At 59.5% G+C, this 57,671-nt stretch carries 35 protein-coding genes (1 of these 35 running past the window's edge); 20 read left to right on the forward strand and 15 right to left on the reverse strand.

Going from position 1 to position 57,671, the window contains the following annotated elements:
* Positions 1-161: 161 nt before the first annotated feature.
* Positions 162-2,393, reverse strand: a complete 2,232-nt coding sequence (locus WCA10_RS17405) for a glycosyl hydrolase 115 family protein (protein WP_472823784.1) — start codon at positions 2,391-2,393, stop codon at positions 162-164.
* Positions 2,394-2,602: 209 nt separating this feature from the next.
* Here WCA10_RS17405 and WCA10_RS17410 point away from each other — a divergent pair, with 209 nt between their 5' ends.
* Positions 2,603-4,777 carry a PA14 domain-containing protein gene (locus WCA10_RS17410; RefSeq protein WP_472823785.1) on the forward strand — a complete coding sequence of 725 codons (2,175 nt, stop codon included), beginning with the start codon at positions 2,603-2,605 and terminating at the stop codon, positions 4,775-4,777.
* Positions 4,778-4,820: 43 nt separating this feature from the next.
* On the opposite strand, the gene WCA10_RS17415 is transcribed toward WCA10_RS17410, so the two are convergent.
* From WCA10_RS17415 to WCA10_RS17425, 3 genes are read right to left on the reverse strand one after another with little or no spacing between them, the layout of a single operon-like run.
* On the reverse strand, positions 4,821-6,320 hold the full coding sequence (locus tag WCA10_RS17415) for an efflux transporter outer membrane subunit (protein WP_472823786.1): 1,500 nt from the start codon (positions 6,318-6,320) through the stop codon (positions 4,821-4,823).
* 50 nt (positions 6,321-6,370) lie between these two features.
* Positions 6,371-7,609 (reverse strand): efflux RND transporter periplasmic adaptor subunit, encoded by a 1,239-nt coding sequence (locus WCA10_RS17420; protein WP_472823787.1) that lies wholly within the window; start codon positions 7,607-7,609, stop codon positions 6,371-6,373.
* Positions 7,610-7,645: 36 nt separating this feature from the next.
* The gene (locus tag WCA10_RS17425) at positions 7,646-10,936 is read right to left on the reverse strand and encodes an efflux RND transporter permease subunit (RefSeq protein ID WP_472823828.1); all 3,291 of its coding nucleotides are present in this window, start codon (positions 10,934-10,936) and stop codon (positions 7,646-7,648) included.
* A gap of 668 nt (positions 10,937-11,604) precedes the next feature.
* On the opposite strand from WCA10_RS17425, the gene WCA10_RS17430 reads away from it, so the two are divergent.
* The 6 genes from WCA10_RS17430 to WCA10_RS17455 all read left to right on the forward strand — a co-directional run bounded on the left by WCA10_RS17430 (position 11,605) and on the right by WCA10_RS17455 (position 24,088).
* On the forward strand, positions 11,605-12,957 hold the full coding sequence (locus WCA10_RS17430) for an efflux RND transporter periplasmic adaptor subunit (protein WP_472823788.1): 1,353 nt from the start codon (positions 11,605-11,607) through the stop codon (positions 12,955-12,957).
* On the forward strand, positions 12,954-16,073 hold the full coding sequence (locus WCA10_RS17435; protein ID WP_472823789.1) for a multidrug efflux RND transporter permease subunit: 3,120 nt from the start codon (positions 12,954-12,956) through the stop codon (positions 16,071-16,073). The genes WCA10_RS17430 and WCA10_RS17435 overlap by 4 nt, the downstream gene beginning before the upstream one ends.
* A gap of 11 nt (positions 16,074-16,084) precedes the next feature.
* On the forward strand, positions 16,085-19,606 hold the full coding sequence (locus WCA10_RS17440; RefSeq protein WP_472823790.1) for an efflux RND transporter permease subunit: 3,522 nt from the start codon (positions 16,085-16,087) through the stop codon (positions 19,604-19,606).
* A gap of 196 nt (positions 19,607-19,802) precedes the next feature.
* Positions 19,803-20,423 (forward strand): GyrI-like domain-containing protein, encoded by a 621-nt coding sequence (locus tag WCA10_RS17445; RefSeq protein ID WP_472823791.1) that lies wholly within the window; start codon positions 19,803-19,805, stop codon positions 20,421-20,423.
* Between the two features lie 297 nt (positions 20,424-20,720).
* Complete coding sequence (gene glgP / locus WCA10_RS17450) at positions 20,721-23,381, forward strand: alpha-glucan family phosphorylase (RefSeq protein WP_472823792.1); 2,661 nt, start codon at positions 20,721-20,723, stop codon at positions 23,379-23,381.
* Between the two features lie 305 nt (positions 23,382-23,686).
* A complete protein-coding gene (locus WCA10_RS17455) occupies positions 23,687-24,088 on the forward strand; it encodes a hypothetical protein (RefSeq protein ID WP_472823793.1) in 402 nt (133 codons plus the stop codon).
* 101 nt (positions 24,089-24,189) lie between these two features.
* Here WCA10_RS17455 and glgP (WCA10_RS17460) read toward each other — a convergent pair whose 3' ends face one another.
* The 4 genes from glgP (WCA10_RS17460) to WCA10_RS17475 form a co-directional block, all read right to left on the reverse strand.
* A complete protein-coding gene (glgP, locus tag WCA10_RS17460) occupies positions 24,190-25,965 on the reverse strand; it encodes an alpha-glucan family phosphorylase (protein WP_472823794.1) in 1,776 nt (591 codons plus the stop codon).
* A 374-nt stretch (positions 25,966-26,339) separates the two neighbouring features.
* A complete protein-coding gene (gene galK, locus WCA10_RS17465) occupies positions 26,340-27,509 on the reverse strand; it encodes a galactokinase (RefSeq protein WP_472823795.1) in 1,170 nt (389 codons plus the stop codon).
* A gap of 6 nt (positions 27,510-27,515) precedes the next feature.
* Positions 27,516-28,487: a hypothetical protein gene (locus tag WCA10_RS17470; protein ID WP_472823796.1), complete on the reverse strand. Its 972-nt coding sequence runs from the start codon at positions 28,485-28,487 to the stop codon at positions 27,516-27,518.
* A complete protein-coding gene (locus WCA10_RS17475) occupies positions 28,484-29,851 on the reverse strand; it encodes a pyridoxal phosphate-dependent decarboxylase family protein (RefSeq protein ID WP_472823797.1) in 1,368 nt (455 codons plus the stop codon). The genes WCA10_RS17470 and WCA10_RS17475 overlap by 4 nt, the downstream gene beginning before the upstream one ends.
* 254 nt (positions 29,852-30,105) lie before the next feature.
* Between WCA10_RS17475 and WCA10_RS17480 the strand changes: the two genes are divergently transcribed.
* Complete coding sequence (locus WCA10_RS17480; protein ID WP_026444771.1) at positions 30,106-30,306, forward strand: cold-shock protein; 201 nt, start codon at positions 30,106-30,108, stop codon at positions 30,304-30,306.
* A 93-nt stretch (positions 30,307-30,399) separates the two neighbouring features.
* Here the strand turns inward: WCA10_RS17480 and WCA10_RS17485 are convergent, their stop codons facing one another.
* Positions 30,400-30,921 carry a GNAT family N-acetyltransferase gene (locus WCA10_RS17485; protein WP_472823798.1) on the reverse strand — a complete coding sequence of 174 codons (522 nt, stop codon included), beginning with the start codon at positions 30,919-30,921 and terminating at the stop codon, positions 30,400-30,402.
* 376 nt (positions 30,922-31,297) lie between these two features.
* Here WCA10_RS17485 and WCA10_RS17490 point away from each other — a divergent pair, with 376 nt between their 5' ends.
* From WCA10_RS17490 to WCA10_RS17500, 3 genes are all read left to right on the forward strand, one after another.
* Positions 31,298-31,465: a hypothetical protein gene (locus WCA10_RS17490; protein WP_472808404.1), complete on the forward strand. Its 168-nt coding sequence runs from the start codon at positions 31,298-31,300 to the stop codon at positions 31,463-31,465.
* 251 nt (positions 31,466-31,716) lie between these two features.
* Positions 31,717-33,369, forward strand: coding sequence for a S10 family peptidase (locus WCA10_RS17495; protein WP_472823799.1), 1,653 nt, complete (start codon positions 31,717-31,719; stop codon positions 33,367-33,369).
* A gap of 233 nt (positions 33,370-33,602) precedes the next feature.
* The gene (locus WCA10_RS17500) at positions 33,603-34,964 is read left to right on the forward strand and encodes a serine hydrolase domain-containing protein (protein WP_472823800.1); all 1,362 of its coding nucleotides are present in this window, start codon (positions 33,603-33,605) and stop codon (positions 34,962-34,964) included.
* 94 nt (positions 34,965-35,058) lie between these two features.
* On the opposite strand, the gene WCA10_RS17505 is transcribed toward WCA10_RS17500, so the two are convergent.
* The 4 genes from WCA10_RS17505 to WCA10_RS17520 form a co-directional block, all read right to left on the reverse strand.
* Positions 35,059-37,914: a phosphoenolpyruvate carboxylase gene (locus tag WCA10_RS17505; protein WP_472823801.1), complete on the reverse strand. Its 2,856-nt coding sequence runs from the start codon at positions 37,912-37,914 to the stop codon at positions 35,059-35,061.
* Positions 37,915-38,399: 485 nt separating this feature from the next.
* Entirely contained in the window at positions 38,400-38,891 is a 492-nt protein-coding gene (locus tag WCA10_RS17510) for a hypothetical protein (RefSeq protein ID WP_472823802.1), read from the reverse strand.
* 472 nt (positions 38,892-39,363) lie between these two features.
* Positions 39,364-40,845, reverse strand: a complete 1,482-nt coding sequence (locus WCA10_RS17515) for an ArnT family glycosyltransferase (RefSeq protein WP_472823803.1) — start codon at positions 40,843-40,845, stop codon at positions 39,364-39,366.
* A 165-nt stretch (positions 40,846-41,010) separates the two neighbouring features.
* Positions 41,011-45,252 carry an acyl-CoA dehydratase activase gene (locus WCA10_RS17520; protein ID WP_472823804.1) on the reverse strand — a complete coding sequence of 1,414 codons (4,242 nt, stop codon included), beginning with the start codon at positions 45,250-45,252 and terminating at the stop codon, positions 41,011-41,013.
* A 526-nt stretch (positions 45,253-45,778) separates the two neighbouring features.
* Here WCA10_RS17520 and WCA10_RS17525 point away from each other — a divergent pair.
* The 5 genes from WCA10_RS17525 to WCA10_RS17545 all read left to right on the forward strand — a co-directional run bounded on the left by WCA10_RS17525 (position 45,779) and on the right by WCA10_RS17545 (position 51,887).
* Complete coding sequence (locus tag WCA10_RS17525; protein ID WP_472823805.1) at positions 45,779-47,086, forward strand: MFS transporter; 1,308 nt, start codon at positions 45,779-45,781, stop codon at positions 47,084-47,086.
* Positions 47,087-47,145: 59 nt separating this feature from the next.
* Positions 47,146-47,442, forward strand: a complete 297-nt coding sequence (locus tag WCA10_RS17530) for an antibiotic biosynthesis monooxygenase family protein (RefSeq protein WP_472823806.1) — start codon at positions 47,146-47,148, stop codon at positions 47,440-47,442.
* Between the two features lie 206 nt (positions 47,443-47,648).
* Positions 47,649-48,719: a recombinase RecA gene (recA, locus tag WCA10_RS17535; protein WP_472823829.1), complete on the forward strand. Its 1,071-nt coding sequence runs from the start codon at positions 47,649-47,651 to the stop codon at positions 48,717-48,719.
* Between the two features lie 545 nt (positions 48,720-49,264).
* Positions 49,265-49,693 carry a type II toxin-antitoxin system VapC family toxin gene (locus WCA10_RS17540; protein WP_472823807.1) on the forward strand — a complete coding sequence of 143 codons (429 nt, stop codon included), beginning with the start codon at positions 49,265-49,267 and terminating at the stop codon, positions 49,691-49,693.
* 133 nt (positions 49,694-49,826) lie between these two features.
* The gene (locus WCA10_RS17545; RefSeq protein WP_472823808.1) at positions 49,827-51,887 is read left to right on the forward strand and encodes a PP2C family protein-serine/threonine phosphatase; all 2,061 of its coding nucleotides are present in this window, start codon (positions 49,827-49,829) and stop codon (positions 51,885-51,887) included.
* 58 nt (positions 51,888-51,945) lie between these two features.
* Here the strand turns inward: WCA10_RS17545 and WCA10_RS17550 are convergent, their stop codons facing one another.
* Positions 51,946-54,408, reverse strand: a complete 2,463-nt coding sequence (locus WCA10_RS17550) for an ABC transporter permease (protein ID WP_472823809.1) — start codon at positions 54,406-54,408, stop codon at positions 51,946-51,948.
* A 302-nt stretch (positions 54,409-54,710) separates the two neighbouring features.
* Here WCA10_RS17550 and coaD point away from each other — a divergent pair, with 302 nt between their 5' ends.
* Together coaD and WCA10_RS17560 are read left to right on the forward strand one after the other, a co-directional pair.
* Positions 54,711-55,199, forward strand: a complete 489-nt coding sequence (gene coaD / locus WCA10_RS17555) for a pantetheine-phosphate adenylyltransferase (protein WP_472823810.1) — start codon at positions 54,711-54,713, stop codon at positions 55,197-55,199.
* Between the two features lie 38 nt (positions 55,200-55,237).
* Positions 55,238-55,918: a hypothetical protein gene (locus tag WCA10_RS17560; protein WP_472823811.1), complete on the forward strand. Its 681-nt coding sequence runs from the start codon at positions 55,238-55,240 to the stop codon at positions 55,916-55,918.
* Between the two features lie 57 nt (positions 55,919-55,975).
* Here the strand turns inward: WCA10_RS17560 and WCA10_RS17565 are convergent, their stop codons facing one another.
* Complete coding sequence (locus tag WCA10_RS17565) at positions 55,976-56,497, reverse strand: hypothetical protein (protein ID WP_472823812.1); 522 nt, start codon at positions 56,495-56,497, stop codon at positions 55,976-55,978.
* 414 nt (positions 56,498-56,911) lie between these two features.
* Here WCA10_RS17565 and WCA10_RS17570 point away from each other — a divergent pair, with 414 nt between their 5' ends.
* Both WCA10_RS17570 and WCA10_RS17575 read left to right on the forward strand, forming a co-directional pair.
* Positions 56,912-57,331, forward strand: coding sequence for an ester cyclase (locus WCA10_RS17570; protein ID WP_472823813.1), 420 nt, complete (start codon positions 56,912-56,914; stop codon positions 57,329-57,331).
* Between the two features lie 66 nt (positions 57,332-57,397).
* On the forward strand, positions 57,398-57,671 hold the start of the coding sequence (locus WCA10_RS17575; protein WP_472823814.1) for a pyridoxal phosphate-dependent aminotransferase. 923 nt of this gene lie beyond the right edge of the window; 274 of the gene's 1,197 nt are visible here — the first part of the coding sequence; it begins with the start codon at positions 57,398-57,400; its stop codon lies off the right edge, out of view.

Here is a 57,671-nt window from a genome sequence, read left to right on the forward strand (position 1 = left end):
GAAATATATCGTGCAATGCTCCGGCCGTAACCCTCTGAAAACATCGAACTTCCTCCCAGAGATGGGGGGAGGGGGGAGGGGGGTAGCACTGCTAATCGCATCGTCACAGACTGATGGCTACTGACCACTGACAACTGAGGACTAACAACGGGAGACTTTCCTCAACGCACATCCACCGACCGGTCGCCCTCGTACTCCGTGATGTGGAAGTAGGCCTCCCACCCGCTCCACGCCACCGGAGCCGGCAACTTCGCCATCGGATCGCGCAGGTGATCGCCATACGCCTGCACCAGCTCGCGCGTCCGATACACACCGGTGAGCCAGTCGCCGCGATACCAGCTTTTCCATTTGCCGTACTCCGCCAAGGCCATTGAAGCCTCAACCGTGTCGAGCGCCTGCAGTGCCTCGCCGGCCTCGTTTCGCGCCTTCTCCGTATCTCCCGCGGCATCATCCTGCAAGGCCCGCGCCACCAGCAGCAGCGCCCGATTGCTTTCGCGGTTGATCGTGATCATCGTCAGCACCGCCGCCTGGTAATACTGCTCGCGGTCGGGATCCACCAGCGTCTTTGCCGCCACCGTATGCTGCCACACCGCATCCCAACGCGGCTGCGCATCTTCACAGTCGCGGATGTCCCGCTCCAGCCGCGCGGCCCGCTGCTCCGTCGTGAACTCCGGCATCAACCGCGGCGGCGTCCACTTCGGCGACTGGCTCGGTACCGCCGCCACCTGGTGCTCGCTCAACCGGTCCAGCAGCAGCAGCCGCATCTCCGAGTGGTAATGCTGATCGCCCTCCTCCCGCGGAACGTTGCTCAACCGCGGCGGCGCAGGCGGGGCATTCCCCGCCGACGTCAGCCCCACAGGCGGCATCGCACTCCGCAGCGATGGCGCCGCAAAGTACTCCTTGTAAATGCCGGTCACTGCATCCGCCGACTTCGCCCCAAATTCCTCCGCAGCCCATCGGCGGTAAAACGCTTCGTCCGCATCTGGATTTTCTGCGGGCACGCCACCCCAGGCCACCTCCATCAGCGCCCGTGTCGTCATCGCGACCGGCCGAATGTCGCTCGTGTTTACAAGAATGTACGAAGTCGCCCCGGCCTTGATGTACCGCCCCAGCTCCTCCTGGATCACCGCCACCGGCACCATTTCCGAAAGTTGATTAGCATTCCCATTCATCATTGCCACGTGAAAATAAGCGCCCTGCCCCGCCGCCACTTTCCCGCCATCCTGCATATCGCCGTAGCCAGTGTCTGCCCAAACCAGCGTCACCTCCGGCGGAATCTGAATGAGGCCTTTCTGCATCAATCGCGCGCCCTCTTGCCACAAATCCGTTACGAACTCTGCCTTCGGATATTTCGCTCGCACGATCTTCATCTGCTCTGCGATCGCATTGCTGATGCGCTTGCCCAGCAGCGGATCGTTATCGCGCACACTCGGATCGAGCGAAGCATAGCTCGAGTCCGACAACCCGCGCAGCCCAACACTCCACAAGATCTCCTCATCCGGCTTGTACATCGCCACCGCGTTTGTCCACGCTCGCTCCAGAATTTCCGGATGCGTCGAGAAGTTGTACGGCACATCCTTCGGCCATCGCGCCACATTCACGCCCAGCGGGATCGCATGGTGCTGATTCACGATCAGTCCGCGCTTCGCCGCCGCTTCCACCTGCGCGTCATCAGGAAAGATCCACGTTCCCGGCACAATCATGTTTCCCTTCAGCCGCAGCGTCGTTTCGAAGATGTTGTCCCACACCTTCAGCGAGATGCCGGTGTGCTCGCCCTTCGCCGCCGGAATCCAGCCCGTCAGCAGGTCCTCGTCATTGGGGAAGAATCCGCGATACTTGAACACCGGCTTCGGATAGACATGCGCAAAATCCGCCGGCAGCGTAATCGAACTGCGCTTCTCCGGCTCCTTGTCTGTCCACAGATACATCGGATCAACACCGAGAACCGCCTGCGAGAACTGGTAAATCCCATAGATAGTTCCCCGCATATCCGCGCCCGTCAGGCAGACCACATCCCGTACAGGACCTCCCGCCAAGTGAACCACCGAGAACGCAAACGACTCCGCGCCGCCCGTCGGCTCCGCGCATTTGATCCCCGCGTACGGCCTCTGTGGCCCCGAGATCAGGATCGCCACCTGCCCCGACCCCTCCATGTGATTCGCCAGGCTTGGCGTCTGCCCAAACACCTTGCCAAAGTCGCTCAACAGATCTTCCGTCGCGCGGCGGACCGGCGCTGGCTCGTCCGCGCTCTCCACTATCGTCACCGAGCTATCAATCGCCACGTTCGATCGACGTGCGGCCGGTGCTGAAATCGCAGACACAACGATCATTCCCCATGCCACAAGGAACGCAAATGGATGTTGCCTGTTTCGAAGCACAGCGCGCTGGAACATGACGTCTCCTTGGTAAAGAGAGTCTTGCTTGCAACCGAACACGTAGGAGTAGAAATCGCGAGGATCTGAAATCCGGGATCACATTTCGTTCGCGTCCCGAAGTATACCGGACACTTCGCCACCGCGCACCCGTGACTGTCATTACTCCAGCCTCAGCAGCCGCAGTGCTACAGTGGATTGGTCTTCACTTCTCTTCAGGTTCTTGCTTCTTGCGTGCTCTAGGTGTGTTTCTGGCGGCTCTGCTCGCGCTCTCCTGCGTGGTCCTCGCCGCCCCGCGCGTTCAGCCTGTCCCCGTTCCGCCGGAACTGCGCTCCACCGCCTTCACTGTTACAGTCAACAACCTGGCTGTCGACGTAGCCCACGCTGCGGCCAGCTATGACTTCGTCAATTTCGACATCACTGGTCCGGTCACCATCGCTATCACCGCCTCCCAACCGGGCTTTTGGGATAAAGGCGTCGACATCGAACCGTGGCGGCTCGGCATCCGGCCCGTGCGCGACGGCCAGACCATCCGCTTCAAGATTGCGGGACCGCAGAAGCTATCCATCTCACGTCCCGGCGACTTTCTCAATCACGCCACCATGCTCTTCGTTTTTGCGGGTGAACCCCCTGCGCCCGCACCGCCCGCCGATCCTTCGGTCCATGTCTTCGCGCCGGGCATTTATCACCAGAGCCTGAATCCACAAAGCGGCGACACTTACTATCTCGCTCCCGGCTCCTACTTCTACGGCAGCCTGAATCTCTGGAAAGTCACCGGCGTCAAAGTGCTTGGCCGCGGCACCATCGTTTATGAGGGCACCCAGGATCCAAACTCCGACCAGGGCTGGATGCAGAAACCCGACTGGCACTGCATCTGCGCGCTCGAGGCCCACAACGTCGAGATTGACGGCGTTACCTGCATCGTCCGCGCGCGCACCTGGTCCATCCAGATGAAAGACACCAGCGGTTTCGTCTACAACGACATCCGTGTGATTGGCGGCAATCCAGGCAACGCCAACCAGGACGGCATGGACTGGCTCGGCGGTGGCGACGCTCTGGTCCGCGATGCCTTCCTGCGAGCGTCGGACGATGATTTGGCGATGGAAGGCAACTGGGATGGCTACACCGACGCCGACATGCTGCGTCCCGGCCACGATGTGCAGAACATCACCGTCGAGAATAGCGAACTCTCCACCAGCATCTCCAACATCGTGCGCGCCGCGTGGCCGCGTAAAGTCTTCAACTCTCGCAATTTCACCCTGCGCGACTCCGACATTCTTCACGGCGGCATCGGCGCCTGCGGCCAGACCTTCGGCATTCTTGGCCTCTGGGGCGCAAACAATGCCAAAGGCGACCATTCCAACTACACGTTCCAGAATCTCTGGATCGACAACTGGTACTCGCTCGTGCAGATCGAGCATGAAGAGCCTGCCGTGCACGGCGTTCTCTTCAAGAACATCTGGGCTCTCGATCAACCTCCGCTCGCCACCTCCACCATTACCGGCAACGTCTCCGGCGTTACCTTCGACAACGTGAAGTACGACCAGAACCGCGCCACCAACGACGCCGAACTCCAGCTCGTCACCACCGGCGGCGCCGAGCAGCCGAAATTTCCCGTGCCCATCGGTCCGGTTGCGCACTTCACCATCACCCCGCCCGTCTTCGGCCCCGGCGATCAGGTCACGTTCACTGCCGACCCGTCACCGCACGCAAGATTCACCTGGCTCTTCGGCGACGGATCAGAAGCGCACGGCAGAAAAGTGAAGCACAAATTTCCCGACGCCCTCGGTACCGCGCTCGACGGCTCCAACGGCGCAGGCCGCTTCCGCATTCTGCTCAAAGCCGAAGACACGCACGACCGACAGGACTGGTCTGCGCAGGGAATTGTCTCCGTCGGCAAATGGCATGACCCCGATCCCATCGCTGGACCCACTGTTCCCGGCCTCCATTGGCAGATCTATCCGGGCACCTGGACCGAGTTGCCCGATCTCACCGTCCAGTCTCCGGTCTTCAAAGGCGACTCACCCAACCTTCACGCCGATCCGCAAGGCTTCACCCGCTATGTGGCCGCGTGGGACGGCTTCATCGACATCCCCGCCGACGGTGGCTACACGTTTCACCTGATCGCAAGAGATGGCGCGCGTCTCGTTATCGACGGCCTGCAGATCGCCAAGACAGGGCCGCCTTTCGCCCAGGTTTGCGGATCGCCCGGCAATGCTGTGCGTTACGACCACGGATCCATCGGCTTGCGTGCGGGCCCGCACGCGCTGCACGTCGAAGGTCTTCACTCCGTCAGCCAGGGCGCGCCCCGCATCCTCTGGGAAGGCCCGTCGCTTCCCCTGACCGACGTGCCACCCGACGCTTACACTCACCTGCGCGTTGATACTGTGACCAATACGAAATAGAGTCCAAGCAAGAGGCCTCCGGGAGAGGCGGCGAGCCTCGGTTCTAATGAGGCATTTGTGTCGTATCCCATCCGCCACCGAGCGCGCGCACAAGGCCCACGCTCGCCACAAACTGGCGCGTAACCAGGTCGGTGGATGTGCGCTGGTTTGTCAGCAGCGTGCTGTCGGCAATCAGCACTTCCAGATAGCTCGTCGCTCCCCCTTTGTAACGCTGGTTCGACAAGTCCAGTGAGTGCTGTGCCGCTGCAACGGCGCGCTGCTCCGCGGTAGATTCTTCGTTCAATACGCGCAAATCCGACAACCGGTCTTCAACCTCGTTGAAGGCTCCAAGGACTGACGCGCGATAGGTCGATGCCTGCGCCTCGTAGTTGTGTCTCGCCTGGTCGGTAATCGCGTGCCGCTTGCCGGCATCGAACAGCAACTCGGTCGCCTGCGCTCCCAGGCTCCACAGTGCGCTTGGCCCCTGGATCAGCGTTCCGGCGTTCGTGCTTTCAAATCCACCACCGCCTCCAAGAACCACGTTCGGATAAAAAGCACTGATCGCGATCCCGATCTGCGCATTGGCCGCAGCCGCGCGCCGCTCCGCCGCTGCAATATCCGGCCGTCGCTCGATCAGTTGCGACGGTACACCCAAAGGAATCTTCGGCAGCGCAAGGTCCAGCGGCGCCGGGGCCAGCGACACATCGCGCGCCTCCTTGTTGATCAGCGTCGCGATCGCATGTTCGTACTCACTTCGCGCCTCATTCACATCCACCAGATGCGCGCGCGTCGTTTCCAGCTGGGTCAGCGCCTGGGCTACCACGACTTCCGTTGCCAATCCGCCTTTGACCAGTTCTTGATTCAGATCCAGCTGGTGCTGATAATCACTCACCGCCTTTGCCAACAGTCGTGCGTCCGAGTCCAACCCCCGCAATTCGAAATAGTCCAGTGCCAGCTCCGCATGCAGGCTCAGGCCCAGATTCGCTAGGTCTGCCGCGCTTGCCTGGGCACTTTCATGCGCAGCTTCCACGTTCCGCCGTACACGGCCCCACAAATCCGGCTCCCAGCTTGCCTGGCCTTCCAGTTGAAAGTCGCTGTAGCCGGTCTTTGTGCTGTTCGTGATCAGGGGCCGATGCGACGATACCTGGGTGCGGTTGACGGCAGGCGTAACCGAAAGCGTCGGGTAGAAGTCCGCCCGCGCCACCCGTACCTGGCCGCGGGCTGAGAGATACGCTTCCAGCGCTGCCCGCAGGTTCTGGTTCTCGGGAGCAATCTGTTCTTCCAGTGCATTCAATTGCGGATCCTGGTAAACCTCCCACCACTTTCCGCGTAGCATGCCGTCCGACGGAGAAGCAGGTGTCCACGTTCCCCCGGCAGGATTCATCGGTGGCAGAACCGCGCCCGCCGCTCCAGTCTCGGCAGTCCTGGCCTCCTTGTAATCGGGAGGCGCCAACGTATCCGGACGTTGATAGTTGGGCCCCACCTTGCACCCCGTCAGCAAGGTCACCAATCCCAGCAGGCACACGACCAGGGAGCGCCCGTTCTGCGCCCGCCTATCGCGCATCCTCGACTGGGATGGAGCCAAATCACCTCGATCTGCAACCGCACCCATCGCTATTCGCTCCCCGGTCCCGGCTGCCCACCCTCACCCTGGCTCGCAGGGTTCTCAGGGTTCACCTTCTCCCCCTCGATCAGCGAGTCCGGCGGATCCTGGATCACGCGATCCCCATCCTTCAATCCGTTCACGATCTGCACGGTTGCTCCATCATCCTGGCCGATCGTCACGGAAATAAGGTGCGCGATATTATCGCTGCCCACCGTGCCTACCTGCGTTCCTTCGCGCCTGAAGATGATCGCTGCAACCGGAATGATGAACGTCTGCATCGACGACGTCTTGAAGTGCACTTGCGCCAGCGACCCCGGCAGCAGCTCGCCCTTGCGATTCTCCACGTCGACTTCGACCAGCAAAGTCCGGCTGGCTGGGTCGATCGCGTCCGCAGTCCGCACCAGCTTTCCTTGAAAAGTTCTCCCTGGATATTCAGGGAACGTAAGGTCGATCTTCGAACCACGTTTCAGGCTCGTTGAGTACATCTGCGGAACGTTAGTGTAGACGCGCAGCGTGTTCAGCGCCTGCATATGAAACAGCTCATTTGCTGCTCCTGTATCAACCAGCTGCCCGATATCGATTGACCGCGCCGTTACCACTCCATCAAACGGCGCATAGATCTTTTCGAACGATTGCAGCTCCTTCAACCGATCGACATTGGCCCGAGCCGACTTCACCGCCGACGCCGTAGCCGCAGCCTGGTTCGTAAAGGTTTCTGTATCCTGCTGCGAAACCGCGTTCGATGGAGCCAGATCCTGATAGCGTTGCGCCTGCGAATGCGCATTCTTAGCATTCGCTTCTGAGGTGCCTAGGTCGGCCTCTGCCTGCACCAGTTGCTGATCCAGTTCAGGAGTTGCAATTTCCGCCAGCAGCGCGCCCTTCTTCACGTGTGAGCCAATGTCGTAATACCACTTCGTCAGGTAACCTGACGTACGCGCGTAAATCGGCGAATCGGTATATGCAGTTACATTGCCCGGTAGCGTGAACATGTCAACAGGCGCGCCCGGTTTCGGCGGCAGAGCGATCACCGCCGGAGCGACTGTTTCCCGGGTCGTTTTCGCCAGCATGTTGTCGTGGTGAATGCGGCTGAGAATTCCGAACGCCGCCAGCGCTGCAAACAGCAGCAGCACAATCACCACTCCCATAACGGCAATTCCCGGCGCAAACGGTTTCTGCGCGGGCGCATGCTGCGTATCGTGCCCTTCGTGAGGAACCGGCTTCTGGCTCGGGTTGGATGTATCGCTCATATCGTTACTCCGAAATCTCGCGGGAAACCCGTCTATCTAGTCAAACTCATCGAACGTTGCAGCCTGCGTCTCGTGCCGTCTTGACCGGCTGCGTTTCTCGATCCAGCCGTGTACGACCGAGAAAAACGCCGGCACAAAAAACAGCGTAGCCACCGTGGCTAGCAGCAGTCCGCCGATAACGGCGCGGCCCAGCGGCGCATTCTGCTCGCCGCCTTCGCCCAGACCCAGCGCCATCGGCATCATGCCCAGGATCATAGCCAGCGCCGTCATCAGCACGGGCCGCAGACGAACAAAGCCTGCATTCAGCGCAGCCTGCCGCGCATTACCCACCAACTCTTCCAGTTGTTCGCGCGCAAAGCTCACGATAAGGATCGAATTCGATGTTGCCACGCCCATACACATAATCGCGCCCGTGAGTGCCGGCACGCTGAGCCGGGTCTCGGTCGCGAACAGGAACCATGCAATCCCGGCCAGCGCTGCAGGCAACGCCGAGATGATCAGGAACGGATCGAGCCAGGACTGAAAATTCACCACGATCAGCAAGTAGATCAACAAAATCGAAAACGCCAGCCCGCTCAGCAGGCCGATATACGACTTCTGCATGGTCTCACTCTGCCCGCGCAGAATAATATGCGAGCCGCGCGGCAGTTGCTTCTCGTACTTTGCCTTGATCCTTTCCATCTCTCGCGTTACGGTCCCCAGGTCAGTGCCCGCCACATTCGCATAAACGTCCAGCACAGGCTGCACGTCGTAGTGGCTCACCGTACCCAGTTCCGCACCCGGCCTCAACTGTGCGAGATTGCCGAGTATCTGCAATGGCTGTTGCGCGGAACCTGGTGCATTCGTCTCCATGGGCGCAGCACTCATGCCCGTATTGGTTCGGGATGAACCGTTACCGCCGGTTCCACTCTTGCTCGACGAGGTTACCGGCAGGCTCTTCAACGCGGAGATCGAGTCGAGCTGGTACTGCGGTGTCTGCACCACCACGTTGTAGCTGACTCCATTCCGGGGATCAAGATAGAAGCTCGGCGTCGTCTGAAAGCTGCCGCTGAGGGCAACCAGGATACTCTGTGCGACATCAAGCTGCGTTAACCCGATTGCCTTGGCGCGCGTCCGGTCCACATCGACCGTGAAATTCGGATAATCAAAGGGCTGTTGAATACGGGCATCCGCCGCACCCGGCACATAACGGACCTCGTTCAGCAGCTTTTCTGCAACCGCTCGGTTGCCATACAGATTTGGTCCCACGATCTGAATGTCGATTGGCGCAGACAGGCCGAAGTTCAAAATCTGCGTTACAATGTCCACTGGCAGCACGTAGAACGTCACACCCGGATACTCCCGCGCCAGAACACCGCGCAATTCATCCACGTACTCTTCTGTCGGATGATGCTTCGCCGTTAGCTGTACCTGTATGTCGGCATCCTCCGGTCCGATCGGCGCCGATGTCGAATAAGAAAGGTTCAGGCCGGAATAGGGAATGCCTATATTGTCGACGATCGTCGTCATCTCGTTCGCGGGGATGTGCTGGCGAATGGTTGCGTCGATGTGATCGCATAGCGCCGCCGTCTCCTCGATGCGCGTGCCGGTCCGTGCGCGCACATGAATCTTGAACTGCCCGGCATCGACTGTGGGGAAGAAGTCCTGCCCCAGCCAGGGCACCAGCAACGCCACCGAGCCGACCACGAAAATCAGGAAAGCAATCAGAAAGCCCCCTGCGTAATCCAGGCACAACGTCAGTAGCCTCACGTAGCCATTGCGGAACCGGCTGAACCCAGCCTCAAATCCGCTCTGGAACCGAACGAACGGATTCCGGCTGATCTGTTTGCGCGCCGTCAGTGCGTCATCATGCTCGTGCAGCAAATACTTCGCCATCGTCGGCACTACAGTGCGCGACAGCAGATAGCTCGCGAGCATCGCAAACACTACGGCTTCCGCCAGCGGTACAAACAGGTAGCGCGCCACTCCGCTCAGCAGGAACATCGGCACAAACACGATGCAGATCGCCAGCGTCGACACGAGCGCCGGTGTGGCAATCTGCGCGGCGCCATCCAGAATCGCCTGCTCAATCTCCTTGCCCTGCTCCAGGTTGCGGTTGATGTTTTCGATCTCCACAGTCGCATCGTCGACAAGAATGCCAACCGCCAGAGCCAACCCGCCCAGCGTCATGATATTGATGGTTTCGTGCAGCAGCGCCAGCACGGTGATCGAGCACAGTATCGAAAGCGGAATCGAAACCGCGATGATCAGCGTCGATCGCCAACTCCCCAGGAATACCAGGATCATCACCGCCGTCAGGCAGGCGGCAATAATAGCCTCGCGCACCACCCCGTTGATCGATGCGCGAACAAAGATGGACTGGTCAGAAAGAGCATTGATCCGCAGTTGCGGTGGCAGTTGGCTCTTGACGTATTCGATCCTGTCGCGGACATCCTTGATGATCTGCAGCGTCGAGGCCGAACCCGTCTTCATGATCGCCATCATGATGGCGCGCTTCCCGTCCACGCGTACGATATTCGTCTGCGGCGGGTTGCCGTCGCGCACGTGCGCAACGTCGCGCACGTAAATCACGGCCCCATTTACAGACTTGATCGGGAGATTGTTCAGCTGCTCCACCATCGTAGGCGCGGAGTTCGTCTCGATCGCGTACTCATAACGGTCCATCTTCATGGTGCCGGAGGGAGCAATCAGATTCTGCGCCGAGACCGCATTCACCACGTCGGCCGGCGATAGCCCATTGGCCTGCAGAGCCTTCGGATCGATGTCCACCATGATCTCGCGCTGTTTCCCGCCATAAGGGTAAGGCGTCTGCGCTCCTTCGATTGTGGCCAGCTGGGTGCGAATATTGTTGGTCCCGAGGTCGTTCAGCTGCTGCTCAGTGAGCCCGGTTCCCGAGAGACCCAGCATCAGCACCGGCACGCTCGATGCGTTGTACTGAATGATGAACGGGGGCGTAGCTCCCGGCGGAAGTTGCCTCAATTGCACTTGGCAGATCGCCGTCACCTGCGCCACAGCATTGCCGACATCCACATGTGGCTGAAAGAAGATCTTGATGATGCCGATTCCATTCAGCGATTGTGACTCAATGTGCTCAATGTCGCTTACCGTCGTGGTCATGCCGCGCTCACTGTTGAAGATGATGCGCGTTGACATCTCCTCTGCCGAAAGACCGGAGTAGTGCCAGACCACCGTGACCACAGGAATGTCGATGTTCGGAAAAATATCCGTGGGCATCGACGCAATGCTGTATGCGCCGAGGATCAAGATCAAGAGCGCAAAGACGGCAAACGTGTACGGCCGCCGAAGTGCAAGCCGAACAATCCACATCATAGGGCTGCTACTCGCTCCTGAGGCGATTTGCCCGTCAACAGCGTGACGTTTGAGAGATAGGTCGCCGGCGGCATTGCGGGCGATCCGGTCAAGGCAAACAGCGGCTCAATGGAATCCGGGTTTGAGCGGAAATCCAGCCGCCCTTTCCCATGGTATGAATCAGAAAGTCAATGTTAGACGATGACACGCGGTCAAGTACGGCACGCCTTGGCCTTCAACCATTTTTATGCACGTTAATAGGACGTGCACATGACCGTCCAGGCTTCAGTACCGGGCGCCCCTATCTCATTATGCGGGCTCTTTCGAGTTGCTCTAATGCCCCTCAACGCCAGCCCCGAAGCAGTCGCCGCACGGAACTGCGCCCGCCTCTCAATTCCAGCGGTCCGCGCCATCCGCGCCCCTTTCATCGGCAAAGGTCTTTCGCACCCGCTTCCGCGCCGGATCCCGTCTTCGGTTAGCTACAATTATCTGCTTACTTGGCTTGCTTTCTCAAATGGCTCTTTTGCGTTCGGAAACACCGGTCCGCAGGAAACCTTTCAGAATCCAAGTTCGTCCCTAAGAGGAGTGTTGCCGCGGCAATAACACTGCACGACCATGCCTCATCGAAGAGCACAAGCCGCCGGGATTTTATCTCGAATTACACGTGATTGACGGGAAGCCTGAATATGCCGATTCAAAACGCCACCGAGCCTTCTTTGCAGAAAACCGGCGAATCACAACCCCCCGGCCACAAGAACACCTGGGTTCGGGTCGTTGTATACCTCGTCCTCGCCGTTGCCGTCGGGCTCATCGTTTGGCGCGTCTATCAGAACAAGCAAAAGACCGCGGCGAATACCGCCATCCAGGCCGCCGCTCTGCTGTCGCGCCCCGTGCCGGTGCAGGTCGTTGCTGCCGAACAAAAGCCGATGCCCATTTTCCTCACCGGCCTCGGTACCGTCACCCCGTACAACAGCGTTACAGTCAAGGCGCGCGTCAGCGGCGAGCTGCTCCCCGTCAAGTTCACTGAAGGCCAGGAAGTCAAACAGGGCGAGACCATTATGGTCATAGACCCAAGGCCCTACCAGGCCGCACTTGACCAGGCCAAAGGCACGCTGGCCCACGACCAGGCCCTTCTCAAGAATGCGCAGGCCGAGTTTAACCGCTATAAGGCCCTCTACGCAGCCGGCGTCGTTTCTAAAGAGACCCTCGATGCCGACCAGGCCCAGCAGGGCCAGTACGAAGGCGTCATCCAGTCCGACAATGCCGCCATTGAAACTGCCCAGCTGCAGTTGAGCTGGTGTTATATCCAGTCACCTATCAACGGCAAAATTGGCCTTCGCCTCGTCGATCCCGGCAACATCATCTCCGCCAATTCAACCAACCTCGTCGTCATCAACCAGCTCAAGCCCATCGCCGTCTATTTCACTCTGCCTGAGAACCAGTTGCCCCAGGTGCTCAAACGTCTCGCGACCGACAAACGCGTCCCGGTCGACGCCTACGATCGCAGCGACACACAATTACTGACCAGCGGCAATCTCCTCACCGCCGACAACCAGATCGATACCACCACCGGCACCGACAAACTTAAAGCTGTTTTCGACAACAAGGACTCGGTCCTCTTTCCCAACCAGTTCGTCAACGTTCATCTCGTGCTTGAAAACCGGCCCAACGCCCTCGTCGTCCCCTCCGCCGCCATCCAGACCGGCCTCAACGGCTCTCTCTTCGTGTGGGTCATCAACGACGATGGCAAAGGCGGTCGGGTCGCGCAGATGCAGCCCGTGAAAGTTGCGCTCGCCGAGGGCCAGAACACTATTCTCGACAGCGGCCCCCAGCCCGGTGCCAAGGTCGTCATCGACGGAGCCGATCGCCTGCGCCCGGGCCAGCCGGTGAGCGTTGCTGGTGCGTATCAGGGTCAGGCCGCGCCGGCTTCCGGTCACGCAGCTGCTCAACCCGCAGGATCCGGTACCGGCCAGCCCGGCAAGGCTAGTGCGGGTCAAACCCCGCAGAACCCCAGCTCCAATAAAAGGCAGCACCAGTGAGCCTCAGTCCATCCCGTCCGTTCATTCTGCGCCCCATCGCCACATCGCTGCTGATGGCGGCCATCATGATTGCGGGTGGCATCGCATTCCTGCAGCTGCCTGTCTCCGCCTTGCCCGAGGTGGATTACCCCATCATCCAGGTCCTAACCTTCTATCCGGGCGCCGGACCTGAGGTCATGTCCTCATCCGTCACCGCTCCCCTTGAGCGCCAGTTCGGGCAGATGCCCGGACTCAAGCAGATGACTTCGGTCAGCTCCGGCGGCGGCTCCGTCATCACCCTCGAATTCAACCTCGACGAAGACATCGATGTGGCCGAACAGGAAGTGCAGGCCGCCATCAACGCCGCCAACAGCTTCCTGCCCTCCGACCTGCCCAATCCGCCCGTCTACAGCAAGGTCAACCCCGCAGATGCGCCCATCATGACGTTGGCGCTCACCTCCGATTCGCTGCCCCTCGACAAGGTCGAAGATTCCGCCGATACCAACCTTGCCCAGAAGATCTCCCAGGTCACCGGGGTCGGCCTCGTCTCCATCGCCGGCGGACAGAAACCCTCCGTCCGCGTGCGGGCTAACCCCGCACAGCTCGCCGCCTACAATCTCAGCCTTGAAGACCTGCGCACCGCTCTCGCCGCCGCCAATGTCGATCAGGCCAAGGGCACGCTGAACGGATCGCGGCTCTCCTACACCATCAACGACAACGACCAGCTCGTCTCCAGCGCCGACTATCTCCCCGTCATCGTTGCATATCGAAATGGCGCTCCCGTCCGCACATCCGATGTCGCGAGCGTCGTCGACGCCCCCGAGAACTCGCAGCAGGCCGCATGGATGAACCGCCAGCCGGCCGTCATCGTCAACGTGCAGCGCCAGCCCGGCGCCAACATCATCGCCGTCGTCGACCGCATCAACAAGTTGCTTCCCCAACTCCAGACCAGCCTCCCAGCGAGTGTTCAGGTCCACGTCCTCACAGACCGCACCACCACGATCCGCGCCTCCGTGAAAGATGTCGAATTCGAGCTGATGCTCACCGTGGCGTTGGTCGTCATGGTCATCTTTCTCTTCCTGCGCAATCTCGCTGCCACCGTCATTCCATCCGTCGCTGTGCCTCTCTCCATCGTCGGCACTTTTGGTGTGATGTACCTGCTGGGCTACAGCCTCAACAACCTCACGCTGATGGCGCTCACCATCTCCACCGGCTTCGTCGTTGACGACGCCATCGTCATGATCGAGAACATCTCGCGCTTCATTGAAGAAGGCGATTCACCGATGCGCGCAGCTCTCAAAGGCAGCGAGCAAATCGGCTTCACCATCATGTCGCTCACGGTCTCGCTGATCGCCGTGCTCATCCCCCTGCTGTTCATGAGCGACGTGGTCGGCCGCCTCTTCCGCGAGTTCGCCATTACCCTCGCCGTCACCATCCTCGTCTCCGCGGTCGTCTCCCTGACGCTGACGCCGATGATGTGCTCGCGCATTCTTCACGACAAGGCCCACGCCAAGGAGACCCGCTTCTATTACTGGTCTGAGAAGGTCTTCAACTCCATCATCGCCTCCTACGGCCGCGGCTTGAAGAAGGTCCTTGAGTACCGCTTCATCACCCTGCTGGTCACCATTTCAACGTTTGTCGCCACCGTTCTGCTCTTTATCGTGATTCCCAAGGGCTTCTTCCCCGTGCAGGACACCGGCGTGATTCTGGGCATCAGCGAAGCACCTGAAACCGTCAGCTTCGCCAACATGGCGCTCCGCCAGCAGAAGCTCGTTGACATCGTTCTCAAGGACCCCGCCGTTGACAATGTCTCGTCCTTCATCGGAGTCGACGGCACCAACACCACCCTGAACTCCGGCCGCATCCAGATCACCCTCAAGCCGCTCGATCAGCGCAAGATTTCTGCCACGGAAGTTATTCGCCGCCTTCAGCCCAAGGTCGCCGACGTCGATGGCATCCAACTCTTCCTCCAGCCGCTGCAGGACCTGAGCGTGGAAGACCGCGTCAGCCGCACAGAATTCCAGTACTCTCTTGAAGATCCGAACTCTGCCGAGCTCGCCACATACACTCGCAAAATGGTGCAGGAGTTAAGCAAGGAGCCGGCCGTCACCGACGTCGCCAGCGATCTGCAGGACCAGGGCCTCGGCGCAATGCTTGTCATCGATCGTGATACGGCGGCGCGTCTCGGCATTTCCATGGCCGACGTCGATAACACGCTTTACGACGCCTTCGGACAGCGCCAGATCTCCACCATATTTACCCAGCTCAACCAGTACCACGTGGTCATGGAAGTGGGCCAGAGCTTCCAGACCAATCCCTCCGTCTTGAACAATCTGTATGTAAAGTCAAGCAACGGAATGCAGGTGCCGCTCAGCACGCTCGCTCACTGGGAGCAGACAAAAGCACAACTCGCCATCGGACACGAAGGCCAGTTTCCATCCACCATCATCAGCTTCAACCTCGCGCCCGGCAAAGCTCTGGGCGATGCCGTTAAGGCGGTCAATGCGGTGGAGCAGCGCATCGGCATGCCCAACAGCATCAATGCCAGCTTCCAGGGCACAGCCGCGGCCTTCCAGACTTCGCTGGCCAACGAGCCGCTGCTCATCCTCGCAGCACTGGTCACTGTCTACATCGTGCTTGGCGTGCTCTACGAGAGCTATATCCATCCCATCACCATCATCTCCACCTTGCCGTCGGCCGGCGTCGGCGCTCTGCTCGCGCTCATGATCACGCAGATGGAATTCAGTGTTATTGCACTGATCGGCATCATTCTTCTCATCGGTATTGTGCAGAAAAACGCCATCATGATGATTGACTTCGCGCTGCAGGCCGAGCGCGAGGAAGGGAAATCGGCCGAAGACGCCATCTTCCAGGCCTGTCTTTTGCGCTTCCGGCCAATTCTGATGACCACGTTGGCAGCGCTCCTCGGCGGTCTTCCCCTCGCGCTCGGCGGCGGGGTAGGCGCCGAACTCCGCATGCCTCTAGGCGTCAGCATCGTCGGCGGACTCATCTTCTCGCAGGTGCTCACCCTCTTCACAACTCCCGTGGTGTATCTCTACTTCGACCGGCTGGCGCAGCGCCTGAAACCGCGCGACCTTGCGATTGGCTCTGAACATCACTTGGCTTCGGCGGACTGAGGCAGGCGACAATGCATATATCCGCACCCTTCATCAAGCGGCCCGTTGCCACCTCGCTCTTGAGCGTTGCCCTCCTGCTCGCCGGTTCCGTGGCCTATTCGGTCCTGCCCGTTGCCTCGCTCCCAGATGTTGACTTCCCCGTGATCGGCATAGGTGCAGGACTCCCCGGCGCCAGCCCCGAAACCATGGCCTCGGCCGTCGCCACTCCGCTCGAGCGCCAGTTCGGACGTATCGCCGGCGTCAACCAGATGACGTCAAGCAGTTCGCTTGGTTCGGCCTCCGTGACGCTTCAGTTCGATCTCAACCGCGATATCGACGCCGCATCCCGCGATGTCCAGGCCGCCATCAACGGCGCGCGGAGCCAGCTTCCCTCGTACCTCCCGCAAAACCCGAGCTATCGCAAAGCTAATCCGGCCGACGCACCCATCCTCATTCTCACCCTTACTTCCGACGTCATTCCCAAGCCCCAGATCTACGACATGGCCGACTCCATCCTCGCCCAGAAGATCGCGCAGATCCAGGGCGTCGGCCAAGTATTCGTCTGGGGCAGTGCACAGCCCGCGGTTCGCGTCGAGCTGAATCCGATGCAGCTTGCGAATAACGGCATCGGGCTGGAGGCGGTGCGAACCGCACTTTCAAATGCAAACGCGAATCGCCCCAAGGGCGCGTTCAGCGATGGGCAGCACCGGTGGCAGATCGACGACAACGATCAAATCTTCAAGGCCTCAGAATATGCACCCATTGTCGTCGGCTACAACAGGCAGACGGGCGCGTCGGTGCGCCTCGGCGATCTGGGCACGGTGATCGATTCCGTTTCAGACATCCATAATGCGGGCTTTGCGGGCAATAACAACGCCGGCCATAGTGGCGTACTGAAAGATGCGATTCTCCTCGCAATCTTCAAGATTCCTGGCGCCAATGTCATGGACACTGTCGACGCGGTTCTCAAGGAGATGCCCCGCCTGCAGACCGAGATTCCGCCCACTATCACAATCAACGTGGCAAGCGATCGAACCACGACTATCCGCTCCAGCGTTCACGACGTCGAGATTTCGCTCATGATCAGCGTCCTTCTCGTCGTCCTGGTCGTCTTCCTTTTCCTGCGTGAGATCTGGGCCACCATCATCCCGTCCATTGCGGTTCCGCTCTCGCTCGTCGGCACCTTCGGCGTGATGTATCTGCTCGGCTACACCATCGACAATCTCTCGCTGATGGCGCTCACCATCTCCACAGGCTTCGTTGTCGACGACGCCATCGTGGTCATCGAAAACATCACGCGTTATCTCGAAGAGGGCATGAAGCCCTATGAAGCTGCAATGAAGGGCTCCAAGGAAATCGGCTTCACCGTCCTTTCCATGAGTACGTCGCTCATCGCCGTCTTCCTTCCCATCCTGCTCATGGGCGGCATCATCGGCAAGCTCTTCCGCGAATTCGCCGTCACTCTCAGCGTTGCCATCGCCGTCTCCCTGCTCGTCTCCCTCACCACGACACCCATGCTCTGCGCCAGGTTTCTCAAAGCGCGCGACGAGAGCAGGCATGGTCGTCTTTACCGCATCTTTGAGAACGCCTTCGACTGGGTTCACCACGAGTACAACTCCGCCTTACGCTGGGTTCTGCGCCACCAGTGGATCACTCTCGGCGTCGCGGTCGGCTGCGCCTTCCTGAATGTCTATCTCTTCAAGATTGTTCCCAAGGGGTTCTTCCCGCAGCAGGACACAGGCAGGATGGGCGGACAGACCATCGCCTCCCAGGACATCAGCTTTCCAGCTTTGAAGGAGAAGCAGCATCAGCTTGCGCAGATGGTGCTGGATGATCCTGCCATCGCAACCGTCACCGCTTTTGCCGGGGGCGGCCGCGGCGGCGGCAACTCTGGCTTCATGTTCGTCGCCCTCAAGCCTCCGAATCAGCGCCCCGGTCATGTAACTGCGGATCAGGTCGTGAACCGCCTCCGCGGCAAACTCTCCAGCGTTCCCGGCGCCCGTCTCTTTCTTCAGGCCCAGCAGGACATCCAGGTCGGCGGTCGCGGCAGCGCCGCTCAATATCAGTACACGCTCTCTGATCCCAATGTCGAAGAGCTGAACACCTGGGCGCCTCGCCTCGAGGCCCGTGCGCGCGCCATGCCGGAACTCCGCGACGTCTCCACCGATCAACAGGATCAGGGTTTGTCTGAAAGCCTGGTCATCAATCGCGACACCGCCACGCGCCTCGGCATCACCATGTCAGCCATTGATCAGGTCCTCTACGATGCGTTCGGCCAGCGCCAGGTCTCCACCATGTATACCGGCCTCAACCAATACTTCGTGGTCATGGAGGTCGATCCCAAATACCAGCTGAGTCCCGACTCGCTCAACAACATCTACATCAAGACAGGCACAACCGGCGCACCTCCATCCGTGCCCAATCTCGGCTCCACAACCGCATCCGCACCGGCCGCGACCACTTCCGCTGCCGCGCCGCCCGCTGCGGCTGCGAGAACGGCCTCCGCAGCGCAGGCATCCTTCGTGACCGCCGGCGGAGCACTCATTTCCACCAGCACCGCTTCGAGCACGGGTACCTCTGCGTCATCCGGCACAAGCTCGGTGGCCTCGAATATCGCTGCCATCGCCGCATCCAACGATGAATCAACCAATGCGGCGGCGATTCAGTCCGGCACTCTCTCCGGCACGAGCGCCCCGTCTTCGTCCTCTACGGCAGCTTCCAGCGCTGCTGCTGCCGCACCTGCCGCCGGCACCACTGCCACGCCCGCAACTACCGGCGCCATGGTGCCGCTTTCAACCATCGCCCACTGGGAAGAAAAACGCACCTCCCTAACCGTGAATCACCAGGGCCAATATCCGGCGGTGACGCTCACGTTCAATCTTGCCCCCAACATCGCGCTCGGCGATGCCGTCACTGCGCTCGAAAAGGTGGAGAGTGATATGGGCATGCCTGCCTCCATTCACGCCACCTTCCAGGGCACTGCACAGGTCTTTCAGGAGTCGCTCAAGAACGAGCCCTACCTCATCCTCGCCGCTCTCGTCGCGGTCTACATCGTTCTCGGCATCCTCTACGAGAGCCTGATCCACCCGCTCACCATTCTCTCCACGCTGCCCCCCGCCGGCGTCGGCGCTATCCTCGCCCTTCTCATCACCGGCACTGACCTCAGCATCATGGCGCTGATCGGCATCCTCCTCCTCATTGGCATCGTGAAGAAGAACGCCATCATGATGATCGACTTTGCCCTCCAGGCCGAGCGCGAACAGGGCCTTCCTCCTGTCGAGGCCATCTACCAGGCATGCCTGATGCGCTTCCGCCCCATCATGATGACCACCCTCGCTGCCATGTTCGGCGGACTCCCGCTCGCCATTGGCATGGGTGTCGGTTCCGAACTGCGCAAGCCCCTCGGCATCACCATCGTCGGCGGCCTGCTGGTATCGCAGTTGTTAACACTCTTCACCACCCCCGTCGTCTACCTCTTCTTCGACAGACTCCAGTGGCGCGTCATGAAACTCCACCGCATCGGCTCCGAACTGGAAGAAGCTCCCGGCGACTGAGGAATGACTCCCTTAGGCATGTATCCAACTCATCGATTCTGCACTCTTTATCTCTTAGGAAGGACGGAAGTATGTGCCTTATTGGATGAAAGGTCCATCGAGATGAGTGGGACTCGAAGCCATGCCGCTTCGTCACAGCGCCCCCGCAAACTTTAGCGCTATACTCCCCCCGGCAATCCAATGCCGGAGGTAAACCATGCTAACCATGGAAAAACTCGACCTCAAAAAACAATGGAGAAATCTCTACCAGCCACCCGCCGGTGAAATCACCATCGTGAACGTCCCAGCTCTCACCTACCTCATGGTTGACGGCGAAGGCGACCCCAACACCTCGAAATCCTTCGAGAATGCCGTCGAAGCCCTCTACTCGCTCTCCTACACGCTCAAGTTCTCTCTGAAAAAAAGTCCCCGCGCCATCGACTACGGAGTCATGCCCCTCGAAGGCCTCTGGTGGGCCGACGATCCGCGCGTCTTCTTCCAGACCGACAAATCCGCATGGAAGTGGACCGCCATGATCCTTCAGCCCGAGTTCATCTCGCGCGCAAATGTCGATGCCGCCTTCAGTGAAGTCCGCAGAAAGAAAAATCCCCCAGCCCTCGATCGCGTTCGCTTCGATACCCTCGAAGAAGGGGAATCCGTACAGACTCTCTACCTCGGTCCGTTCTCTGAAGAAGGCCCCGTCATTCAACGCATGCACGACGCCATTCACGCCGCCGGCAAAAAGCTTTACGGCAAACATCACGAAATCTACCTGAGCGACCCGCGCCGCACCGCGCCCGCCAGACTCAGAACCATCCTGCGTCAGCCCATGCGTTGACCGCGGGCCACCGCATTATCCGCGCCACCGCGCTTGTAGTGTGTCCATGCACCGCAAACAGTGCAGAACACGTTTCGATCCGATCCCACTCGGCGCCTCCATTGGCGAAGACGCTCGCACAAGTGGTATCGTCAGAACAATTCAGATTCATGCGCGACGTTTTCTTCAGCCATTTTTCTCAGACTTTTGCATTCTTTCTGAACCACATTTCGCCCTCCGGCCTAACGCGCTGACACCGTCTTCACTCGCATATCCGTGTTTCCAAGCGGCGATTCAACAAGAGGCGGAGGTATCTCGATGAGTATTTCTCATGAAGCGATGGACGAAAACCTGGTTTTGACCCTTGATGAAATCACCAGCCTTACGAAGGACGGCGGCAAACCCTCCGACACGCTGATGAACGTCGTCGCCCTTATCGCCTCACGTTTTCGCACCGACGTCTGCTCCGCCTATTTACTTGAGCCGGACCGTTCCAATCTCGTACTCGCAGCCTCGCTCGGCCTTCATGCCCGCTGCATCGGCGCTCTCCGCATGCCTCTCCACGAAGGGCTCGCCGGCCTCGTCGCTGAACATGTTCGCCCCGTTGCCGTCGACGACGCCAGCCGCCACCCTCGCTACAAGTACTTCAAGGAGTCCGGAGAAGAGGAATACCACTCTTTCCTCGGCGTCCCTCTCATCGATCGTGGCATCCTCCAGGGGGTCCTGGTTGTCCAGACCAAGGAGCCCCGCATCTTCCGCGACAATGAAATACGTATGCTCGCTGAAGCCGCCGACCAGGTCGCCCCCATCGTCAGCGAAGCCCGCACCCTTGACCGCTTCGTCGCCCCTGCACAGGAACGCCTCTGGTCGCTCGCCCGCAATGTCTGGTGGAGCTGGGATCATGACTGCATCAACCTTTTCCGCGACCTGAATCCCGTCCGCTGGCGCGAGCTCAACCAGAACCCCATCGCCCTGCTTAACGAAATGCCGCTCAGCGAGATCGAGCGCCGCGCCACTGAATTGGTTCTCCACAGCCGCATCAACTACGTCTACCGTCGCCGGCAGGAGTATCTGCAGGGAGACCGCACCTGGGGTGCAGCCAATGCCGGCATTCTTCGCCCCCGCCCTGTCGCCTACTTCTCGGCGGAATTCGGCCTCCACGAATCGCTCCCCATTTACTCTGGCGGCCTCGGCGTCCTCTCCGGCGATCACATCAAGAGCGCATCCGATCTCGACATCCCCCTCGTCGGTGTGGGCCTCTTCTACGGCCAGGGTTACTTCCTCCAGCGCCTCGATGAAAAAGGCTGGCAGCGCGAAGAGTACCTCCAGACCGATATCAAGCAGCTCCCCATGCAGCCCGCCATCGGACTCGACGGCCAGCCCGTGATTGTTGAAATCGCCACTCGTGGCGCCGCCATTCGCGCAAAGGTCTGGCAAGTTAAAGTCGGCCGCTGCGATCTCTTCCTCCTCGACTCCAACGTTCCCGGCAACGCTCCCGAAGACCTCGAAACCACCTCGCGGCTTTACGGAGGTGACTCCCGCACGCGCATTCGTCAGGAGCTTCTCCTCGGTGTCGGTGGATTCCGTGCGCTCAAGGCAATGGGCATCTCTCCCGGCGTCCTTCACCTCAACGAAGGTCACAGCGGTTTCGCCGTCTTTGAAGCCATTCGCTCCCGCATGGAAGACGAGGGCCTCGACTTCTACGCCGCCGCCAGCCACATTCCGCGCGAAGTCGTCTTCACCACCCACACCCCCGTCCCCGCCGGCCACGACCGCTTCAGTCCGGAACTTATCGAAGAACACCTCGGACCGCTACGCGATCAACTCGGCATCTCCCAGGAAAACCTCATGGGCTTCGGCCGCGAACACCCCACCGATCATGGCGAAACGTTCTGCATGACCGTCCTCGGTCTAAAACTTGCCCGCCGCGTCAACGCCGTTTCCTCGCTCCACGGCGAAGTCTCGCGCGCCATGTGGAAGGGCCTCTATCCCGGTCGCTCTGAAGACGCGGTCCCCATCGGCCACATCACGAATGGTGTCCACGTGCCGTCATGGTTGGCTCCGCAGATGTTTCGCCTGTACGATCGTCACCTCGGCGTGGACTGGCAGAAGCGCAGCGGCTCCAAAAGCACCTGGGAAGCCATCGAGACCGTCGACGATGGCGAACTCTGGGAGACGCATCTCGCCCTCAAAGCGCGCCTCCTCGACTTCGCACGCAACCGCGCCGTGGAGCAGGCCGAACGCCGCACCGAGTCGCCGGAATCGATTCGCCGTTTGCGCAAGACCCTCTCACCCGATGCCCTCACCATCGGCTTCGCCCGTCGCTTCGCTACCTACAAGCGCGCCAACCTTCTCCTCAAAGACATCGAGCGCCTGGCCTCCATGGTCAACGATCCCAAGCGCCCCGTGCAGTTCCTCTTCTCCGGCAAAGCCCACCCTCATGACGAGCCCGGAAAGCGCGTCCTCCAGCAGATCGCCGAAATGATGCGCGATTCACAATTTGCTGAGAAGTTTCTCTTCATCGAGGACTACGACATCAACGTCGGCCGTCATTTCGTCCAGGGCGTCGACGTGTGGCTCAACAACCCCCGCCGCCCCCTCGAAGCTTCCGGCACCAGCGGCCAGAAAGTCGTCCTCAACGGCGGTCTCAACCTCTCCGTGCTCGACGGATGGTGGGCCGAAGCCTTCGACGGTCTCAACGGCTTCGCCATCGGCAAAGGCCGAACTCACTCCAACATGGACGTCCACGACACGCGCGACGGCGAAGATCTCTACCGCGTTCTCTCCGGCGAACTCATCCCGCTCTTCTACGATCGCGACCGGGACGGTCTGCCCCGTGGCTGGATCAAGCGTATGAAACGTACCATTCGTACCCTGGGCTGGCGCTTCAACGCCGACCGCATGGTGATGGATTACACGCAGAAATGCTACGTCCCCGCAGCCGGCGGCACCTCCAGCGACATTCGGCCTCTCTGCTGATATCACCAGCATTATGGGACGTTTGCGGCCTTGCGCGGCTTTCTCCCCGCCCCCATCCCGCGGGATAGTTACCTCGTCCGGACTTGAGATCAATTAATTTCAGTCACTTACACGGATGCTCTTGTCACGAAAGTATCCTCAACTACACAATTCGGGTAATGTATCGGGTGGTGACCTGAGTCTAAACTTCCGTCCATAGCATTTTTCGAGACGGTTTCTCCTCCGCATTTCCAGACCGGCATCAATTGAGTATCACGGTCCCTGCCGAGCGGTTGGATCCTCGAAAGCTGCTGGAGGAGAATCTCATGGGCTTACAGGTCTATCGCGAAAATTACTTGGCGGCTCTTGAAGTCGCGCATTCCCAACTCGACCACATCATTAGGGAGTTTGATAGCCTTCAGCTTCGAAAGGAACAGATCGAGGACGTCGTGGGCGCTCTGGAACCCTTCCTTCGCTCCACTTCGCAAGCCAGTCACGAGGTCCGTCAGCTCGAGCCAGTCCATTACGAACTCCGTCAGCCCGAGCCGATTCACGTCGAACCCGTTCGCGAAGCATTGGAGCCCGAGATCGTTCAGCCGGTTCTCTACGCCGCGCCAGTGCCCGCTCCCGAACCGGTCAGACCCGCGGCATTCTCACCGATGCCCGAGGCGATCCTGGATCCGATCCAGAACCGCATCAATCGTGCCCTTGGCCTCGCCGTCGCCTAAGCGCACCGCTCCGCCCTCCAGCAGTCAAAAGCCCCATGCTCTGCTCAAGCATGGGGCTTTCATTTTCATCTTTCGAAACAGAAAACGCAAAATCCTTTCGCCTACTTCATCGCGTACGACGGCGACGTCTCCTCTGCCTTGGTGATGGTCTCAATCAGCGTCACCGGGTAGTACGCATTTCGCGTGTACTGCTTCACCATGCGGTTGGTGTTGAAGAACGACCCATTGAAAGCCAGGGTCGCCCGCATCATCCGCGCCCAATGCTGCGGCTCGCCGCAATACAGCGGCACCACCGCCTTCTCGAGCTTCCTGTAGAGATTCTCGGCTTCTTCTGCATCGTTGGCGCCGTCTTCGATGGCCCATCCGGTCACGCCTTCGATGCAGCCCTCAATCCACCATCCATCTAGAATTGACAGGCTCGGCACGCCGTTCAGCGCTGCCTTCATCCCGCTGGTGCCTGAAGCCTCATACGGACGCCGCGGCGTGTTCACCCACACATCCACGCCCGCCGTCAGCAGCGCTCCGAGGTCCCACGCATAATTTTCGAGATACACAACGCGCAGCATGTCATTCGATAACTTGCTTGCCGTTTCAATCACGTGGTGAATGAGCGCCTTCCCCGGATCGTCTGCCGGATGCGCCTTGCCCGCGTACAGTATCTGCAGCCCGCCTGCCTGCATTGCAATCTTCAACAGGCGTTCCGGATCTGCAAACAGCAGGTTTGCGCGCTTGTACGTTGCGGCACGACGCGCAAATCCCAGTGTCAGCACATGCGGATTCAGCACCAGGCCGGTCCGCGTCGCCACTTCTGTCAGTAATGCTTCCTTCGCCCGGTGATGCGCATCTTTTAGCTCTTGCTCCGGCAGATCGATCGCATTGCGCAGCGTCAGATTGTCCCGCCGCCACGACGGAATCTGCACATCCAGCATCTGCTGCACCGGCTCTGAGATCCACGTCGGAGCATGCACACCGTTCGTAATCGAATCGATCTGGTACTGCGGAAACATTGCGCGCGACACCTTGCCGTGCTGCAGTGCCACACCGTTCGCATAACGCGAAAAACGCATCGCCAGCATCGTCATGTTCAGCAACCCGCCCTCGAACACGCCCAACTTTTCCAGCCGCGCCGTCCGGTCGCTTCCGAGAATTCTGATCGTCTGCTCCGTCGAGAAGCGATCATGTCCCGCCGGTACCGGCGTATGTGTCGTGAACACGCACTTGTCGCGCACCTGCAGAATGTCGGCCTCGGTCGGCGAGTTCAATGGACCGCCGCCCATCTCGCTCTCCAGCAGCGCGAGCGCCAACAGCGCTGCATGGCCTTCATTCATGTGATACACATTCACCTTCAGGCTCAGTGCATTGGCCATGCGCACGCCACCGAGGCCCAGCACAATCTCCTGCTGCAAACGGTAGTTTGTGTCGCCGCCGTAGAGATGATCCGTCAACCCACGATCCCATCCAGAATTGCCATCGAGATCCGTGTCGAGCAGATAAATCGGAACCACATGCCCGTAACGTCCTCGCAGATCGTAGCGCCACGCCCGGACCATTACATCGCGACCCTCGACTGACACCCGTATGCGCGCCGCTTCTTCCGTGCAGAAATCTGAAGGATTCCATGGCTGCACTTCTTCCGTCTGGTCGCCTGCAGGGCTCAGGTGCTGCTGAAAATATCCCTTGCGGTGCGCCAGTGAGAACGCCACCAGCGGAATGCCAAGATCGGCGGCCGAGCGCAGTGTGTCCCCGGCCAGCATTCCCAAGCCGCCGGAGTACGTGGGCATTGCGCGGTCGATCGCAATCTCCATGGAGAAGTACGCGACCAGTCCACTCGTAGGGGTTGTTTCGTATGAGAAGGGTCTAGTTGAATTCAGTTGCATCCTCTACATCTCTCTGCGGCGCTCGCTACAGCGATTCTCCGGTTGCTGTTTCCGGAAGCCGATGCCTTCAAGTCGACGCGACCATCAGGGAGTCGGCGACCCGAGGTTAAACTTCAACAGCGTATGCTTCCCCGAGAATCGCTCTAAATGCCAACAATCTGAAATCGAAAATCTCAACATGCCGCCCGGGCAATGCAAATTTCCAGTGCGGTCTTGTATGCATGAACCGAATGAAAACCTGTCAAAGATTCTAGCAAGGAAAACCGATTTGGTTATAGAGCTTAAAACGGTATGGGGGTAACTTCGGAGAGCCGGTTTTCCACCACATGGTAATGAGATGCAGTCGATCTGGATCGGGAAAAACCCGATGTCTTTCAACGCGAGAGACTCGCGATCACCTTGTGCGCTCCGTTTGAAGCATGGCAAATATATATTTGTGGAACGATTCCTGTTTCAGTGGCGTAACTTGCAGCCAGTCCATCTCGGAACTCATGGGCCTTTCCTTGCTGCACAAGGTTGATGGTGCATCCGCCAAATCCGCCGCCCGTCAGCCGCGCGCCAATCAGCCCCGGCTGATGATGCGCCAGCATGACCATCGTGTCCGCCTCAGCACAGCTCGCCTCGAAATCCTGGCTGTAGCTCAGGTGCGCCTCTGCCATAAGTCTCCCCAACTCTTTCAGATCATGATGGATCAAGGCCTCCGCCGCAGCCACCGTGCGCGTGTTTTCCGTAATCACGTGGCGAGCGCGCTTCAGTGCATTCGGGCTCATCTCCGCGCCCCACTTATGCAAGTCCTCGACCGTTGCATCGCGCAGAAACCGCACCTCCGGCCTGTGCCGCGCAATCACCGCCGCGGCTTCTTCCACCTCCGCACGCCGCGTTGTGTATTCATCGCCCGCCACCGAATGCTTCACCATCGTGTTCGCAATCACCAGCGCGACGCTCGGCGGAATCGGCGCAAGCTTGAAACTCAGATCGCGGCAGTCCAGCAGCAGCGCGTGATTTTCCGCGCCGTTCGCCGAAATGAACTGGTCCATGATGCCGCAGTTCGCGCCCACAAACTCGTTCTCAGCGCGCTGGCACAACCGCGCCAACCGCGGTCGCGGATAGTTAACGCCCAAAAGGGAAGTTACAGCCAGCGCCGTAGCAACCTCAACCGCCGCCGAGCTGGACAGCCCCGATCCCAGCGGCACATCGCCCAGCAGGCTCAAACTCAATCCCGGAATCCGAAGTCCCTCGCCCGCCAGAATCACGATCACGCCCAGCGGATAATCGCTCCAGTCCTTGCTCCCGCCCTTCGGCAGAGATGTTGCATCGAATACACGTTCTTCCTTGAAGTTCTCCGAGTAGATAACGATCTTCCCGTCATCGCGTGGCGAAATCGCTGCCAGCGTCGCGAAATCAATCGCAGCCGGCATCACGAAACCTTCGGCATAATCCGTGTGCTCGCCAATCAGGTTCACACGCCCCGGAGCAGCAAAAATCTCCGGTTCACTCTTGGTGCGGCTCACATGCAATGAACGCAAAACTTCAGGGTCATACATCGTTGTTCATCTCTCGATTCGTTCAATCTCAACTTCCATGGGCCAGCTGAAACAGTCGCCGGGCCCAAGCATGCGCGACCATGGCCCCGTTACAGCCAGTGAATCTACCGGCGCCGTGGAAGGTTCCATCGCCACGCACATCTGCTTCGGACCCGGCCTCTCCGGCCATCCGCCATAACAGATCCACAAACCTAAATAAGGCGTTGCTTCCGCATCAAACGTGACGCGGATACGCAAGCCCGCCGAAAGCCTTTCCAGCGCGCACCAGTTTTCAGGTGCTCGCAGCGGTCCTGCAAACAGCTTGTCCCCGACGCCTGAGTCCGGCGCGTCAGCTACGCGCAAATCAACGCGACTTCCATCCGGCAACCTCGCCATCGGCCACGCCACCGAATCGCCGCCCTTGCCCAGCCGTCCCCCGCCCGAACCCTCCAGCCGCAATGAAGTGATCGACTCCGGCAACTCAATCCGATCTCCCTCTTCCACCGCGAACGAGGGATGCGCCGCCCACGACCAAGGCACTCGCTCCGAACTAAGATTTGTAACCGAATAATCGAGACTCAAAGTCCAACCAGAGCTTTGCTCGGCCAGCATCAGCGTGCGCTCCAGCCGGAGAGGCAACGAAAAACATTCTCCTCGATACGTCATTGAATGGGCTTCTCTGGCCATCGGCTGCCATTCCACGCGCCACAAATCCCCATGGTCCGGAATCTCCGCCGCACCCGCTTCTGTCATGACCGTGCAAGCGCTCACTGACGGCAAACACTCATCCCAACCGCTCGCATCGCCCGCATCGAATCTCATGGTCCGCGTACGCGTCGCAATCGGCGCCAACGGCCGCTGCAGAAGTTCCCGCTCTCCTACTCGAATCGAGGCGATCTTCCCGCCAATCTGGGGAAGCACCGTCACCGCGCATTCACCGGCCCGAATGAGAACGTTTTCAATCTTGGCGACAGTCGCTGCTGATTCCACCATCCTCATTCCTTCTCCACGTCCGCACACGCCGCGCTCATCTCATTCCAGATGCGCTCCAGCCACGCTTCGTGTTCCGGCTTCATCAGCACCGAACGCAGGCAGGTTACATGCCCTTTAACCGTACTCGAATCTCCCGCCGAGCCAAACCAGAATTGCGGCAATTGTACTAGCGCCAGATGCAGGTTGCGCTTCGCACATGCCGAAAAAATCGACTGTGCCAGCTCTGAAGCTTTTGCCTCCACCGCCGTCATCTTCCAGACCACGATGTCCAGCTCTGGCCCCCCAGCCGTCAGCGCCTCAAAGCGTTCATCGCTCCGCAACCGCCGATCCAGCTCCAGCGCCGCTCTTCTACCGGCCGCCAATCCCCGTGCGAACTCCCCGCCCGGCTTCAGCGGCAATAGCCTCTGCGTCGCCCACAAAGCCACCGCTGCCGCACCGGCCCGCGAACACTCCAGGCTGATCTCCCCCAGGTGCAACTCCTTCGAAGTAAAGTACGTATACGGCGAATCGTGCTTGTAGAACCGCCCCACCCGCGGGTCCCGAAACAGCACGCACCCGCACCCATACGGCTGCAGTCCATGCTTGTGAGGATCGATCACAATCGAGTCCGCCTGCCCGATCGCCTCAAACGCCCGCCGCGCCGGCTCATCCAACGCGTCTTCAATCAGCTTGAAATACCCGCCATACGCCGCGTCCACATGCACCCGGAATCCATACCGCTCCCTCAGCGCCAGGATCTCCGGCAGCGGGTCCACCGCGCCAACCGCCGTCGTCCCCAGCGTTACCACCACCGTGCCCACATCGCCCTTGCGCAGCTGATCTTCCAGCGCATCCAGCCGCATCCTGCCTCGCGCATCCGGCGCTACCGATCCATACTCCAGCCTCAGCACGCCCGAAATCCGGTAGTGCGTGTAGTGCGCCTGCTCCGATCCCAGAATTCGGCGCCCTGGCGCAATCTGCCCGGCCACCCACAGCGCCTCCAGGTTCGCCATCGTGCCGCCTGAGGTCAGATGTCCAAGGTATTCCGTCCATCCGAACATCGCTCCAATCTCCGCCACCGCCTCGATCTCCATGGCGGAGCTGGCCCGCCCTCCATCGCGCGCGTGGTTGTTCGGATTGATCGTCATCGCCAGCGCATATGCCGCTCGCGCCACCGGATGCGGCGGCTTCAGCATTTGCCCGGCATACAAAGGATGAAAGTAGGGATAGTTGTTCCCCAGCCGATGCGTCGTCTCCTCCAGCACCGCCGCCATCGGCCCGGCGACGCTGTCGCTCGTGCGCGCTGGTTCAAACTGCGGCAGCGCGCCAAACTCGCGCTCCAACTCTTCCGTGGCGCGGGCCAGCAATTCGGGGACAAGATCTTTGGCCATAGCGACCCTCCACCCTATCACAGCCAACCCACCACCGTAACCCTCTCAGTTTCAGCAGCATCGCGCGCCCCGAAAAAGCGGCCCTGCTCCGAATCTCCCCCTGGTAACCTCGAAAATTTGGGAGCGAATGTTACACTTGGGATAGCGTTAGAGTCGAACCGGGCGTGTGCAGTAGCTCGCCCAACCAAGCAAGATTCTGCCAGTGGTCGCTCCGATTCATCCAGCGCAATTCAATACCAGGAAATACGAGCACAATGGAACAAGGTACTGTGAAGTGGTTCAATGACGCGAAGGGCTTCGGCTTCATCTCGCGCCAGAACGGCGAGGACGTCTTCGTGCACTATTCTGCAATCAACTCGAGTGGTTTCAAGAGCCTGCAGGAAGGCCAAGCCGTCCAGTTCAACGTGGTAAAGGGACCCAAAGGCTGGCAGGCCGCGGACGTTCAGCCTCTGTAAGCCACCGGATTTCGGCAGAATCTAGCAGACAGAAGCAAGGGCTGGGAGCAATCTCAGCTCTTGGCTTTTTCGGTGCTGTCTCTTCATCGAACCCTACGCCAGTTTCGCCAGCGCCTTCAGATCCCCCCACGCATACGCGACCTCCATCAGCTTCGCGCCCCCAATCTCAATCACCTTCGACATCGCCATGTGCGCTCCCGTCTTCTCATAGAAGCCGCGCGAACGGTTCTGCTCCAGCACCCACACCGCCATACTCCTGAAATTCCGCTCCAGCAGCGCGGACGCCATCATCCGCAAAAGCGCCTCACCGATCCCTCGCTTTTGCGCATCCTTCAGCAGATAGATCGCGTAGAGCTCCGCATCGCACTGCTCCAGCGGCTCCCGATTCTCTCCGCCGTGCGCGAATCCCACTACGCGACCATCCCACTCGGCAACAAACACCAGCGCCTGACTCTCCAGCCACTCACGCCACAACCGTGCCCGCAATATCTCGTCCAGCCCCGCCAGGTACGCATCGGGCACAATCCCCGCATAGGTCGTCCGCCAGCTCTCCACATGCACATGCGCGATCGCACCCGCATCGGCGATCCCCGCCGCCCGAATCGCGAACGTCATCCGCGCACCTTCATTCCGTACCGAACCGTTTCCGCAAACTTCCGTCACGCCTCGCGGCGTAAAGTCTCCGCTTTTCCGCCGGGAACTCCGGGTAGTATGAATCAACCCGCCAGGGAACACAGCGGTAAAGTTGCTCAGGTGTCTAGCCGGCACGACCCGGAAAGCTCAAAGGGGGGTGGCTAGCGGCACGGGCTGTGGTGAGATGATTCCACCCCAGCCCGTGATTCATACCCTGCTTTGAGTTCAACTTCCGGCATCTCCAGCCGCACGGCGATTCCTGAAATATCACCCATTACTTTAGGATGGTTAACCCCGCCGTACCTTTGATTTTCTGCGGTTTTCCGATGCTACACTTCGCCAAGTGGAGAAGATAAACATGGATCCCTATCGCGTCGCATACGAACAGGCAATGACAGAGCTGAACGAGATCACCCGGAAGTTCGATCTCCTTCGCCTCCAAAAAGCTCAGGTCGAAAATCTCATCAACGCGTTCCGCCCGCTGATCGAGAGCAACGACCAGACCGCCAACGCCATCGCCGGCTAATCCCGTCCGTGGTTGTCGCAACGTATGCCGGCGCAAGCCGGCATCTCAGTCTGCTTCCTGTTAACCCTTCCCGCAATTTGCATTCTTGCAAGGCGCAAGGCTACTCGCGTACCTGGCATCTTCGTCACGGCGCGCTCACTCCTGCGCGTGCCCCTTCGCATCGCCGAACGCGTCACCAATGCTGCTTGATGGCGGCCCTCAGAGGGTATACTCCGGGAACCGAAGAATAATCCCAGGAGGTCGTTCCCCATATGCCGCATCGCGCTCGCACTCGCTGGCTCGCCGCGCTCTCGCTTGGCCTTGTTGCCGCCTCTCTCGCATTTGCGCAGAACAACGCCGCGTCCTCTGCCGCAAAACCTGAATCCAAAGCCATCCCCACCCCCGATGTTCCCCCCGACTCGATTACCGAAGGCTCTGTCAAAGTCGGCGGCGAGACCATTGACTACCGCGCCGTTGCCGGAACCCTTACCGTCGGCTCTACCGATCCGCAAGACGCCATGATCGGCTTCGACGGCAAATACCTGCCCGACGCCTCGGTCGACATGACCGCCAAGCCTGAAGATCGTCCTGCGACTGCGCGCATCTTCTACACCGCCTACTTCCAGAAGAATCCCACGAAGAACCGCCCCATCACTTTCCTCTACAACGGCGGTCCCGGCAGCGCCACCATGTATCTCCACATGGGCGCGTTCGGCCCCCAGCGCCTGGTCCTCCCGCAGGATTCCGCCCACCAGGAAGGCGCGCCCTACCAAATTGTTTCCAATGAATACAGCCTCCTCGATGCCAGCGACCTTGTCTTCATCGATGCTCCCGGCACCGGCTTCAGCCGCGTCTACGGCAAAGATGCCGGCAAGGCCTTCTACGGAACCGATCCCGACGCTCACGCCTTCGACCGCTTCATCCGCCGCTTCCTGTCGAAATACGATCGCTGGAATTCGCCTAAATATCTCTTTGGCGAGAGCTACGGGACGACACGCACAGCCGTCCTCACCAACCTGCTGCAGCGTAACCTCGATCTCAACGGATCCATCTTCCTCTCGCAGATCCTCAGCTTCGACTCGAGCGCCGACGGCCCGCAAGGAAATCCCGGCACCGACAACGGATACTTCCTTGCCCTGCCCTCGATGGCCGCAACCGCCTGGTACCACCACCGCGTTCCCAGCAAGCCCGCCGATCTTGAACCGTTCCTCAAGGAAGTGGAGCAGTTCTCGCTCGGTGCCTATGCCACAGCTCTTCTTCAAGGCGCTGAGCTTCCCGAAGCGCAGAAGAAAGAAGTCGCCGCAAAACTCGAAAGCTATACCGGCGTTCCCGCGGCCTATTGGATCAAGGCAGACCTCCGCGTCAGCGGCGGCGAATTTTCAAAGGAGCTCCAGTCCGAGATGGGCGTCACCACCGGCCGCCTCGATACGCGCTATGAAGGTCCGGATATCGATCCCCTCAGCCAAGAAGCCGAATACGATCCTTTCGGTTCCGCCACTTCCTCCGCGTACAACACTGCCATCAATCAGTACGCCCGCACCGTGCTGAAATACGGTGAGAACATGACCTACAAGCCATCGGCGCACGAACCCGGCGCCTTCAATTGGAATCTGCACCACACGCCCCCGGGCGGCCAGGGCTGGGACGACTCCAGCGTCAACGTCATGCCCGATCTCGCAATGGCCATGAAGCGCAACCCCAAGCTCAAAGTGCTGCTCATGGGCGGCTATTACGATCTCGGCTGCACCTACTTCGGCGCGACCTATGAGGACAAGCACCTGCAGATTCCGCAGTCGCTTCAAAGCAACATCAACTACAAATTCTTCCAGACCGGCCACATGGTCTACATCACCACGCCCGCTCTCAAACAACTCCACGACGCCACCGCCGACTTCATCAAAAACACCGAAGACGGCACAAAGTAGTCCAATCGCCGGCGGCCCTCTCAGAAGGGGCCGCCTTCACCTCAATGGATGAAGTGTTATTCTGAGCGCCGCACGCTCGGGGCCCCGCGGACAAAGTCCGTGGGGTAAGCGGCGCGAAGACCCTGCTTTTGTCTTTGCCTGCATCTCGATCTGCATCAGCCCTCCTCTACGGAGGACTGGCGCAAATTGGCGTCGCAATTTCCCAATCCCGCGTTAGAATCCGGAACGAGCTTATGCCTTGGAATAGATTGGCGACGGTAACAGGCCTGGCTTTCATGGCCAGCGGAGTTCTCGCGCAGAACAGCTCCAGTGCTGCTGCGATCGACGCCTACATCCAGCCATATGTTCGCAGCGCAAACTTTGCAGGCCAGGTTCTCGTTGAGAAAGATGGCAAAATCATTTTCGGGAAAGCGTATGGCTTCGCCGACCGGGAACACCGCGTTGCAAACACCAATGCGACCCAGTTCCACATCGCTTCAATGTCCATGCAGTTCACAGCTGCGGCAATCCTGCGCCTCGTGGACACAGGCTCGATCAGCCTGAACGAGCACATAGGGGATTTCATTCCCGACATTGAAGGAGCCGACAAGATCACCATTCGCGATCTTCTTACGGAGCGTTCCGGGTTGCCGGATATCAACGCACTCCCTGGCTACAATGATGTTCTGCAACATCATCAAACACCTGCAAGTCTAGTGGCGAACATTCAAGGACGACCTCTGCTCTTTGAACCGGGATCGAAGTTCTTGCATGAGGAGCATTCTGCCTACAATCTTCTCGCTCTCATCGTAGAAGAAAAGACCGGCCTCCCATTTGCAGCCGCCGTCAAGCGACTGGTATTCGGGCCGATGCATTTGACTGCATCCGGCATCGATGACGACTCTCGACCCGACTCGACACGCATGGCCCACGGCTATGAACCGGAAGGAGAATCCGGATTGAAGCCCGCAGCCTCGATCCATTGGTCGGCAAAAACAGGAAATGCCTCGGTATACGCAACCGCAGCCGACGAGGCCCGATGGGTAGATGCGTTGTTCAGAGGCCGTCAGATAAGCGCGTCATCACGTGCAGCGGCGCTCGATACTTCCGTGAGGGTGGGTTACGGCTGGTTCAAGGGTACAAACAAGCGGTACGGCCAGACCGCCTACTCTATGAACGGCAGAGCGCCCGGCTTTGCGTCATTCGTCCTCTATCTGCCGGAAACTCAAACGACGGTCGTACTTCTGAGTAACATTTATTCCTCAGCGACCACGACAATCGGCTATGACATCGCCGCCCTGTCACTCGGTCTGACTTACGAACCCTTTCGCTTTCGAGAGCTTGATCCAGGCGAATTGAAGAACTCGACAGGCATATTTCGATTTGGCTCGGACTTTTACCAGCCCAATGCGAAGGTGGTTCTCACCGTGGATGACGAAGGCCTATTCATGCACTGGCCCTCTGGCGAAGCGTCCGCGTTGATTCCCATGGCAAAGGATCACTTCGTCGATCGAGCCTACTGGGAAGAAGTCAGTATCCAACGCGACCCATCCGGGAATCCCAATGCGCTTCTCTATGGCGAATTCCGCGGGCAAGTGATGAGCGGAGAAAAGTGACCACGCAGGGATCACGCTAATTACCCTTGGCCCTGTCTGGCTAATTTTAGGCACGCACGACCGACAACTGAGCTCTGAACTCGTAACACCGGCCTTAGCCGGTGTTCCTTAGCCCCGCCGAAATCCCGCTGATGGTCGCCGCAATCGCCCGATTTACCTCCGGCGTATCCTCGCCCGCCCGTTTCCGCCGCAGCATGTCCACCTGGATCAAATGCATCGGATCGACATACGGATTCCGCAACCGGATCGAATGCGCCAGCACGCGATTCGTTTCGAGCAATTCCTTCTGCTTCGTAATCGCCAGCACTGCCCGCACGGTCCGACGAAACTCCCCCTCCAGCATGTCGAAGATCCGCTCGCGCAGCTTCGTATCCGTCACCAGTTCTGAGTAGAGCCTCGCCGTAGCCAGGTCCACCTTGCCCGACGCCATCTCCACGTTGCGCAGCAAGTCGATAAACAGCGGAAACTCTCGCGCCATCTCCTGCAGGAGTTCTAATGCGCTAGCCTTCTTCGTGAACTCCTCAATCGCAAATCCCACACCAAACCATGCCGGCACCAGCAGCCGCGACTGCGTCCACCCGAACACCCACGGAATTGCTCGCAGGTCTGCCAACTTCGGCGATTTGTTCCGACGCGCCGGACGCGATCCGATCTTCGCGTGCTCCAACTCGCCCACCGGGGTTGACTGCTCGAAGTACGTCACCACATCCGCGTCATCGAGAATGTGCTTCCGATAAAACCCGAACGAAATCTCCGACAATTCATCGAGCGCCGCCTCCCACTCCGGCTCCAGCACTCCCGTAAAGTGACCTTCGGGATCGCGCGCATTCGGCCTGGCCAGCGCATCCAATGAAGCCGCAATCATCAGTTCCAGGTTCCGCTCCGCCAGCACCTCATCCGCGTATTTGAAATTCAGCACTTCCCCTTGCTCGGTGATGCGCAATTGCCCTTCGAAGGCGTCCATTGGCTGCGCGAAGATCGCGCGATGCGTCGGGCCGCCGCCGCGTCCCACCGTTCCGCCACGCCCGTGAAACAGCCGCAACTTCACGCCGCACTCGCGCGCCACCACGTGAAGGTCGCGATGCGCGCGGAAAATCTCCCAGGTGCTGGTCAGCATCCCGCCGTCTTTATTTGAATCGGAATACCCCAGCATCACTTCCTGCCAGTTATCCCACGAAGCCAGCAGCTTGCGATAGTCCGCGCGGCTCCAAAGCTCCCGGCAAATCGCGGGAGCCCGTCGCAAATCCTCAATCGACTCAAACAGCGGCACTGGCATCAATCCAGGGTCACGGCCAGTGCCTTCCACGGTCACGCCGCCCAGCCGTGCCAGCCGTACTACCGCCAGCACATCTTCAACACTCGATGCCCCGCTGATTACGTAGTGGCGAATCCCCTCTGGCGAGCAGCCCTGCTTTGTCTCCGCCACTACCCGAAACGTCTCCAGCACCGACGTCGTCTCCGCCGACATCCCCGACGGCAACTGCGGCGCAATCGTATCGCTGATCGCCTCCTGCAGCGCCGCCGCGTGTACACGCGCATGTTGCCGAATATCCAGCGTGTGCAGATGCAGCCCGAACGTCCGCACCTGCAGAATCAGCGGATCAATCAGCGTGCGCGCAATCCGCAGTCCCGCATTCGCAGCCAGCGAACGCCGCAGCGTCTCCAGGTCATCCTGGAATTCTTCCACGGAGCAATACGCCGGGAGTACCTGCGCAAGTTTGGCCTGTCCCTGCGCCAGCGTGTACGGCATCACGGGCATCGCGGCGCCAAGCCTACCCGTCTGCTCCAGCGTCCGCTGAATGCGCGCCTTCACGCAGATGATGAACCGCCGATAGTATTCAAATTCATATTGCGCGCCAAACACCTGCGCCTCCGGCGTATGCACCAGCGCCACATACGCATCCAGACGAATCCGCAGCTCATCGCTTACCGGCCGCTGCTGTGCGCTCGTCGTGAGCAGATCGATAATGTCGTCGAGCCGCGCCTGGTAGTAGAGCAGCAGATGTCCGCGCGCCAGTTGAATCGCATCGCGCGTTACATCCGGCGTCACAAACGGATTGCCGTCCCGATCACCGCCGATCCACGACCCGAACCGCAGCACCTGCGGCAGCTCGTGCGGCTCAATCTCCAGGTCGTAGGCCGCCCGCAGCGCCTCCGAAATTTCCTGGTACAGCACCCACAGCGTTTCAAAGATCGAGACATCGTAGTAATCCAGCCCCATCTTCACTTCGTCGTACACTGTCGGTCGCCGCGACCGCACTTCATCGGTCTGCCAAAGGCTCGTGATCTCCGCGCGAATCGCTTCTTCCAATCGCGCAAGATCCTGCTCGGGCATCGGAATCCGATCGAGCGTTGCCAGAAATTCGCCGATCCGTCGCCGCTTGAACATCACCGATCGCCGCGCCACCTCCGTCGGATGCGCCGTAAACACCGGCACAACCAGGATGCGCCGCAGCCAGTCCATCGCCTCGTCCGCGCCAATGCCCACGCGCCGCATCTCGCACAAAGTCCCAACCAGGCTTCCGCGTTGCCGACCCGACCCGCCGCTGAGCTGAATTGCGATCCGTCGCCGCTTGCGATGATTCGTCTCAGCCAGGTTGATCAGTTCGAAATAGAACGCAAACGCCCGAGTCAGCAGAATCGCCCGCTCCGCCGGCAGCGAGTGCACCAGCTCCAGCGCCTTCGCTCCCTGCCGCTCCGCCTCTTTCGTGTCGCCACGTGCTTCCGCGTCCCGCCGCCGGATCGTCCCCTGCCGCAACGCTTCCACATGCGCAAAAAGATCGTCGCCCGCCTGCTCCCGCAGCACCTCGCCCAGCAGCGTCCCCAGCGACCGCACATCGCGCCGCAGAGGAGCCTCCTTCAGTTCGCCCGAACGCGCCTCAAGCTCTGCCAGCCGTTGCGACCAGCTCTCCGGATTCCACAAAAGCCCCATCGTGTCTTGATTATGCACGACGCCAACTCAAGACTGTCTCAGGAGGGCAATACCACCGTGTCATCCTGGTCAGCCTCAACGGGATCGCAAACCGGAAGCGGCCAGCGTCACGTATCTCGCGAGCAGAGAATACGACCGCGAGTAAGGCGATATGCAACCGAATGGTTGCGCGAAATAATTTTGGCGGCCTTTTGAGCAAAGTCTTCTTGTCAAAGAGGTTACGGAGGGGCCTCTCCTTTAAGTCCTCTATCGATTGAACTTAACATGCAAAGTGTTCTTGGAAAATGACTTAGGGGTTACTTTTCGTCCCTGGCTGCGGGTTTTGTACCGCATCCCGGGATCGACGCGCGCGCGTTCCACATTGCCTGCATGCGGAATACATTCGACCTTGAATTCATTATGCGCCGAGGATGGTTAATTACCGGCAAAACCCCGGGGAAGAATTGTGTTTTTAAAATCAACCGGTTAGCGTGGAACGAGGTCGCGAGGAGCTTGACATCGGCTCAGTGCTTCGTCCAGCCGTGCATACCGGCCTCGAAACTGCGGCGGTCGAGGCGGGGCAAGGCGCGCGCCACCTTATCAGGGAAGAGCGGGAAGTGCCGGGTGGCGATGAGGAGTTCTGGAACGCACCAGACGTCTTCGTCGCTGGTCATCCAGTGCCGGTTATCGAGGCGCGCAAGATTCACCGGGGCCGAGTAGGAACGCAACGTGCGTTCGCCGCGCAGGTTGTAATAGTGATCGACGTAGCTGAGCGCGAGTTCGCGCAGGGTGCGGTAAACGGGCGCGCGGAAACGCAGTCCTGCGAAGTTTGACTTGGCGATACTTCCCCACAGGCCGTGCTGGCGGTAGATGGCCAATACGTGGTCGTCGTCGCGCACGGCTTCGAGATCCATCAGCAGCGGGGGATGGCCGTTGACACGCAAAGCCGCGGCGGCCAGAACGGCTCCCTCGAGACAGTGGCCTTTGCGTTCGCGCAACACGCGCTGGGGAGACAACGCCGTGTCTGCGTATTGGTATTCGAGGGCGTCAATAAACTTCTGGATTTGCGAGGGCGTCTTGAGCGCGCGCAGCGTGCGCAGATTCCGAGGCGATAGTCCGATGCTCTCGCGCCCGTTTGGCCGGATTCCGTTTGTGGACAGGTGTCCCCCTCGAAACGCAAAGGATCCATCAGCAGCTTGAGTTGAATATCATCTTACCGAAGATGGACTGCATGGAGAGTGCCCGGGGGAAGGAATCGCTGCGCGTGCCTCGCCGAGATCGTCGCGACCAAATACTGAAGAGCAATTGACACGTAAGCGGGAATTCGACCGCAGCTCGCAATTGGTTGCGATTGTCAGTAGAGAATTCCGAGTTGACCGGTGATCTGACGGAGGCTGGAAATCCGCGCTACATCGGCGTTTGAACTAATCCGGAGCTCACTTCCCGACCTGAGTTCGGTGAGCGGGTCTGCGCCGCATTTGAGCACCCTCAGGAAGAGTTGCGGAGCCGGCGCCAATCCTGCTGGATCGGAGCGTTGAGCACGCAGAACGTGACCGGCGCGCCCTGTTCCATGCCCTGAACGCCGTACGGAACAGTCAGGTGCCCCACGAGAGTCGCGGATAAACACATCCAGGCGACGTCCGAGGGCTGGTAGTCGATCATCAGCGCGTTCGTCGCCACCAGATCTTTGGGAAGCCAATACCAGTCGCTCAACTGAGGGCTAACGACCGCGGGGAGCGATCTCGAGTCGCCGTAGATCTGCAGCGCCCCTGGAACACCGTAATAGGCCGAGATGATGATCGTTCCATTTCGCTCCGGGCTGGGGAGATGGCCGTATATCGACTCGACCTCGTGGGCGACGCCCTCCCATCCCACGCTGTCCGCGAAGAGCTCGTTCTTGGCGTCGAGGCCGAGCGAATGAATCCGGTCCGGCGGCGTGATGGGTAGCGTCAGCTTGGCAAACGTGAGCAACTGGAGCAGGCAGGCAACTGCGACCGCGATCTGGAAGCCGGTGCGCAGCCTCGGCCGCTTGACGCGAGCGATCGCCATGAGCCCTTGAGCAAGGGCCATCGGCACGGTGCCCACGGAGTAGTACGACTTGCCCACGAACATGAAAACGATGAGAGGAAGAAGACACGCGATCCCAATGGGCCGCAGGGTGGCACTGCGAAGCAGCGACACTAATCCCGCCACCCAGAGTGGAATCAGAAAGAAGAGATAGACCACGATCAGGAGCAGGTTGGCGACAACACCTCCGCCGGAGCCCTGATGGTTGACTATATAGAGAAGTGAAGGAAAACCGTTCGCAACCTGCCATGCAAGGTTCGGCGCGCAGATGAGCAGCGCGATCCCGGCAGCGATCCACGGATACGGCGTCCGCAGGTCCGAACGCAGGGCTCGAGTAAGCAGGATGGCAATCCCGATGGCAGCCACCAGGCCTGCGATCGTGTACTTGACCTCCAGGCCTATGCCGAGGGAGAGGCCGAGGTAGATCCAGTTCCTGGGCCGGTGCTCCAGGACCAAGGACAGAAAGCAGTAGAACGCGATCATCCAGGTCGCTTCATCGAACGTCACGGTCTGATAGACCCAGTTCGCGCCGAGGAAGTAGGGCGCCGTGACGGCGATGAGCAGCGCGAGCGCCTGCAGGCGGAGCGAGCCGCCAAGCCGCCGCACGTACAGACCCGAGAGAGCAACCATGAACGCGCCGAGCATGGTCGGGAGTAGGCGGAGGCTCCACGGCGTGGCTCCCAGGATGCCGGTTTCAAGACCTGCAAGTAGCGGGACTATCGGCGGAAAATCGACATATCCGAGGGCCGGGTGACGGCCGCAATCGATGTAGTAGAACTCGTCGGTATGGAAGCCGAGGTTCCCGTTAGTGGCGAGATGCACGGCAAGGACGATCACCGCCGCGCCGCCGTAGAGAAGCGGCGCCACATAAGGCGGCGGATGTCGGGCGGCGGCGTCTTTCATCGGGACCTCCCATAATTTTCAAAAACAGATCAATCGTACATTGGCTCGCTGTCCGGGATGTTAAGTGCATCCTTGATGAGCACATCTCCGCCATGGCACTCGCCGACGCGGATTACTCCTTGAAAAGTCGGCCAGGGGCCGGCCATGGGAACAATTCCAATAGGTTCAGTGGACTTTGGCGGAATGCTCGAGGACCTGCTGAATGTGCACTTCCACTTGTCTGAGCACTGCGGGCGCTACAGCGCAGGCGTCCGTTTCATAGGTGAGCAAGGGCATGCCCTGCTGAATGGCGAGAGGCTTGAGGATCGCCTCTGAGATTCGGAATGGGAGGCAGTTGAACGGCCCGATCAAAATGATTCCGTCGTAGCCCTCGTATTCGGCGTTCAAGCTCCTGCCTACGGTTGGGGTGATTTCACCGAAGATCTGTGGCGAGATGTGTTTGGAGCTCTTCTCGAACGCGGCGACAACATCATTCGGCCTGGATACCAGAAGTCCGGTCTTCATGAAGATCTCACGGTAGTGTTGTTCGGATTTTCGTCCGGACTGATATCCCCACCATTGCTGCAAGTACAGTTGTCCGTCGGGCTCGAGCACCCGTGTGCAGGCTTTGGCCAGGGCGAAACCTCCGGGTTTCATGCCCCAGTTGTTCGCCGTGCCCCTCAGTCCATCGTAGGTGACATAGAGGAAGAGGTCAGTCAGATCCACGGGCTTGAGGATGATTCCACGGTTCGCATACAGGTCGCGGGCTCCATCCATGAAGAACGGGCTGAAGCGCGCGAAGAAGTCGCCGGTGACAAGGACTCGGGGGCAGGACATGGGTTCCCGGCTTCGCGGCAGTGCGGCTAGATGCTGCACAAATCCCGGCAGTTCAAGATTGAACTCGTCGAGACTTTTCGCCTTAGCACGGAGTCGTTTCCATTCCCGTTGGAACCGCTCCATACTGCCGGATATCCCCACGACGCGCAACACATAGTCGATCTCGACAAGGATGTCCGCCAGGTGAATGGCCGGAGAGAGATGTTTCATCAAGATGTACGGATTGAATCCCAGATAGTCGTTTTCCGGCGTGGGGTTGACCATGAACACGTCGGCCAACCGACGTTCGTTGATGAATCGTTCGAAATAGTTCATGTAGGCTTCGCTGACGCAAGGCGCTCCACCGCGCATCATGATGAAGCCGACGACTTCACCGGGCTGACGATCCCGATCGATTTGGAGGAGTTGTCCGATGGAAAGGGGCAGGGGGAGGCATTCGCGTCCGGAGGTTGACTGCAGGCCGAGGTCGAGTTGGCTTCGATCGATGGGAATGACCGGGCCCGGGTGCAAACCAAGCCAGCCGAGGGCCATGGCCGTGGACTCGGCGTGATACTGCGAGAAATTGAGAGGATGTAGTTTGACTCGCGGGTCGGTGAGGGGCATCCGCTCGCCATTCGACGAGACCACAACTCCGCCTTTGACCAACCGGCACGGAGTGAAAGGCTTGGCTAAGCCGGGTTGAACGACGCGATAGTTTTGCACGATATCAAGAAAAGCTTCGAGGCGCGTTTGCACGCCGGCGTCCGCGGTGTGAGCGTCGATTTCGAGGGTCAGATATGGCTTGGATCCCAGTTCGGAGGCAAGTAGCGATTGCGTGAAGGCATCGATCGTGCAACTGAAATTACTGACAGTGAGGAGAAACAGGTTGTGATGCTGCTTTGCGAGCGCGGCCGCATTCAAGATCTGATTCGCGAAATGCCAAACCGTGGGCCCGGCACCGACCGGCATAAGGCAATCCGCGGGAATCACCTGCACTCCCATACTGGAGAGCTTTTTGCCGATGGACTGCGAAGCTTCAGGCGTGTAAGCGTTATAGCTGTGCCCGGCCAACAAGATGGCCGGCTTGTCCGCTGCCAGCGCATTGGCGAGCGCCTGGCGGCCGATCTCAATCAGGGCGCAATCGGCTCTTGTCTGCTCGCCGACGGCTGCGGCCCAGGCTTCGTTGGCCAACTCGCGCGAAACGCCCAACTCGCGCACAGCCATTTCGGTCATCGCCGCATTGGCCGCGTATCCATTGGTAAAATCCAGAACCGGCGCAAGGAATTGGATGTCGGGAAATGCCTTGGCCAGAAAATAGGGACCGGCTTGTGTGATCGGGCACAGATACGAATCCTTGCCGGAGTCGCGTTGAGGCATGCGCGCAACCTGCGGCAGAAAGACCATGTGCACATCATGGTGTGCCAGATCCAAGACTGCACCGTGCGCAATCTGCGCCGGCAGACAGAAGCCTGAATGCGACCTAAGATCGCCCCGCGGATCCACGCCGGACAACACCACCTCCATTCCGAGCACCGAGAAGAAGGTCGAATAAAGAGGGAACAACGAGTGCGTCGTCAACGCGCGAGGAATGCCAATGCGCTTTTCAAGGACTGCGGCCGTCGTAGCATTGGTGTGATTGAACGATTCTTCGATGAAAGATTTCGCGGCTTCAAGTGCCGGTCCAACGTCCCAATAAGAACGCGCCCTGGGCAGAATTCCTGGCTCTGGATGCTTGTATTTGGGGGCGCCATAGATGATCGCTGAGCGTCTTTCCACCAGGTCAGGGGCAGATGCGATACGGGCCTTTCTCTTCCACACATTCTCGTACAGGCTGCAACGTCCGCCGAACGGAAAGCGGCGGCCGGCCACTTCGAAACGCTCAATGCCGCAGCACATCTTGCACGCCCGGCATACAAATCGGCCAACGGGTTTCATCTCTGCAGCCGCCAGAGTTTCGATATCGGTAGTCGCCTCCAATACATCGCTTGACCGGTCGAGCGCGAGCAGTGCCACGCCCAGAGCGCCGAGTAGCTCGGGGTTAGGCGGGATCACCACGGGGCGCCCAACGCGATGCGCAAATGCGTATGCAACCGCCCGGTTCAGAGCTACCCCTCCCTGCAGAAGCACCTTCTGCCCGACCGGGCGCTGCCCTTTGACTTTGGTCAGGTAGTTTTCGGCGATTGCATATACCAGGCCGGCAAGAATGTTGTCCCGCTCCTGGCGTTGTTGTTGAGCGATGCGGATGTCGGAGTTGATGAATGCCGCGCACGTCGTCTTGAATTTCACCGGCGCCGGCGCAGTCAATGCGATGTCTGCGATATCGGAGACATGAACCCCAAGATCGCTTTGTGCGCTCTCCTCGAGAAAAGAGCCAGTGCCCGCGGAGCAAGCGTTGTTCATGGCATAGCCGATGGGCACACCGTTGCGCAGATAAATGTACTTCGCATCCTGACCACCGATTTCAAAAATCGTGTCAGCGTCCGCGGCAAAGTGCGTTGCGCCGGCGGCATGAGCCGAAATTTCGTTGTAGACCTGCTCAGTGCCCAGCCAGGCGCCGATGAGTTCGCGGGCCGAACCTGTTGTGCTGACAAGGCTCACCGGCCGATTGCCCACCTGGTCGATTAGGGCTCTGAGGCACTCACGCACCGCTGCCACGGGGTCATCGCGCGTACGGGCGTAGTGGGAGGCGACAAGATCGCGCGTCGCCGGATTGAGCAGGATCGCCTTGGTGGTCGTCGAGCCCGCATCCACTCCCAAAACCAAAGGACCATCGGGCGGCGCCTGAAGCGGAGGGGCGACCATGACCTGCACCTGGTCTTTGTAGCGATACAAAGGCGGAAGCGTTTCGAAGACAGGCGGATGTGCAATGTGCGGGGATTTATGCAGCGGATTGTCGCGCGTGAGCAGTGCGGTGCCCCATGCTTCGAACCAGGGACTCTCTGGAAGCACAATGAGATCGGCATCAGGCAACTTTTCACGAAGTGTCTGCACCAGGGCTTCGTTGCGGGTGACGCCTCCGATCAACAACACGCGCCGCAGAGAGTTCTGGCTTTTCTCAAGGAGCGCAACCACTTTATTGGCCATGCTGTCGTGGAGCGTGGTCAGGATGTCGGCGGGCGTAGCCTCGTGGCGATTCAGTTTATGCGTCACGTCGGATTTGCAATGCACGGTGCAGCGTGAAGCCAGCGGTACGACTTTTCCGGAAGCCGAGAGCTGAATTGCTGCGTCGATCTCGAGTCCCATGCGGCCGATCAATTGCACGAAGAATTCGCCGCTGCCCGCCGCGCACTTGTTGTGGGACAGCACATTGGTGACTCTTCCATCAGTAAGCGCATAGACCAGAAATGATTCGCCGCCCAGCGAAGCGACCGCGTCAAACTCGCTCCCTACTTCGCGCAATGCGCGTTGGATGGCGGCAAATTCCGAAATGTGGCCGAGATGGCCAGATACCCCGAAATACTCCGCTCCGGCAAACTCGGGCCGTGCGAGCAACTGCTCAAGAACTTCCAGAGGACGTCCCTGATGTGCCATCACTTTGGCATTTTTGACTTGGGACTGGATCGAGGCCACCTTGACCGTCAGTGCGCCGATGTTAATGCCAACGTAGGACATGGCGACTCGGTACTGAGGAAACCAGGTGAAAGAGCTTCGCGGACAGGCGAAAACTGTGAATCCGATCGATTCCAAAATGCATGCGAGGAGCTGTGCGTCCCAAGAGAGGGAAAGGACAGTTCGATCGGAAAATCGAAGAACGACCGCTGTGATGATGCTCGGTATGGGGAATGGGGGAAGTGATCCTGATCACGGTTATGCGCTGAAATGGGCCTAAGATCGACTCCTCCATCCATGATCATCAGCCTGGTGCCCAAGAACCACCTGCGTCCCCATTTCCAGCCGCACTCAAATCGGCATCGCATTTGGAGCTTCACGACTGAGTTTCAGCGAGAGATGACGGATTCGTTGGACATATCTCGGGATTGGTCATCGTATGTCGGCCAGCGCCCATCGATCTGCCTGCAAAGCACTTGGGTTGGGGACATCCGGCCGAAGCACGCATCGAGATGGGAGAAGAGTTCGTTTCAGAGGACGGCCTATCGTTAACCCGCCCAATATTGAGCTCAATCGATAGTATTTCAGGATGGGCAAGGTGCCAATGCGCGCGTGGCTGGTGTTTTGCATTTTTGTGCTCAGCGCCATTGCCTTTCTGGATCGCACCAATATCTCGATTGCCGGACCGCAGATCAGCAGTGAGTTCGGGCTTGGGAACGTGCGGCTGGGTTGGGTGATTAGCGCATTTCTGGTGGGATATGCGGCGTCGCAGGTGCTTGCCGGATGGATCGCTGTCCGGCTGGGGCCGAGGCGTGCGCTGGCGCTGGCAGTGCTATGGTGGGCGGCGTTCACGCTGGGTACTGCGCTGGTTTCTCCGCGATGGAACGAAGCGCTGTGGCTGCTGATCGGGGTGCGGTTCGCGCTCGGAGTCGGCGAGGCGATCATGTATCCGGCGTCGAATCAATTCGTGGCCCAGTGGATTCCAGCGCGCGAGCGAGGCCGCGTGAATGGTGTGATCTTTGCCGGAGTCGGAGCCGGAGCGGGATTGACTCCGCCCTTGCTGGCCGCGATTATTGCCGGGCACGGATGGCGCGCGGCTTTCTGGTTCAGCGCCGCGGTTGGAATAGTTGCAGGCGTGGCATGGTACCTGATTGCGCGCGACACGCCGGAAGGGCATCCGCTTGTGTCGGCCGAAGAATTGAGAGAGATTCGCGCTGGCATGGTCGAGGTTCCGGCGGTAAGGGCCAGCGTTCCGTGGAGTGCGATTCTGCGCAGCCGGACTTTGCTGCTGCTGACGTTTGCATGCTTTTGTTTTGGCTATATCGCCTGGATATTTCTTGGATGGTTTTATCTGTATATGGCGCAGGCACGCGGCGTGGACCTGAAGACAAGCGCGATCTACACGATGATTCCGTTTATCGCCATGACGGTTTTTTGCCTGGCGGGCGGAGTACTGGGGGATTGGATCGCAGCGCGGCATGGACTGCGGACGGGGCGCTGCGTTCCCGGATTCTTTTCGCTGCTGGTAGCGGCGGGTTTGCTCATTCTGGGGTCGCGTGTGGGGAGTGCGCCGGTTGCCGCGGTGACGCTTGCGGCGGGTGCGGGGGTGCTCTATATTTCGCAGAGCTCGTACTGGTCGGTCACGGCGGATATTGCGGGTCAGCATGCGGGGGTGGTGTCAGCTGTGATGAATATGGGAGCGCAGATCGGCGGGGCAGTCACGGCATCGCTGACGCCGTGGATTGCGTTGCGATTCGGATGGACGTCTTCGTTTCTTGTAGCGGCTTTACTGGGGGTGGCGGGTGCGATCGCGTGGATCGGGGTCGATCCGGAAACCAAGATTGGCACGGCTCTGAGTGCAGGGCGAGCCGAGGATCGGAACGCAGCGCGGGCGTGAGAGGCGGTGCATGACGGCTACATTGCATGCGCTACCATGGAACAAGAAGCCGAGGGCGCATGTTTGTGGTGGTGTGGCAGTTTGAGATTGCCGAGGAACAGGTATCTGCCTTTGAGGCAGCCTACGGGCCGGAGGGGAACTGGGCGCAACTGTTTCGCAGTTCAGCGGAATATCTCGGGACGGAGTTGCTGCGCGATGCCTATATTGCGGGATCGTATCTGACGATCGACCGGTGGGCGAGCGAAGAGGCGTTTCGGAGTTTCCGCAAGAAAAACGATGCGGCCTATGAGGCGCTGGACCGGACGTGCGATGCGCTGACTTCGCGGGAGACGCGGGTTGGGGCGTATACGGTCTGAATGCAGAATTTCGGGGCGGGAAAAGCTCGACCGTGATGGCCGCCACAGAGGTGCCAAGATCTTCACCATTTCTTCGCTTTTTATGTATCTATTGGATGTTCCATCCTGCTACAATCCCCTCGAAATCCAAATAGCCGCCGCGTGATTTCGTCGTTTCCACAAGCCGCGCCAAGCGAGCATTTCTAGAGGAGAAATATCTAATGCCTATTGCCGATGAGCGCGCAAAAGCGGTCGAATTAGCCCTCAGCCAGATCGAAAAGCAGTTTGGAAAAGGGTCCATTGTCCGTCTTGGATCGCGGGAAGCGTTGGTTCCGATCTCAGTGATCTCAACCGGATCGATCAGCTTTGACGCTGCGCTGGGCGTGGGCGGCGTGCCGCGCGGAAGAGTGATTGAGGTTTTCGGGCCGGAGTCATCGGGCAAGACGACGATTACGTTGCAGATCATCGCTGAGGCGCAGAGGAACGGCGGGCTGGCGGCGTTTGTGGATGCCGAGCATGCGCTGGATCCGGGATATGCCAAAAAGCTGGGCGTCGATGTGGACAATCTGCTGGTTTCGCAGCCGGATTCGGGCGAGCAGGCACTGGAGATCACGGAAGCGCTGGTCCGCTCGGGCGCCATCGACGTGCTGGTAGTGGACTCAGTAGCGGCGCTGGTGCCGAAGGCGGAACTCGACGGCGAAATGGGCGAGTCGCACATGGGTTTGCAGGCGCGGTTAATGTCGCAGGCGCTGAGGAAGCTGACCGGGACGGTTTCAAAGTCGCGCACGTCTTTGATTTTCATCAACCAGATCCGCGAGAAGATTGGCGTGATGTTCGGCAACCCTGAGACGACGACGGGCGGTCGGGCGTTGAAGTTTTATTCGTCAGTTCGGGTGGACATTCGCCGTATTGCCGCGATCAAAGAGGGCGATGTCGTCACGGGCAACCGGACCAAGGTGAAGATAGTGAAGAACAAGGTTGCCGCGCCGTTCCGCGAGGCCGAGTTCGACATTCTCTATGGCGAAGGCATCAGCCGGGAAGGCGATGTGCTTGACCTGGCAGTGGCCAACAATATCGTCGAGAAATCGGGTGCGTGGTACAGCTATGCCGGCGAACGCATCGGGCAGGGGCGCGAGAATACGCGCAACTTCCTCAAAGAGAACAAGGATATCTTTGCCAGGATGGACGCCGAGGTGCGCAAGGCGCTGAACATCGGCGCGCCCAAGGCGGAGGTGCCCGAGGTTCCGGTGGCTGGGCCGGCCGAGGCCAAGGAAGCGGTACGCGCCCGGCGGGGATAGGAACCGCGGAGCCGAGGTGAAGGCGGTCGAAATGTTGGCCGCCTTTCTCTTGAGCTGACGATGAATGAATGATAATGTATGAATGTATGTATTGAGGGATAAATGACGATAACCGAGATGACAAAAAGGCACGTTATCGTGCGATACGTCGAACCCGCTCGACAGAAGGGCGAGGAACTGCTTCGCATTCGAGTGGGGAGCGTTCAGAAGGAACTTGGTTGGACAAATCGGGCGTCTTCTGTTTTCTCGACCTTGTCGTCGCGCTCTTTTCAGAATGAAGCCGCTTTGGAACTCATCGAGAAGAGCGGGGGTCCAGCTTCTGGAGGGCCAAGCACGACGGTCGAATTCGTCTATCGCATTTTGCCATCGTCGAAGGGGTCAGCGTCTACGATTTCAAACATTCCGGAGAGTTCGGGCTTGATGGATCTTTATGGCATCGGTGCTAATGTGTTCAAGCAGCTAGGCGGGGGCGAAGTGTATTTGAAGCGCGAAAGAGATGAACTTAGATTCCCCGCTGACGGATATCCTCGTTCCGGTGAGAGTGCATGAGCCGTATTTACTGGGACTCAATGCTCTTCATTTATCTGATTGAAGGCAATCCGATGTATGCGCCGCGCGTCAAGGCGATCCACGAAGAAATGATGCGCCGAAGAGATCAGCTGGTAACGAGCGTTTTCACGCTGGGGGAAGTTTTGACGGGACCACGAAAGGTGGGAGCACAGAGCGTCGTTGATCGAATCCGACAGTTTTTCATTAAGAGCGGGAAACTAGAACTCTTGCCCTTTACCGTTGGAACTTCAGATCGATACAGCATGATTCGCGCGAGTACCGCTGTGACTCCTGCCGATGCAATTCACCTGGCTTGTGCGGCGGAGTCCGGCGTGGATCTTTTCATTACGCATGACATGAAGCTCCAAAAACTCGCAATTTCCGGGATTCACTTTATTACCGGGTTGAATACGAATCTGTTTTAGTCTTCTGAGAACACCTTGCAGCCAAGCACAGATCTATGCGAATCGCAGCGCTTCCTGGAACGCGGGACGGATGAAGTTCGTACACCTTTGATAATCGGCGCGCTCGGCTGTTTGCTCTAAACTGAAGGTTCAAATGAAGACCATCTGGGAAACGGTTGCGAAACAATCTGCGCAGATCATTCTCTGGTGGTTGGCGGCCGTTGGTTTGTGCGTGTTGCCGGTGTTAGCGCAGCCTTCTCCTTCTTCGGGAAGTGCTGGAAGCGGGGCGGCCAACGGAGTTCGCGCGGTCACGATTCTGGACGGGCAGTGGCGTTTCCAGACAGGAGACGATCTGCGATGGGCCGATCCGGCATTTGACGATTCAAGCTGGCCGACGGTGAGCCTGAGCTCCGCGCTTGTGGAGCAGGGCATTGATACGTATTCCGGATATGGGTGGTACCGGCTGAAGGTTCAGCCAGGACAGCTCGCGCAGTTCGGCAATCTTGCGTCGGGGCAGCCGTTGTCGCTGCTGGTTTCGAGCAATTCGGTTGGCCAACTCGATGTATTCGTGAACGGTGTGGAAGCGGGCCATACCGAGGGAATGACGAAATCGCCGGCGGAGTACCAGTCGCCGCCGTTTGTGGTGCCGGTGAATCCCGCGGTCTCGGGGCCCACGGTCATTGCGATTCGTACGTGGGCCGGGCCTGGAACGACCATCAGCCGCGGTCTGCTGCGCAAGGTCGAGCTGGGCGCGGCGAGCGATATGGCCGAGCGGCATGCGATGGCCATTGGACGCCAGTGGAATGAGGGCGTGATTTCGCCGCTGATCGTGACATTTCTTTTCCTTTGCGTCGCGATTCTCGGCGGATTTCTCTACCTGGCCCAGCGTCATCATCCTGAATATCTCTGGCTTTCGCTGTTGTGCCTGGCGGTCGCGTTGGAAGGGGCGGCGGCGGCGGCGTTTGGGCTTGCTGCCGTTTCGTCGACGTTCTACCAGATGTTTACCGCGCTCAACGGCCGCGTTTTCATGGCCATTACGCTGGAATTTATTCTTCACTTCACGGGGACGGAATCGCGCAAGTTTGTGCGGGGCGTGCAGATCGGGGTTCTGATCGTCCCCTTTGTGAACTTGATGCACCTGCTGCTGGCGTATCAGTTCCTTTCGGTGGCGGCGGAGGTTTTGTTCTGCGGGCTGGTGACGGTTTTGCTGTTCCGGGCATGGCGCCGGGGGCGTACCGAGGCGGGCGTGATGCTGCTGCCGTTTTTCCTAGCGGCGACGGCTGATTCGGCGGATACGATTCTCGATTTTGCGGCGGGCCGGCATTGGCTGCCGGATCGCTTTGCGTCCCACTATTTCTTTCTGGGCCCGATTGAATTCAGTACCAGCGCGGCGGCCTACACCGTGTTTCTCGGGAGCCTGATCGCGGTGATCCTGTATCGCTTTGTGCGTATCAGCCAGGAAGAGCAGCGTTCGGCGGCGGAGATTTCAGCGGCACGCAGCGTGCAGGCGTTGCTGATTCCGACGCAATTGCCGTCGAATCGCAACTTCATGTTGGAGAGCGCGTATCTGCCGGTGAACGGGGTGGGCGGTGATTTTTTCCAGGTGCTTCCGCTGAAAGATGACTCGCTGCTGATCGTGGTGGGGGACGTGAGCGGGAAGGGGCTGCAGGCGGCGATGAACTCGAGCACGCTGGTGGGCGCGCTGCGGAACGAGCTGTCGCACGATCCGGCGACGGTGTTGAATCACCTGAATCACGTGCTGATCGGGGCCGTGGCTTCGCCGGGAACGGCGGTGAAGGAACTGGATTGCGCGCCGTGTTTTGCGACGTGCCTGTGTGCGCGGGTCTATCCCGATGGGACCACGACGATTGCCAATGCCGGACACCTGAATCCTTATCGCGATGGGCGGGAGATTTCGCTTTCGGGGAGTCTTCCTTTGGGAGTGATCGCGGATGTGGAGTACGAGCAGGCGACGTTTCATCTGAATCGCGGCGACCGGCTTGTGTTTCTTTCCGACGGAGTGGTGGAGGCGACCAACGGGGAGGGCGAGCTGTTTGGGTTCGAGCGCACGCAGCAGGTGAGCAATGAATCGGCGCGGTATATCGCGCAAACGGCGCAGCACTTCGGTCAGACGGACGACATCACAGTTGTCTCGCTCTATTTGTCTTCGCGCACGGCGCAGCCCAGCAACGAAGAGCTGGCTTACCGCAAGTGAGCAGCGAGGTTCCGAACCGGAGCCGGAGGTCGCGGATTAGACCGCCGCGAGTCGCGAATCATTCCGTCCGCAATGCCTGCATAGGTTCAATGGACGCTGCACGGCGCGCGGGCACCAGCGCGGCACCCACTGCGATGGCGGCGACAATTACAAGCGCAGCGATAAAGCTCATCGGGTCGAACTGCGATACCTGATAAAGCATCGCGTGGAGCGCGCGCACCGAAAGGAGAGTGAGCGGAATGCCGACGGCAAGTCCGGCTACCGCGATCCAGAGGCTTTCCCGGATCACCATTGCCAGTACTGAGCTGCGGCTCGCGCCGAGTGCCATGCGCACACCAATCTCCATGGTTCGGCGATTCACGCGGAACGAATGCGTGCCGTAAAGCCCGGTCGCAACCAGCAGTGCAGCCAGCAGACCGAAGAAGCCTCCCATTCCGGCCAGCATGCGCTGCCGCTGATACGATTCTTCGAACTGCGCCTGTTGCGTCATTGGATTTTCCAGCGGAATGTTGGGATTGACGGAAGCAACAACTTTGCTTAACCCCGGGAGCAGGGTCAGGGCATCGCCGCGTGTGCGAACTTCAATGTGCATGGCGGCCAGAGATGGAGCCTGCATCTGCGCGTAGAAGGCAACAGGCATTGGCTCCTCGTCCGCCGAGGTGTACTTGCTGTCCGCTAACACCCCCACAATCGTCGCGCGCCCTTTGTCCCACCCCAGCACATGGCCCAGTGGGTTAGCGTTTGGAAGGTACCTCTTTACGAAGGTTTCGTTGATCAGCACGATCCTCGGCGTGTTCTGAGTGTCAGAGTCAAGGATGTCCCGTCCGGCGAGAAGAGGAATGCCCATGGTGTGAGCGAATCCCGATCCAACGCTGTTATGCCGCAGCAACTCTCCCCTGTGTATGGCGCCGTCCAGCACAAAACCCAGGTCGTTGTTTGCGTTGCCAGAGCCGGGCCGTATCTGTGCCATCGAAACCGATTCGACGCCGGGCGCCTGACGAAGGCGATCGAGAAGGGTACGGTAGAAGACGTGCGTATCTCCCTGCCCCTGTGGGGTGACTCCGAAGACGAGCAGGCCTTCCATCCTTGCCCCCAGATCTTGAGTTGCGTAGTTTCGGAGAGTGCGCAGCAGCAGGCTGGCTGAAGTCAGCAATACGAGACAAATGGCGACCTGAAATGCGAGCAAGATGTGGCCAACAAGCAAGCGGGTCCGACCTGGGGTCATGTTCGCTGCCGTGGTGCGTAACACGCCTGCAACCGGGGCATGGGTGGCGCCCCACAGCGGAACGAGACCAAAGCCCAACGCAGCGGCGGCGGCAACCAGCACCGTGAACACCAGGACGCTGCGGTCAGGATCGAATGCCGTTCCAGCATGGATCGTCAGAGCCAGCAGGCGCGTGGCCTCGACGGCGAACAGCCAGCCCAGGGTCGCGCCGGAAACTACAAGCAACATGCTTTCGCTTAGCAACTGGCGGAAGATGCTCGCCCTTCTTGCGCCAATCGCCAGCCGCATGCTGAACTCGCGTTGCCGGGATGCATTGCGAGCCTGCACCATCATTCCAACATTGATGCATGCAATCAGCAGGACCAATCCCACCAGGGCCATCATGATCCTTGCCGGTTCGCGGGCTTGATCGGTGTGAACTCCCAGGCCGCGGGCTGGAACAAAATCCAACAGCGGCTTCCACTCGTTGCCGTCGATTTGGCCCATCGTCTGCCTGACGGCTTCGCCGAAACTTCCTGCCAGCGCCTGCTGGGCCCGTAAAGGAGTCACTCCAAGGCGAAGGCGCGCTATCATGCGCAGACACCACCAACGCGGTGAACCATAGAGAGTAAACAAATCAGAAGGCGCGCCCCAGGCATTGAGCGCGGGGCTAGACTGCAGCGGAATCCAGAAGTCGGTTGCGGTGAGCGGTTCGACCCCGCTGAATCCGCGTGCGGCCACACCTACGACGGTCATGGGCACGCCTTTTACATACAGCGTCGTTCCAACCACGTTTGGGTCCTGGGCATAGCTTCGGGTCCAGAAGTCGTAGTTGATCACAACGACAGCGGCGTGGTTCTTTTCGTCGTCGAGCGTAAACCCGCGGCCGCGTTCGATGCGCGCTCCGAGGCCGGAGAAGAAGTTGCCGCTGACCTCTTCGCCCATTGACTCTTCAGGAAACTCCCGGTGTCGGACAGCGACCTTTGAGAAGGCGAGCGGCACATAAGCGATCAACTCCTCGAACACGTCATTACGTTGCCTCATCGCTTCGAATGTCGCTTCGGAGAATGCGACATCATCGCCACCGGTATTCGAACTGTTTCCCGGCGATCCCTGGCCGTTCGCCATGCGTACATAGCTGAGCCCCGCAGCGCGTTGCACCGGCAGCAGCTCGAACAAGACCGCATTCATTACGCTGAAGACCGCGGTGTTGGCGCCGATCGCCAGAGCTAGAGTGATGACTACGATGAAAGTGAAGCCTGGTGTTTTGCGAAGCAGCCGAATGGCAAAACGCAGGTCCTGAAATACAGACCACATGACAATGCCGCCTTGCTTTGATTCTGCTCCTTGATTGAGCACTTTTGCTGCCATAACAGGTGAATCGCAAGCTGCTAATTCAATGAAGCTTAGTCTCGTTGTGAGCTGGATCACTGGCCGAAATCTTCCACAATCGAGATGGCTTGTGCGAATACGTACAGTGCGAACAGATCATTTCTTCTGCCATCTGGCGCCACAGTGCGATCGAAAGACGGTGGTCGCGCCGAGCGCATCAGGCTAGCAAACCCTTCTGGGCGGTTGGCGAGCTGGAAATGCCGTAGAATCAAACCGGAGCAGACTCGATGAGCGTGAAAGCCCTTTATCCCGGCACGTTCGATCCTCCGACGAACGGGCACATCGATCTGATCCAGCGCGGTTCGAAACTGTTTGAACATCTGACCGTCGCCATCCTGAAGAACCCGGTTAAGAATCCGCTGTTCACCGTGGAGGAGCGCGTGGAGATGCTGCGCGAATCAACGGCGGCGCTGGGTAACGTGAGCGTGTCGACGTTCGATGGGTTGATGGTGGATTTTGCGCGGCAGCTTGGCGCGACGGCGGTGTTGAGGGGCATTCGCGCTATTTCCGATTACGAACATGAATTTCAAATGGCCCTGATGAACCGGCGCCTGGCGCCGGAGATCGAGACGGTGTTTCTGCAACCGGCGGGGCGTTATTCGTTTATCAGTTCGCGCATGCTCAAGGAAGTTTTCAGTTTCGGCGGGGAAGTTGCCGGGCTGGTTCCCCCCAACGTTCTCAAGCGCCTGCGCAACCGTATCAGCAGCGCGGGCTGAGTCTTGAATGCTGCGCTTTCGGGCGCAGGAGGTTCAGTTTGTCGGACTTTGTCGCACTCAATCCTTCGTCGATTCACCGCGAGATCCGGAACACGCTTTTCGGGGATGTGGCGCTGGGTGAGCTTGTCCGCGCACATCCGAAGGTGCCTTTGACGGAGCCGTGGGCCTCGTTTCAGCGGGCGCGGAACCTCAAAGACACGGGTGATGAACATGGTGCCAGGGACGCGGTTCGCGGAATCCTGAAGATGCCCGAAATTGAGACGCGGGTTTTTCTGCAAGCTTGTCATACGCTGCGGGAATTAGGCGACAAGCCGCCGCAGGGCCGGGAAAAGGAAGTTCTCGGCGTGGTGGTGGAGATCGGCATGCCGAAAGGGCTCGACCTAGTGGCGGCCTATCGGGATCACCGCGCGCGCTATTTCAATTACAGCGGGGCTGGAGTGCTGTGGGAGCGGCGGGACAATTCGCTGGATGGATTGATTGACGAATTGCTGCAGGCAGGGGCATTGGTCGCGCAGGTAATTGGGCCGTGGACGCAAGCCAGACCGCCGGAGCCAAAGAACGGCACGGCGCGCATCAACCTGCTGACGCCGAGCGGAATCCACCTGGGGCAGGGGCCAGTGGAGGCGCTGAACCAGGATGCGATGGGAGGGCCGATTTTGTCGGCTGCATTCGGGTTAATGAAGCGGCTGGTGGAGTTAACGAAGAGGGAGCCGGAGTAGTTCGCGAACTCGCCTCAACTGACACGCATTGTATGCGTGGCTGACCTTGACCGCTTTTTATCGACGTCCTATTGTGAACTTTTGGTGGTGATGAACGAATAACTTCTGAACTGGCAATGCATGCAGGCGTTTATCTGCCATGACCACCTTGACCGCCGCGCGGGCCGCAACCACCTGAGCCACCGCCTCCATCATTCCCTCCTCCTCCTCCTCCTTTGCCGCCTGAGCCGCAGCCTCCGCCGGGATTTCCGCCCCTTCCGCCGCCTGTTCCGCCGCCTGTTCCGCCGCCTGTTCCGCCGCCTCCGGGGTTTCCGCCGCCACCCGGATTGCCTCCACCGGGATTTCCGCCGCCACCCGGATTGCCTCCACCGGGATTTCCGCCACCACCCGGATTACCGGCATCGGGATTTCCGCCTCTGCCGGGGTTCCCACCGCCATTGCCTGCACCGCCAGGATTGCCGACGCCGGGACTTCCGGCCCCAGGACCGCCACTGCCGCCTTGGTTTCCGAGGGTCGTCTCGAATGATTCATTCGCCGTTGCTGTGATTTGCAGGAATGCTTTGTTAATGTCTGCTGCAAGCATGCGCCCGCCGGCGACTGAAGCGAGGGTCAGCAACATTACGGCCAACAGGTACTCGACGGCGGCTGCCCCCTCGCGGAGTTCCCTTACCTGTCTGACGAAGGAACAGAGTCTGGAGAAAGAGTGCTTCATTATCCCTCCTCGGTCAACAACCGTGGCCGTTGAGTCGATCCATCGAGATCGATCGATTCTTTGTTCTATGTATAAATGTGAGTAAAAGTCAGCTACCGTATCAAAGTGGTCCGTAATCCACAATTCCACAATCCCTCGTCGGGTTACAGAAACCGCACTCGAAAGTAATCATTGTGTAGTTACAGCTCCTGCGATCGTGAGTCCTCAGGCTGCTGATGATTGGCACGAACTAGATTGCCAACGGTACCAGGAGCCAGGAAAACTCACGAGAGGAGATCCAGTTGACGCAAGACAACGGCAGCATCGTCAGGCGCTTTATCGAGGAGAGCATCAACAAGGGGCGGATTGACGAAGCCGCACAATTTGTCTGGGAAGATGTGGTGGAGCAGGTTCCATTTCCTGGGCAGGGTCCAGGCCTGGAGGGACTAAAGGATGTTCTACGTGGGATGCGCACCGCGTTTCCTGATTTGTATTTCGGCGTCGAGGAGCAGATTGCCGAGGGAGACAAAGTGCTCACGCGCTTTGAATGGACCGGTACACATCGAAGTGAGTTTTTAGGCGTACCCGCAACTGGCAGGCCGGTGAAAGTCTGGGGCATGGTCATCGACCGGTTTCAGGAAGGCCGGATTAAAGAAACGCGCATCATTATGGATATCTTCGGGCTGATGATGCAACTCGGTGCGATCGGCCCCAAAGGGTGAATTCACGCGCCAATATTTGAGAGAGCATTGGATGCAAGCAGCAAAATCTGTAAAGATAGAAGCACTATGACAGTTGCTGCTCCTGCGAAAGTTTTTGCCGACCGTATTGGCCGGATTGAGGTTTCTGCAACCATGGCGGTAGCCGCCGAGGCTGCGAAACTGCGCGCGCAAGGCGCGAACCTGGTGGATTTTGGCGCCGGCGAGCCGCATTTTGCCACTCCGCGACACATTAAGGACGCGGCGATCGCGGCAATTGAGGCCAATTTCACGCGCTATACCGTGGTGCCGGGAATTCCGGACGTGCGGAAGGCGATTGTGGAGCGGCATGCGTGCGACTTTG

The organism is Occallatibacter sp., assembly GCF_049582745.1.
Classification (GTDB): domain Bacteria; phylum Acidobacteriota; class Terriglobia; order Terriglobales; family Acidobacteriaceae; genus Telmatobacter.

Bases quoted from the DNA above. Each gene is read 5' to 3' on its own strand.
- WCA10_RS17420 (WP_472823787.1), bottom strand. From the start codon at position 7,609: ATGAGCGATACATCCAACCCGAGCCAGAAGCCGGTTCCTCACGAAGGG.
- WCA10_RS17445 (WP_472823791.1), top strand. From the start codon at position 19,803: ATGCTAACCATGGAAAAACTCGACCTCAAAAAACAATGGAGAAATCTC.
- WCA10_RS17520 (WP_472823804.1), bottom strand. From the start codon at position 45,252: ATGTCCTACGTTGGCATTAACATCGGCGCACTGACGGTCAAGGTGGCC.
- WCA10_RS17485 (WP_472823798.1), bottom strand. From the start codon at position 30,921: ATGACGTTCGCGATTCGGGCGGCGGGGATCGCCGATGCGGGTGCGATC.
- WCA10_RS17440 (WP_472823790.1), top strand. From the start codon at position 16,085: ATGCATATATCCGCACCCTTCATCAAGCGGCCCGTTGCCACCTCGCTC.
- glgP (WP_472823792.1), top strand. From the start codon at position 20,721: ATGAGTATTTCTCATGAAGCGATGGACGAAAACCTGGTTTTGACCCTT.
- glgP (WP_472823794.1), bottom strand. From the start codon at position 25,965: ATGCAACTGAATTCAACTAGACCCTTCTCATACGAAACAACCCCTACG.
- WCA10_RS17490 (WP_472808404.1), top strand. From the start codon at position 31,298: ATGGATCCCTATCGCGTCGCATACGAACAGGCAATGACAGAGCTGAAC.
- WCA10_RS17430 (WP_472823788.1), top strand. From the start codon at position 11,605: ATGCCGATTCAAAACGCCACCGAGCCTTCTTTGCAGAAAACCGGCGAA.
- galK (WP_472823795.1), bottom strand. From the start codon at position 27,509: ATGTATGACCCTGAAGTTTTGCGTTCATTGCATGTGAGCCGCACCAAG.
- WCA10_RS17475 (WP_472823797.1), bottom strand. From the start codon at position 29,851: ATGGCCAAAGATCTTGTCCCCGAATTGCTGGCCCGCGCCACGGAAGAG.
- WCA10_RS17405 (WP_472823784.1), bottom strand. From the start codon at position 2,393: ATGTTCCAGCGCGCTGTGCTTCGAAACAGGCAACATCCATTTGCGTTC.
- WCA10_RS17455 (WP_472823793.1), top strand. From the start codon at position 23,687: ATGGGCTTACAGGTCTATCGCGAAAATTACTTGGCGGCTCTTGAAGTC.
- WCA10_RS17525 (WP_472823805.1), top strand. From the start codon at position 45,779: ATGGGCAAGGTGCCAATGCGCGCGTGGCTGGTGTTTTGCATTTTTGTG.
- WCA10_RS17495 (WP_472823799.1), top strand. From the start codon at position 31,717: ATGCCGCATCGCGCTCGCACTCGCTGGCTCGCCGCGCTCTCGCTTGGC.
- WCA10_RS17530 (WP_472823806.1), top strand. From the start codon at position 47,146: ATGTTTGTGGTGGTGTGGCAGTTTGAGATTGCCGAGGAACAGGTATCT.
- coaD (WP_472823810.1), top strand. From the start codon at position 54,711: ATGAGCGTGAAAGCCCTTTATCCCGGCACGTTCGATCCTCCGACGAAC.
- WCA10_RS17545 (WP_472823808.1), top strand. From the start codon at position 49,827: ATGAAGACCATCTGGGAAACGGTTGCGAAACAATCTGCGCAGATCATT.
- WCA10_RS17540 (WP_472823807.1), top strand. From the start codon at position 49,265: ATGAGCCGTATTTACTGGGACTCAATGCTCTTCATTTATCTGATTGAA.
- WCA10_RS17550 (WP_472823809.1), bottom strand. From the start codon at position 54,408: ATGTGGTCTGTATTTCAGGACCTGCGTTTTGCCATTCGGCTGCTTCGC.
- WCA10_RS17425 (WP_472823828.1), bottom strand. From the start codon at position 10,936: ATGTGGATTGTTCGGCTTGCACTTCGGCGGCCGTACACGTTTGCCGTC.
- WCA10_RS17515 (WP_472823803.1), bottom strand. From the start codon at position 40,845: ATGAAAGACGCCGCCGCCCGACATCCGCCGCCTTATGTGGCGCCGCTT.
- WCA10_RS17480 (WP_026444771.1), top strand. From the start codon at position 30,106: ATGGAACAAGGTACTGTGAAGTGGTTCAATGACGCGAAGGGCTTCGGC.
- WCA10_RS17415 (WP_472823786.1), bottom strand. From the start codon at position 6,320: ATGCGCGATAGGCGGGCGCAGAACGGGCGCTCCCTGGTCGTGTGCCTG.
- WCA10_RS17470 (WP_472823796.1), bottom strand. From the start codon at position 28,487: ATGAGGATGGTGGAATCAGCAGCGACTGTCGCCAAGATTGAAAACGTT.
- WCA10_RS17500 (WP_472823800.1), top strand. From the start codon at position 33,603: ATGCCTTGGAATAGATTGGCGACGGTAACAGGCCTGGCTTTCATGGCC.